Annotated in this window: 44 protein-coding genes, 2 rRNA genes and 1 pseudogene (2 of these 47 cut by a window edge); 23 read left to right on the forward strand and 24 right to left on the reverse strand. The window is 69.3% G+C overall.

The window, feature by feature from the left end:
- Together AB3X07_RS01040 and rrf are read left to right on the forward strand one after the other, a co-directional pair.
- Positions 1-1,761 (forward strand): 23S ribosomal RNA (locus AB3X07_RS01040); it begins 1,119 nt to the left of the window's first position.
- Between the two features lie 151 nt (positions 1,762-1,912).
- Positions 1,913-2,027 (forward strand): 5S ribosomal RNA (gene rrf, locus AB3X07_RS01045).
- A gap of 516 nt (positions 2,028-2,543) precedes the next feature.
- On the opposite strand, the gene AB3X07_RS01050 is transcribed toward rrf, so the two are convergent.
- On the reverse strand, positions 2,544-3,002 hold the full coding sequence (locus tag AB3X07_RS01050) for a PepSY domain-containing protein (protein WP_369941963.1): 459 nt from the start codon (positions 3,000-3,002) through the stop codon (positions 2,544-2,546).
- Between the two features lie 95 nt (positions 3,003-3,097).
- A complete protein-coding gene (locus tag AB3X07_RS01055; protein ID WP_369941965.1) occupies positions 3,098-4,450 on the reverse strand; it encodes a substrate-binding domain-containing protein in 1,353 nt (450 codons plus the stop codon).
- On the opposite strand from AB3X07_RS01055, the gene AB3X07_RS01060 reads away from it, so the two are divergent.
- Positions 4,437-4,670 (forward strand): hypothetical protein, encoded by a 234-nt coding sequence (locus AB3X07_RS01060; RefSeq protein ID WP_369941967.1) that lies wholly within the window; start codon positions 4,437-4,439, stop codon positions 4,668-4,670. The two genes, AB3X07_RS01055 and AB3X07_RS01060, sit on opposite strands and share 14 nt — an antisense overlap.
- A 696-nt stretch (positions 4,671-5,366) precedes the next feature.
- Here the strand turns inward: AB3X07_RS01060 and AB3X07_RS01065 are convergent.
- The 7 genes from AB3X07_RS01065 to AB3X07_RS01095 all read right to left on the reverse strand — a co-directional run bounded on the left by AB3X07_RS01065 (position 5,367) and on the right by AB3X07_RS01095 (position 17,712).
- On the reverse strand, positions 5,367-6,242 hold the full coding sequence (locus AB3X07_RS01065) for a methylglyoxal synthase (protein WP_369941969.1): 876 nt from the start codon (positions 6,240-6,242) through the stop codon (positions 5,367-5,369).
- 281 nt (positions 6,243-6,523) lie between these two features.
- Entirely contained in the window at positions 6,524-7,579 is a 1,056-nt protein-coding gene (locus AB3X07_RS01070) for a glycoside hydrolase family 5 protein (protein WP_369941971.1), read from the reverse strand.
- A 198-nt stretch (positions 7,580-7,777) separates the two neighbouring features.
- On the reverse strand, positions 7,778-8,821 hold the full coding sequence (locus AB3X07_RS01075; protein WP_369941973.1) for a glycoside hydrolase family 5 protein: 1,044 nt from the start codon (positions 8,819-8,821) through the stop codon (positions 7,778-7,780).
- A 458-nt stretch (positions 8,822-9,279) separates the two neighbouring features.
- Complete coding sequence (locus AB3X07_RS01080) at positions 9,280-10,335, reverse strand: glycoside hydrolase family 5 protein (protein ID WP_369941975.1); 1,056 nt, start codon at positions 10,333-10,335, stop codon at positions 9,280-9,282.
- Between the two features lie 729 nt (positions 10,336-11,064).
- Positions 11,065-12,540, reverse strand: coding sequence for an FAD-dependent oxidoreductase (locus AB3X07_RS01085; RefSeq protein ID WP_369941977.1), 1,476 nt, complete (start codon positions 12,538-12,540; stop codon positions 11,065-11,067).
- 126 nt (positions 12,541-12,666) lie between these two features.
- The gene (gene gltB / locus AB3X07_RS01090; RefSeq protein WP_369941979.1) at positions 12,667-17,124 is read right to left on the reverse strand and encodes a glutamate synthase large subunit; all 4,458 of its coding nucleotides are present in this window, start codon (positions 17,122-17,124) and stop codon (positions 12,667-12,669) included.
- A 192-nt stretch (positions 17,125-17,316) separates the two neighbouring features.
- Entirely contained in the window at positions 17,317-17,712 is a 396-nt protein-coding gene (locus AB3X07_RS01095) for an I78 family peptidase inhibitor (RefSeq protein WP_369941981.1), read from the reverse strand.
- Between the two features lie 154 nt (positions 17,713-17,866).
- On the opposite strand from AB3X07_RS01095, the gene AB3X07_RS01100 reads away from it, so the two are divergent.
- The gene (locus tag AB3X07_RS01100) at positions 17,867-19,093 is read left to right on the forward strand and encodes a DNA topoisomerase IB (protein WP_369941982.1); all 1,227 of its coding nucleotides are present in this window, start codon (positions 17,867-17,869) and stop codon (positions 19,091-19,093) included.
- A gap of 82 nt (positions 19,094-19,175) precedes the next feature.
- Here AB3X07_RS01100 and AB3X07_RS01105 read toward each other — a convergent pair whose 3' ends face one another.
- Positions 19,176-19,532: a hypothetical protein gene (locus AB3X07_RS01105; protein WP_369941984.1), complete on the reverse strand. Its 357-nt coding sequence runs from the start codon at positions 19,530-19,532 to the stop codon at positions 19,176-19,178.
- Between the two features lie 137 nt (positions 19,533-19,669).
- On the opposite strand from AB3X07_RS01105, the gene AB3X07_RS01110 reads away from it, so the two are divergent.
- Together AB3X07_RS01110 and AB3X07_RS01115 are read left to right on the forward strand one after the other, a co-directional pair.
- A complete protein-coding gene (locus tag AB3X07_RS01110) occupies positions 19,670-19,897 on the forward strand; it encodes a hypothetical protein (protein WP_369941986.1) in 228 nt (75 codons plus the stop codon).
- A gap of 83 nt (positions 19,898-19,980) precedes the next feature.
- Positions 19,981-21,021 (forward strand): SDR family oxidoreductase, encoded by a 1,041-nt coding sequence (locus tag AB3X07_RS01115; protein ID WP_369941987.1) that lies wholly within the window; start codon positions 19,981-19,983, stop codon positions 21,019-21,021.
- 460 nt (positions 21,022-21,481) lie between these two features.
- On the opposite strand, the pseudogene AB3X07_RS01120 reads toward AB3X07_RS01115, so the two are convergent.
- From AB3X07_RS01120 to AB3X07_RS01145, 6 genes and pseudogenes are all read right to left on the reverse strand, one after another.
- A pseudogene (locus AB3X07_RS01120) lies at positions 21,482-22,436 on the reverse strand (IS1595 family transposase).
- A gap of 236 nt (positions 22,437-22,672) precedes the next feature.
- Positions 22,673-25,231 carry a DNA ligase D gene (ligD, locus tag AB3X07_RS01125; protein WP_369941989.1) on the reverse strand — a complete coding sequence of 853 codons (2,559 nt, stop codon included), beginning with the start codon at positions 25,229-25,231 and terminating at the stop codon, positions 22,673-22,675.
- Between the two features lie 16 nt (positions 25,232-25,247).
- Positions 25,248-25,424 carry a DUF3606 domain-containing protein gene (locus AB3X07_RS01130; protein WP_369941991.1) on the reverse strand — a complete coding sequence of 59 codons (177 nt, stop codon included), beginning with the start codon at positions 25,422-25,424 and terminating at the stop codon, positions 25,248-25,250.
- A 192-nt stretch (positions 25,425-25,616) separates the two neighbouring features.
- A complete protein-coding gene (locus AB3X07_RS01135) occupies positions 25,617-26,003 on the reverse strand; it encodes an Atu4866 domain-containing protein (RefSeq protein ID WP_369941993.1) in 387 nt (128 codons plus the stop codon).
- Positions 26,000-26,506, reverse strand: coding sequence for a nuclear transport factor 2 family protein (locus AB3X07_RS01140; RefSeq protein ID WP_369941994.1), 507 nt, complete (start codon positions 26,504-26,506; stop codon positions 26,000-26,002). Before AB3X07_RS01140 ends, AB3X07_RS01135 begins: the two co-directional genes overlap by 4 nt.
- Positions 26,507-26,531: 25 nt before the next feature.
- Positions 26,532-27,602, reverse strand: coding sequence for an aldo/keto reductase (locus tag AB3X07_RS01145; RefSeq protein ID WP_369941996.1), 1,071 nt, complete (start codon positions 27,600-27,602; stop codon positions 26,532-26,534).
- 148 nt (positions 27,603-27,750) lie between these two features.
- Here AB3X07_RS01145 and AB3X07_RS01150 point away from each other — a divergent pair, with 148 nt between their 5' ends.
- The 4 genes from AB3X07_RS01150 to AB3X07_RS01165 all read left to right on the forward strand — a co-directional run bounded on the left by AB3X07_RS01150 (position 27,751) and on the right by AB3X07_RS01165 (position 32,344).
- A complete protein-coding gene (locus AB3X07_RS01150; protein WP_369941998.1) occupies positions 27,751-28,629 on the forward strand; it encodes an AraC family transcriptional regulator in 879 nt (292 codons plus the stop codon).
- A gap of 294 nt (positions 28,630-28,923) precedes the next feature.
- Complete coding sequence (locus tag AB3X07_RS01155; protein WP_369942000.1) at positions 28,924-29,310, forward strand: BlaI/MecI/CopY family transcriptional regulator; 387 nt, start codon at positions 28,924-28,926, stop codon at positions 29,308-29,310.
- A 3-nt stretch (positions 29,311-29,313) separates the two neighbouring features.
- The gene (locus AB3X07_RS01160; RefSeq protein ID WP_369942002.1) at positions 29,314-31,164 is read left to right on the forward strand and encodes a M56 family metallopeptidase; all 1,851 of its coding nucleotides are present in this window, start codon (positions 29,314-29,316) and stop codon (positions 31,162-31,164) included.
- A gap of 67 nt (positions 31,165-31,231) precedes the next feature.
- Positions 31,232-32,344 (forward strand): saccharopine dehydrogenase family protein, encoded by a 1,113-nt coding sequence (locus AB3X07_RS01165; RefSeq protein WP_369942004.1) that lies wholly within the window; start codon positions 31,232-31,234, stop codon positions 32,342-32,344.
- A 523-nt stretch (positions 32,345-32,867) separates the two neighbouring features.
- Here AB3X07_RS01165 and AB3X07_RS01170 read toward each other — a convergent pair.
- Together AB3X07_RS01170 and AB3X07_RS01175 are read right to left on the reverse strand one after the other, a co-directional pair.
- On the reverse strand, positions 32,868-33,983 hold the full coding sequence (locus AB3X07_RS01170) for a ribonuclease H-like domain-containing protein (RefSeq protein WP_369942006.1): 1,116 nt from the start codon (positions 33,981-33,983) through the stop codon (positions 32,868-32,870).
- A 219-nt stretch (positions 33,984-34,202) separates the two neighbouring features.
- Complete coding sequence (locus AB3X07_RS01175; RefSeq protein ID WP_369942008.1) at positions 34,203-36,701, reverse strand: DEAD/DEAH box helicase; 2,499 nt, start codon at positions 36,699-36,701, stop codon at positions 34,203-34,205.
- Between the two features lie 170 nt (positions 36,702-36,871).
- Here AB3X07_RS01175 and AB3X07_RS01180 point away from each other — a divergent pair, with 170 nt between their 5' ends.
- From AB3X07_RS01180 to AB3X07_RS01195, 4 genes are all read left to right on the forward strand, one after another.
- The gene (locus AB3X07_RS01180; RefSeq protein ID WP_369942010.1) at positions 36,872-37,171 is read left to right on the forward strand and encodes a type II toxin-antitoxin system RelE/ParE family toxin; all 300 of its coding nucleotides are present in this window, start codon (positions 36,872-36,874) and stop codon (positions 37,169-37,171) included.
- On the forward strand, positions 37,168-37,458 hold the full coding sequence (locus AB3X07_RS01185; protein WP_369942012.1) for a HigA family addiction module antitoxin: 291 nt from the start codon (positions 37,168-37,170) through the stop codon (positions 37,456-37,458). Before AB3X07_RS01180 ends, AB3X07_RS01185 begins: the two co-directional genes overlap by 4 nt.
- 146 nt (positions 37,459-37,604) lie before the next feature.
- Complete coding sequence (gene trhA, locus AB3X07_RS01190; RefSeq protein ID WP_369942014.1) at positions 37,605-38,261, forward strand: PAQR family membrane homeostasis protein TrhA; 657 nt, start codon at positions 37,605-37,607, stop codon at positions 38,259-38,261.
- A 96-nt stretch (positions 38,262-38,357) separates the two neighbouring features.
- Positions 38,358-38,816: a hypothetical protein gene (locus AB3X07_RS01195; protein WP_369942016.1), complete on the forward strand. Its 459-nt coding sequence runs from the start codon at positions 38,358-38,360 to the stop codon at positions 38,814-38,816.
- Positions 38,817-38,995: 179 nt separating this feature from the next.
- On the opposite strand, the gene AB3X07_RS01200 is transcribed toward AB3X07_RS01195, so the two are convergent.
- Together AB3X07_RS01200 and AB3X07_RS01205 are read right to left on the reverse strand one after the other, a co-directional pair.
- Entirely contained in the window at positions 38,996-39,580 is a 585-nt protein-coding gene (locus AB3X07_RS01200) for a lysozyme inhibitor LprI family protein (RefSeq protein WP_369942018.1), read from the reverse strand.
- Positions 39,581-39,789: 209 nt separating this feature from the next.
- Positions 39,790-40,236, reverse strand: a complete 447-nt coding sequence (locus tag AB3X07_RS01205; RefSeq protein WP_369942020.1) for a lysozyme inhibitor LprI family protein — start codon at positions 40,234-40,236, stop codon at positions 39,790-39,792.
- 511 nt (positions 40,237-40,747) lie between these two features.
- Here AB3X07_RS01205 and AB3X07_RS01210 point away from each other — a divergent pair.
- The 4 genes from AB3X07_RS01210 to AB3X07_RS01225 all read left to right on the forward strand — a co-directional run bounded on the left by AB3X07_RS01210 (position 40,748) and on the right by AB3X07_RS01225 (position 44,373).
- Positions 40,748-41,464 carry a hypothetical protein gene (locus tag AB3X07_RS01210; protein ID WP_369942022.1) on the forward strand — a complete coding sequence of 239 codons (717 nt, stop codon included), beginning with the start codon at positions 40,748-40,750 and terminating at the stop codon, positions 41,462-41,464.
- A gap of 435 nt (positions 41,465-41,899) precedes the next feature.
- Positions 41,900-42,799, forward strand: a complete 900-nt coding sequence (locus AB3X07_RS01215) for a DUF4424 family protein (protein WP_369942024.1) — start codon at positions 41,900-41,902, stop codon at positions 42,797-42,799.
- A gap of 326 nt (positions 42,800-43,125) precedes the next feature.
- Complete coding sequence (locus AB3X07_RS01220; RefSeq protein WP_369942025.1) at positions 43,126-43,461, forward strand: thioredoxin family protein; 336 nt, start codon at positions 43,126-43,128, stop codon at positions 43,459-43,461.
- 99 nt (positions 43,462-43,560) lie between these two features.
- A complete protein-coding gene (locus AB3X07_RS01225) occupies positions 43,561-44,373 on the forward strand; it encodes an EcsC family protein (protein ID WP_369942027.1) in 813 nt (270 codons plus the stop codon).
- A 99-nt stretch (positions 44,374-44,472) separates the two neighbouring features.
- On the opposite strand, the gene AB3X07_RS01230 is transcribed toward AB3X07_RS01225, so the two are convergent.
- On the reverse strand, positions 44,473-45,591 hold the full coding sequence (locus AB3X07_RS01230; RefSeq protein WP_369942029.1) for a lysozyme inhibitor LprI family protein: 1,119 nt from the start codon (positions 45,589-45,591) through the stop codon (positions 44,473-44,475).
- 137 nt (positions 45,592-45,728) lie between these two features.
- Positions 45,729-47,552 (reverse strand): family 43 glycosylhydrolase, encoded by a 1,824-nt coding sequence (locus AB3X07_RS01235; RefSeq protein WP_369942031.1) that lies wholly within the window; start codon positions 47,550-47,552, stop codon positions 45,729-45,731.
- 355 nt (positions 47,553-47,907) lie between these two features.
- Between AB3X07_RS01235 and AB3X07_RS01240 the strand changes: the two genes are divergently transcribed.
- The 3 genes from AB3X07_RS01240 (at position 47,908) to AB3X07_RS01250 (ending at position 50,871) form a co-directional block, all read left to right on the forward strand.
- Positions 47,908-49,026 (forward strand): alpha/beta hydrolase, encoded by a 1,119-nt coding sequence (locus AB3X07_RS01240; protein WP_369942033.1) that lies wholly within the window; start codon positions 47,908-47,910, stop codon positions 49,024-49,026.
- A 311-nt stretch (positions 49,027-49,337) separates the two neighbouring features.
- Positions 49,338-50,186 carry an NYN domain-containing protein gene (locus AB3X07_RS01245; RefSeq protein WP_369942035.1) on the forward strand — a complete coding sequence of 283 codons (849 nt, stop codon included), beginning with the start codon at positions 49,338-49,340 and terminating at the stop codon, positions 50,184-50,186.
- A gap of 82 nt (positions 50,187-50,268) precedes the next feature.
- A complete protein-coding gene (locus AB3X07_RS01250; RefSeq protein WP_369942037.1) occupies positions 50,269-50,871 on the forward strand; it encodes a DUF938 domain-containing protein in 603 nt (200 codons plus the stop codon).
- Between the two features lie 43 nt (positions 50,872-50,914).
- Here AB3X07_RS01250 and AB3X07_RS01255 read toward each other — a convergent pair whose 3' ends face one another.
- Entirely contained in the window at positions 50,915-51,259 is a 345-nt protein-coding gene (locus tag AB3X07_RS01255) for a hypothetical protein (protein WP_369942039.1), read from the reverse strand.
- A gap of 312 nt (positions 51,260-51,571) precedes the next feature.
- On the opposite strand from AB3X07_RS01255, the gene AB3X07_RS01260 reads away from it, so the two are divergent.
- Complete coding sequence (locus AB3X07_RS01260; RefSeq protein WP_369942041.1) at positions 51,572-52,351, forward strand: glycine zipper family protein; 780 nt, start codon at positions 51,572-51,574, stop codon at positions 52,349-52,351.
- Positions 52,352-52,651: 300 nt separating this feature from the next.
- Here the strand turns inward: AB3X07_RS01260 and AB3X07_RS01265 are convergent, their stop codons facing one another.
- Positions 52,652-56,374 carry an indolepyruvate ferredoxin oxidoreductase family protein gene (locus tag AB3X07_RS01265; RefSeq protein ID WP_369942043.1) on the reverse strand — a complete coding sequence of 1,241 codons (3,723 nt, stop codon included), beginning with the start codon at positions 56,372-56,374 and terminating at the stop codon, positions 52,652-52,654.
- Between the two features lie 199 nt (positions 56,375-56,573).
- Here AB3X07_RS01265 and AB3X07_RS01270 point away from each other — a divergent pair, with 199 nt between their 5' ends.
- Positions 56,574-57,091, forward strand: the 5' portion of a protein-coding gene (locus AB3X07_RS01270) for a tetratricopeptide repeat protein (protein WP_369944610.1). 79 nt of this gene lie beyond the right edge of the window; the window shows 518 of its 597 coding nt (coding positions 1-518); it begins with the start codon at positions 56,574-56,576; its stop codon lies off the right edge, out of view.

Genomic DNA, 57,091 nt, shown 5'->3' on the forward strand with positions numbered 1-57,091 from the left:
GCTAAGCAGTGAACCGAAGCTTGGGGTGCATCGCGATAAGCGATGCGCGGTAGAGGAGCGTTCCGTAAGCCTGCGAAGGTGGATTGAGAAGTCCGCTGGAGGTATCGGAAGTGCGAATGCTGACATGAGTAACGACAATGCGGGTGAAAAACCCGCACGCCGAAAGCCCAAGGTTTCCTTGCGCAACGTTAATCGGCGCAGGGTGAGTCGGCCCCTAAGGCGAGGGCGAAAGCCGTAGTCGATGGGAAGCAGGTTAATATTCCTGCACCTCGCGTAAGTGCGATGGAGGGACGGAGAAGGTTAGGTGTACCGGGCGTTGGTTGTCCCGGGGAAAGGCGGTAGGTTTGGATCTTTGGCAAATCCGGGATCCTTTAAGACCGAGCACCGAGACGAGTCTTTTAGACGAAGTCACTGATACCACGCTTCCAGGAAAAGCTCCTAAGCTTCAGCTTACGCAGACCGTACCGTAAACCGACACAGGTGGGTAGGATGAGAATTCTCAGGCGCTTGAGAGAACTCGGGTGAAGGAACTAGGCAACATGGCACCGTAACTTCGGGAGAAGGTGCACCCTTTTTGGTGGCTCGTGCGAGCTATAGCTGAAGAGGGTCGCAGAAACCAGGCCGCTGCGACTGTTTATCAAAAACACAGCACTCTGCAAACACGAAAGTGGACGTATAGGGTGTGACGCCTGCCCGGTGCTGGAAGGTTAATTGATGGGGTCAGCCGCAAGGCGAAGCTCTTGATCGAAGCCCCAGTAAACGGCGGCCGTAACTATAACGGTCCTAAGGTAGCGAAATTCCTTGTCGGGTAAGTTCCGACCTGCACGAATGGCGTAACGACAGCGGCGCTGTCTCCACCCGAGACTCAGTGAAATTGAAATCGCTGTGAAGATGCAGCGTTCCCGTGGCAAGACGGAAAGACCCCGTGAACCTTTACTATAGCTTTACACTGAACGTTGAGTTCGTCTGTGTAGGATAGGTGGGAGGCTATGAAACTGTGGCGCTAGCTGCAGTGGAGCCATCCTTGAAATACCACCCTGTCGTGCTTGACGTTCTAACCTAGGTCCGTAATCCGGATCGGGGACCGTGTATGGTGGGTAGTTTGACTGGGGCGGTCTCCTCCTAAAGAGTAACGGAGGAGCACGAAGGTACGCTCAGCGCGGTCGGACATCGCGCACTGTGTGCAAAGGCATAAGCGTGCTTGACTGCAAGATCGACGGATCAAGCAGGTACGAAAGTAGGTCTTAGTGATCCGGTGGTTCTGTATGGAAGGGCCATCGCTCAACGGATAAAAGGTACTCCGGGGATAACAGGCTGATACCGCCCAAGAGTTCATATCGACGGCGGTGTTTGGCACCTCGATGTCGGCTCATCACATCCTGGGGCTGTAGTCGGTCCCAAGGGTATGGCTGTTCGCCATTTAAAGTGGTACGCGAGCTGGGTTCAGAACGTCGTGAGACAGTTCGGTCCCTATCTGCCATGGGCGTTGGAGATTTGAGAGGGGCTGCTCCTAGTACGAGAGGACCGGAGTGGACGAACCTCTGGTGTTCCGGTTGTCACGCCAGTGGCATTGCCGGGTAGCTATGTTCGGAAGCGATAACCGCTGAAAGCATCTAAGCGGGAAGCGCGCCTCAAGATGAGATCTCCCGGGACACAAGTCCCCTAAAGGAACCATGTAGACTACGTGGTTGATAGGTCAGGTGTGTAAGTGCAGCAATGCATTGAGCTAACTGATACTAATGATCCGTGCGGCTTGACCATATAACCTCAAGATGCTTCCTCAAAAGCATCCCTTAGCGCGACACACGTCGATCGCTCTCACTCGCTCGCTACATCACACCCTATGAGAGGCTGGCGCCTGCCGTCCTCGGTCCAACAACCGAGAACCGCATGGCGACACTCCAACCGTCTCCCTGGTGAAATTAGCGCTGTGGAACCACCCGATCCCATCCCGAACTCGGAAGTGAAACGCAGCTGCGCCGATGGTAGTGTGGCTCAAGCCATGCGAGAGTAGGTCATCGCCAGGGGCTTTACCCCAAATCCCCGTCCGATAGGACGGGGATTTTTTATTGCGTCGGAAAAAGCCAAATGCCGCGCTGGCCGCTGCGGCAAAAACGCTTGCCTGACACCTGGCCGCGCCCGTTGAACGCCCGCGCCCTGTGCATGCGGATGCCGCAACGGTATGCAAGGAAATCGTGGAGCTCACTTGCGGGCAGATGGCCTGAGGAATGGCTTGCAGGAGCGGCCCTGGGATACGGCGAAGATCCCGCCCTGCAGCGCCCGTCCGGTCCGTTGCGATCAACCCTGTCCCAGCGCCGCCGCAGCGGGCAACGTCTCGCGTGCGGCCAGGCGCCAACCACGTCGGTGCCCGATCGCACGGCCCAGGCGCGAGCGAACGTCGCGACCGCAGCGCGTCCGACAGCAGGACCATCCCCGACCGCGTGCAAAGGGCGTTGGCGATCAGGGCACCGCCGCACGGCGCCCGCCCGGCCGCAAGCCCGCTGCGCCCAGCGCGCAGCGGGCCGACGACTCGCTGCGCTACCTCAATCGTTCTGCGCGCTGACTACTCGGCCGTCCGTCGGATCCGCGTACACCTGCTGCTTCTGGCCCGACGACGTCTGGGCCTTCGCCTCCCACAGACCGTCTTCGTACTTGACGTCGTGAACGCGCGAGTAGCCTTGCGACGTCAGCGACGCCACCACCTCGGCTTCGCTCAGCTTCGAGCGCGCCCCTTCCGCATAGATGCGACCGCCCTGGGCGCCGATCCGCACCTCGCCGCGCTTGCCGTCGCCGCTGGTCGCCTTCGCCTTCCAGAGGCCGTCGTCGAACTTCAGGTCGTCCACCTTGGTGTAGCCCTGTTCGCCAAGCATCGCCTTGATCTGCGCGATGGTCAGGGGCGCACCCGGAGCGGGCGCCTGTGCGTGCGCGCTGCCGACGGCCAGCGCGAGCGACAGCGAGACCGCCAGCAGCGGCCGGGACGGGAGCTTGTTGGCATCGTTCATGGCGTTCTCCACGATTGGGAACGCGCATGCTCCCAGGGTGTTCCTCTGCGCAAGGTGAACGCGCGGTGGTTTTATTCAGCTTGTGTGCGGCGTGGTCAGCGTCCCGCATCCAGCAGCCAGATCTCGACGCGCTCGTTGCGGGCCTTGGCCGCGGCGTCCTCGCCGCCGACCAACGGCCGCGCCGCGCCCAGACCGCGCACGCGCTTGACCACGATGCCGCGCTGCGCCAGATAGGCCGCGACCACGTCGGCGCGGTCGTTGCTGGCGATGGTCGGATACAGGCGGTTGGCGGTATCCGGCGTGGCGAAGCCGATCACGCCCAGGGCGCGGCCGCGCATCGCCGGCTGTTGCATGAAGGCGATCACCCGCTCCAGGTCCTGGGCGCTGCGCGCCTCGAACATCGAGTTCAGCGATTGCAGGCTGAAGCGCAGCGTGGTGGTCAGTCGCTGCGCGCCGCTACCGGCCTGGGCATAGGCGTCGGGCTGCGAGGCGCTCGCGGCGGCGAGCGGCGTCGGATCCGGCACCAGCGCCAGTGGCATCGGGCCGATCCGACGTACGACCTGCTGCGCCTGCGGGCCGATCGCATACAAGGCCAGGCTGCGGCCGAGCGCGGACATCATCTGCCCGCCATGCAGGCTGTAGCGCTGCACCAACGGATAATCCTCGCCGCGGATGCTGGCCGGCGTGGGTGCGATGGCGATGCCGCCGTCGGCGACGGCGAGCGCGCGGGTGCCGGCCGGCAGCGGCGTGGTCAGGTCGACGAGCGCCAGAGCGGAAGGATGTCCGACCACGGCCCGCGCCGCTTCGGTCAAGGCGGGATGGACGTGCTGCGCGGCGGCGCGTGCCGTCGCCGGCAGCGACAGGCGCTCGCGCAGGAAATCGCCCAGGCCACTGTTGGCCGCATTGCGCTGTATCTCGATCGGCAGATCGGCTCCGCCCAGTTGCGACCAGCGTGTTAGCCGTCCGCTCAGGATGTCGCGCAGTTGCGCGATGCTGAGCGAGGTCAGCGGGTTGTCGGCGGCGACCAGCAGGCGCGCGCCGTCCAGGGCCACGACGAAATTCTGGTCCGGCGAGGACAGGTCGCCCAACTGCCAGGCGGCGTCGCGTTCGCGCGCATCGGGCGCACGCGCGAGCATCGCCAGCTCGGCGTCGCCGCGGATCAGGTCGGCGAAGCCCGCGGCCGATCCGCTGCCGTCGATTTCGACCACCAGCGGCGCGTCGTCGCGCACCGCGGAGATCTCCAGCACCGCCGTCGAGATGCGGCGGCGCTGAATCTGCCGATAGCCGATGCTCTGCAGCCAGGATTCGACCAGCGCCGGCATCAGCCGCGCAGCCACGCTGTTGGAGCCGTGCACGCGCAGGCGCTCGGCCTGTTGCGCGTCGGCCGACGGTATGGCGCACAGCGCCGCGGCGCCAAGCAACAGCAGGCGCAAGATGAACTGCGACATCGGATCCCCCCTGGATCTGGACAAGCGCGGCAGTGTTGGCGATCGGCGTGACATGGCGGTGACTGTGAGCGCGGTCACGCGCCACTGGCGGCGCAGCGTTGTCCGGCGACGCAGTGGTCGCGCGCGCATCGCGGTGCCACCCGCGCCGGCGGCCTATCCACCTTCGGCCTCGCTGGCGCGGGCCACCAACGCCGGGACTGGCAATGACGTGGAGGAATAGCGCGTTGGCGCCTGCCGATCGGGGATCTTGCGTGGCTACCATCAGCCCGCTGCAGCAATACGCGCTGGACGCCGTTACGGCACCGACAAGCCGGACCCCTGCGCCTGCACGGCCATCGCTGCTCCGCCCGCGAGGCAGTCAGTGCTTCGCCTGCAGCGCCACGCCTGCAGCGCTTTGGTGCAGCGCTGCGCATGCTCGCCATCGGCGCGCCGGAAACGAATTCAGCCGAGGCATCCGCATCGACCTCGGCGCTGGCGAGGTCTTGCGCCTGGTCGGGTTCTCAGCGACGCGGCGACACGCTCAGAGAGCCAACGGCTGCAACCGATGCGAGAACTTCATGCCCGTTCGCATCGAACGCGCCGTGCGGACGATGGCGAACTCCGGTCGGATAGGGCCGCGGTGCGCAGGCGCTTGGCAGGCAATCGCCAGGGCGTGCGTGGTAAGCCACGGCGCAGTGCGATACCGGTCGATCGAAGCTGGCTTGGCCAGCGTGACGGCGCGCCCTTGCGAGAAAGCGCGGCACGGCGCCGCCTCGACGATGCCTGTAATGGCCGACGGCCTCCTCGTAGCCAGCCTATCTTCCGAAGGCCCAACCGATATCCGTGCAGCGCGCGATGTCGCGAAGGCGTCGTGCGCCGGATTTCGCATGCGAGCACATGAAAGAAGCGCGTGTTCCTCCGTTGCGGGCGGTGGCGCTCATACCGCCGCCGTCCGCATGCGCGCGGCCTGCGCCCAGCGTGCGGCGACCAGCGGCGAGGTGATGCAGACCGCGCTGTCGGTCACCGTGGTGACGGCGCGTTCCAGCAACTGGATGTCGGCCTCGTGCTGGCGCGCCACGTGCGGGTCCTCGAAGAAGATCGCGCGTTGGCACTGTCGCTCCAGTACGCGGTCGGCGATCTGCGCGTCGCCGCCCATCGGCCCGCTCTGGTAGCGGTGCACCCATTCCTGGCCCTGCGGCCAGCCGCGGCTCCACGCCAGTTCGTTGAGGCGTTGCCCGGTGGTGCCGGTGGCCACGCGTTCGGCGAAGCGGGACAACAGATCGAAGTGTTCGCTGGCGAAGGCCAGCATCTGCGGCTTCATCGCATCGTGCGCGATCAGCGCCAGCGTCTGTCGCTCCAGCGCATGCAGGTCGTCGGCGCCGGCATCGGCCGCCAGCCCGGCGTGCACCCGTTCCACTTCGATCCAGTCGCGGGCGCTGGCCACCGTGGAGATGAACGGCTTGCCGTGGATCACGCACTGGCGCTTGAGCGCGATCGCCTCGGGAAAGATCGAGGACGGATCGACCGGGTCGATGAAATAGATCGCGCCGTCGAGCGTGCGCTCGGCGCCCTCCAGGCCCACGACTTCGGCGACCAGCTTCATCAGCCCGCCTTCGCGCCCGAACGGGTAGCGCTTGAGGCCGGCATGGCCGGACAGCCAGCCGGCACGCGCGATCGCCTCGTGGGTGCGACCGACCGCGTGCAGGCCGAGCTGCAGTTCGCGAATACCGGCCTCGCAGGCGCGCAGCCAGCGGAACAGGGCGGCGTCCTTGCCCTGATGGTGCAGTCGGTTGGCGGCCAGGCCCAGGCGCATAGGTCGATCCGTGTGGAGGAGGAACGACAGTCTGCGCCGGATCGTGGCGCGGGCTCAATCGCGACGGCGGACGTGGGCCGCCGCCGCGCGCGTCGCCTGGTGTTTGCGATCACCGCCGGTTTCCCCGGTGCGCGCATGCTGAAACACACTCTCCAACTCCGCGGCCAGCCACTTGCGCTCGGAAAGCCGGCGTTCTGAGCAGCGAGAACCTGGAGCGACGCGCCCATCGCCCAAGACGCGGCCTCTGCTCACCAATCCCCAATCCGACTCCCCATTCCCCGCTACCGAACAACCTGCCGCGCCCGCGCCGACAACACCTGGACCTGCGGCTTGTCGGTGCCCTGATTGTCCGGTTGCAGGCTGAAGGCGTAATCGGTCTTCCACCAGGCCCCGGCGGCCCAGGCGGTCCAGCCGACCCAGACGTCGGCGTTGTCGTGCACGTAGCCGAGCATGTCGTCGAGCGCGGCCATGCAGGTGGCGTCGCTGCTCGCACCGAATTCGCCGAGGAAACCGCGCTGGCCGTGGTCGCGCAGCCACTGGGTGAAGCCGCGCAGCTTTTCCGAGCCGACGGTGGTGCTGATGCAGGCGGGGCTGGTGCCGGAGTAGGTCGCATCCAGGTACTGGTGCACTTCGAACGCCATGTTCTCGGCGGGATCACTGATCGCCAGCAGCGCTTGCGCGTTGGGGACGCCGTACCACGTGCTGCTCCAGCTGTGCGCGCCGGTGAAGGCGGTGCCCGGCACCAGAATCAGGTTGTAGGCGCCGGCGCCGCGGATCGCGTCGATGGCCAATTGCGCGGTGGCGGCCCAGTCGTCGGCGGCCATCCCGTTGGGCTCGTTCATCAGGCCGAAGACCACGGCCTCGTCGTTGCCGAATGCGATGCCCAGTCGCCGCCACAGGTCGGCCAGCGCAGAGGCGGGCACCGCGTCGCCACCGATGCGCACGCCGTCGTACTTGGCGTAGTTGTGCACGTCCAGGATCACCCGCAGGCCGTGGAGTCTGGCGCGCTCCACGGCGGTGCGCAGATACCCCAGTTGTGCGACATCCAGTTCGCCATGGGCGACCGGTTGCAGGCGCTCCCACAGGAACGGCAGGCGCACGATGTTCATGCCCTGCGCGGCGACATAGGCATAGGCGCTGTCGGCCGGATAGGTGTAGTCCTTGAACACCACGCCCGGCTTCTTCGCCGAATTGAATTCGGCGCCGGCGAGGTTGACGCCGGCATAGCGCAGCGTGTCCTGGGCGAGGGCGCCCGGGATCCAGGCGACCAGCGCCAGGCATAGGAAGGTGTGCAGCCGCCAGCGCGCTGGCGTGCGGAAACAGGAGTTGCGTTGCATGGGGATGCCTCATCGATGGGGGGCGGCCAATCGCACGCTGCCGCGGCAGTGCGTGGCGACGGTCGTGTCTGTTGGTTGCAATCGTCGTGCCACGCCGCCGCGTTCGCCGCGGCAACGGCGGCTGGCCTCTGCGCGCAGCGCAGCGGAAGGCCGTCGGCCGCCGTCGTGCGACGGCCGATATCGCCGATGGCGCGTCCGTCAGCGGGTGATGCGCTTGGCCCTGTGCGAGAGGATCGTCATCTGCGGCTTGTCGCGCCCGTCCGGGTCGGGCTGCACGTTGAACGGATAGTCCGGCCGCCACCAGGCGCCGCCGGCCCAATAGCTCCATCCGAGCCAGACGGTGCGCTGCTGCTCGATGTAGCCGAGCATGCCGTCCAGCGCTTGCCGGCACACGGCGTTGTCGGCGGCGCCGAACTCGCCGAGGAAGCCGATGTGCCCGGTCTCGCGCAGCCAGCCGGTGAAGGCGCGCAGGCGCTCGGCGCCGATGCTGGCGCTCACGCAGGTGGCGCTGGTGCCGCTGGAATCGTCGTCCAGATACTGATGGACTTCGATCGCCATGCGCCTGAGCGGATCGTGCAGCGTGGCCAGCGCCGAGGCATTGGATTCGCCGGCCACGGTCGAATACCAGCTGTGCGCGCCGCTCCACAGCGCGCCCGGAACCAGGATCAGGTTGCGCGCGCCGGTGACGCGGATCGCATCCACCGCGGCCTGCGCGGCGGCGGCCCACAGGCCGGGCGCAATGCCGTTCGGCTCGTTCATCAGGCCGAACACCACGGTGTCGTCGTCCTTGAATTCGCGCGCCAGGCGTTGCCACAGGTCGCTGAAGGTCTTGATCGGCAACGTGCCGCTGCCGATCTTGGCGCCGTAGTAGCTGGCGTAGTTGTGGATGTCCACGATCAGGTACATCCGCTGCGCCCTGGCCTGCCGGGCCGCGGTCCGGATCAGCGCCAGTTGCGCGGCGTCGAGCCGGCCCTGCGCGCTGGGCTGCAGGCGCTCCCATAGCACCGGCAGGCGCACGATGTTCATGTGCTTGCCGGCGAAGTACGTGTAGTCGGTCGCGGCCGGATAGAAGTAATCGACGTTGAGCTCGCCCGGCTTCTTGGAGGACGCAATCTCCGCGCCGGACAGATTGACCCCGGCGAGCTTCAAGGTGTCTTGTGCATGCAGCGGCGGCAGCACTGCGAGCAGGAGCGACAGCAGCGACAGCCTCACCGCGCAGAGGCGCAGCGACGGACCAAACATGATGGGCGTTCCTCGTGCATCAGCGAACCAACCCGGCTGCCGCGTTTGCAGCGGCCGGGCGGATGCCGGACAGCCGGTGGGGCATGTTCCGATTGCACCGTAGTGCATTCGCCACGCCATCACCACGCACAACGCGCACGCATGTGTCGATTTGTGCAGGGCGTGGCATGGCGAACGCGTACTGGGTCTCGACCCCAGTCAGCCAGGCGATGACGTCGCGTCAGCGAGGTTGCTCGGGAGCGACAGCATCGATGTCGATGCGCGCAGCGGATGCTGGATCTGCAGAGCAAACCGCGCAGGCTGCCGCGCTGTACGACAGCCGGTACGCGTGCGGTGCAACGACCGCGCATCGCGGGCGGCGATGCCGCTCCGCTCGATCGCGGCGGTCGCCGGATGCACGCCGCGCGTCGCGGGACCCGCGTGCGGGTCCCGCCCGAAGGCGCCCGGCGGCGCTGCGCTTACTTCCCGGTGACCTTGCGCGCGTGCTTGGACAGGATCGCCATCTGCGGCTTGTCGCTGCCGTCCTTGTTGGGCTGCACGTTGAACGGGTAGTCGTTCTTCCACCAGGCGCCGGCCGCCCACCAGGTCCAGCCGACGATCACGTCGTTGTTCTGCTCGATGTAGCTGAGCATGCCCTCCAGCGCCTGGTTGCAGACGGGCGTATTGCCGGTGGCGAACTCGCCGATGAAACCGACCTTCTTGTTCTCGCGCAGCCAGCTGACGAAGCCGGCCAGCTTCTCGGCGCCGGCCGTGGCGCTGACGCATTCGCCCTTGGTGCCGCTGTTGTCCTTGTCCAGGTACTGGTGCGCCTCGAAGGCCATGCGGTTGCCCGGGTCCTTGAGCGGCTGCAGCGCGACCGCGTTGGAGGTGCCGTAGTACGTGCTGCGCCAGCTGTGCGCGCCGGTGTAGGCGGTGCCCGGTACCAGCACCAGGTTCTTGGCCCCGGCCTTGCGGATGGCGTCGATCGCGGCCTGCGCGGCCTGAGCCCAGTCGGTGGAGGAGACCGCGTTGGGTTCGTTCATCAGCCCGAAGATGACCGTGTCGTCGTCCTTGAACTCGGTCGCCAGGCGCCGCCACAGGTCGGCGAACACGTCCGCCGGCGCGCCGGGGCTGCCGATCAGCGCGCCGTTGTACTTGGCGTAGTTGTGCGGGTCCAGGATCAGGTGCAGGCCGTTGGCCTTGGCCTGCGCCACCGCCTTCTTGATCTGCGCCAGTTGCGCGGGGTCGAACTCGCCCTTGGCGGTGGGCTGCAGGCGTTCCCACAGGAACGGCAGGCGCACGATGTTCATGCCCTTGCCGGCGAAGTAGCTGTAGTCCGACGGCCCCGGGTAGGTGTAGTCCTTGTACAGCGTGCCCGGCTTCTTGCCGGAATTGAACTCGGCGCCGGACAGGTTGACGCCGGCGTACTTGAGCACCCTTTTGCCGTCCTGGGCGGATGCGGCGAAGGCGGCGAGCAGGACTACGGCGGCGGCGAGGGGACGCAACCGTGACGGCCAGGGGGAGGAATGCGACATGGGAGGCTTCCTTGGAAAGGGGAGGATGCCGGGGGTGCCATCGGGGGAGGAGCCGGCGTGCACAGGGTGCGCGGAACGCACCCCGCGCGGCCAGCGTAGGAGGGGATGCGTTAGCGGTGCATTCACTCGTGCGAAGGATGTCGTTGCGGGTGTCGCGTTTTGGGGTGATCGGCGCGCTGGTTCATCCGTGATTGCGGTGGTTGCGGTGGTGCGTGTGGCTGTACGAGCCGGGGAAGCCCATGCATTGGGTCGGGGGTCAGCACCGGCAGACGGCCGAGATCACGCGGGTTTCGGACGCCGCTCGTCGCGACTGAAGTCGCTCCCACAGGAGTTTTCTGCCCGGTGGGTGGGAGCGTCTCCGTGATGGGATTTTCAGATGCGCGATCCGCACAGGTTCCGAGTTTGCTCGTCGCGACTGAAGTCGTCTCTACGGGAGCTTCCTGTGCCTGTCGAGGACATTTCTGTGATGGGATTTCAGCCCTGATCGATAGCCGGGTCGGTTGGTTTCCGGCTTCGTTCGTCGCGGCTGAAGCCGCTCCTACAGGGCATGGCGGTGTCTGGTGGTGGCACCTGTGGGAGGGGCTTCAGCCCGACGCGACCATGTCGGCGCCGCTGCGTTCGACGGGTACTGTCGCTGGGGGAGTGCTGCTGTGCTGCTGCCAACCCGCACCCGCCCAGCCGGCCGCCGCCGGACAGGCAGCGGCGTCGCCCGAATGCGGGCGGTTTCGCTCAGGCGGCGGCCTGGGTGGTTACCGGCAGGCGGTTGCCGATCCATTCGGCGATGCTCGCCGCCGCGTCGCGCCCTTCGGCCACCGCGGTCACCACGAGGTCGGCGCCGCGCACCGCGTCGCCGCCGGCGAACAGCTTAGGGTTGGTGGTCTGGTACGGCAGGCGGTCGTCGCCGCCAGCCAGGATGCGGCCGTTGGCGGTGCCTTCCACGCCCTGCGCGGCCAGCCACTCGGGCACGCTCGGCGAGAAGCCGAAGGCGATGATGACCACGTCCGCATCCAGCAGCGATTCGCTGCCTTCCACCGGCACCGCGGCCTGGCGCCCGCGCGCGTCCGGCTCGCCGAGCCGGGTCTGCACCACGCGCACGCCGGCCAGGTTGTCTGCGGCGTCGGCTTCCACCGCCAGCGGTTGGCGGTTGAACAGGAAGCGCACGCCTTCCTCGCGCGCATTGGCCACCTCGCGCGTCGAGCCGGGCATGTTGGTCTCGTCGCGGCGGTAGGCGCAGGTGACCTTGGCCGCGCCCAGGCGGATCGCGCTGCGCACGCAGTCCATGCCGGTATCGCCGCCGCCCAGCACCACCACGCGCTTGCCGCTGAGGTCGGGCAGCGCGATCTTGTCTTCCCAGCCGGCGATCGGCCGGCCCCAGGGATCGTTGCCGCCGACGATGCGGCTGTTCTGCACGAGGAACGGCAGCGCCGGCAATACGCCGGGCAGGTCCTGGCCGGGCAGGCCGCCATCGGTATAGCGGTAGGCGCCAGTGCCCAGGAACACCGCGTCGTACTCGCCGAGCAACTGCTCCAGGCTGACGTCGCGGCCGATCTCCACGCCCAGGCGGAACTGCACGCCCATGCCCTCGAGCACCTCGCGGCGCTTGCCGATCACGCTCTTGTCCAGCTTGAAGCTGGGGATGCCGAACTGCAGCAGCCCGCCGATCTGCTCGTAGCGGTCGTACACCACCGCCTGGATGCCGGCGCGGGCCAGGCGGTCGGCGCAGCTCAGCCCGGCCGGGCCGGCGCCGATCACCGCCACGCGCTTGCCGGTGGGCTCGACCTGGCTCAGATCCGGGCGCCAGCCGTTGTTGAGCGCGGTATCGACGATGTACTTCTCCACCGCGCCGATGGTGACCGCGCCGAACTCCTCCAGCGTGCAACTGCCTTCGCACAGGCGATCCTGCGGGCACACCCGGCCGCACACTTCCGGCAGCGGGTTGGTGCTGTGGCACAGCGCCGCGGCTTCCTCGATGCGGTTCTCCTGCACCAGTTGCAGCCACTGCGGGATGGCGTTGTGCACCGGGCACTTCCAACTGCAGTACGGATTGCCGCAATCCAGGCAGCGCCCGGCCTGGTACTGCGCATCGGCCTTGTCGAACTTGCCGTACAGCTCGTTCCAGTCGCCGGAGGTGCGCAGTTCCACCGGAATGCGTTGCGGCATCTGCCGCGGCAGATCTAGGAATTGGAAGGCGTGTTTGCGGCTCATGGTGTGGGGAACCGGGAATGGGGAATGGGGAATGGAAAAAGCGAATCTGCGCGCGCTATCGGAAACTGGGGGAGCCAGGCTTTTACCATTCCCGATTCTCCATTCCCAATTCCCAGCGCGCCGCCATCAGGCGGCGCGCCGCAGCGATTCCGTCAACGACTCGATGCTCGCCGCCTTCGGTTTGACCAGCCAGAACTTGCCGACGTAGTCGCGGAATTCGTCGAGGATCTGCTGCGCCCAGATGCTGCCGGTCAGTTCGCGGTGGCGGCTGATCAGCTTGTGCAGGTGCTGGCGGTGGCTCTCGAAGCCTTCGGCGGAAATGCGGTGGATGTCGATCAGTTCGTGGTTGTAGCGGTCGACGAAGTCGCGGTCCACGTCGAGCACGTAGGCCAGGCCGCCGGTGAAGCCGGCGCCGAAGTTCAGCCCGACTTTGCCCAGCACCAGCACGATGCCGTCGGTCATGTACTCGCAGCAGTGGTCGCCGGCGCCCTCGATCACCGCCAGCGCGCCGGAGTTGCGCACCGCGAAGCGTTCGCCGGCGCGCCCGGCGGCGTACAGCTCGCCGCCGGTGGCGCCGTACAGGCAGGTGTTGCCGACGATCGCGGTGCTGCGCGCCTCGAAGCGCGCGCCGCGCGGCGGACGCACCACCAGGCGGCCGCCGGCCATGCCCTTGCCGACGTAGTCGTTGGCCTCGCCTTCCAGTTCCAGGTGCAGGCCGCCGGCGTTGAACGCGCCGAAGCTCTGCCCGGCCGAGCCGCGGAAGCGCAGGGTCAGCGGCGCATCGTCCATGCCGTGGTTGCCGTGCACGCGGGCGATGGCGCCGGACAGGCGCGCGCCGATCGAGCGGTCGGTGTTGTGGATCAGGAAGCGATGATCGCCGCCGGTCTTCTTGGCGATCGCGTCGGCGAGCAGGCCGTCCATCTGCGTGGCCAGGCTGTCCGGCGATTCGTACAGGCGCTGCGCGGCGCAGTGACCGCCGTCGTGGCGCACGTCCTTGAGCAGCCGCGACAGGTCCACGCGAACGCCTTCGCGTGGCGAGATGTCCAGTTGCTGCAGCAGTTCGGTGCGGCCGACGATCTCGTCCAGCGAGCGCACGCCCAGGTACGACAGCCACTGCCGCACTTCCTCGGCCAGCAGGCGGAAGAAGTTCTCCACGCGCTCGGGCAGGCCGACGAAGTAGTTGGCGCGCAGGCGCTCGTCCTGGGTGGCCACGCCGGTGGCGCAGTTGTTGAGGTGGCAGATGCGTAGATACTTGCAGCCGAGCACGATCATCGGCCCGGTGCCGAAGCCGAAGCTGTCCGCGCCCAGGATCGCCGCCTTGACCACGTCCAGGCCGGTCTTCAGGCCGCCGTCGGTCTGCAGGATGGTGCGCGACCGCAGGTCGTTGGCGACCAGCGCCTGGTGCGACTCGGCCACGCCCAGTTCCCACGGCACGCCGGCGTAGCGGATCGAGCTGACCGGGCTGGCGCCGGTGCCGCCATCGTGGCCGGACACGGTGATCAGGTCGGCGCCGGCCTTGACCACGCCGGCGGCGATGGTGCCCACGCCGGCATGGCTGACCAGCTTCACCGACACCAGCGCGCTCGGATTGACCTGCTTGAGGTCGTAGATCAGCTGCGCCAGGTCTTCGATCGAGTAGATGTCGTGGTGCGGCGGCGGCGAGATCAGGCCGATGCCCGGCTTGGCGTAGCGCAGCCGCGCGATCAAGTCGTTGACCTTGTGCCCGGGCAGCTGGCCGCCTTCGCCGGGCTTGGCGCCCTGCGCGACCTTGATCTGCAGCACCTCGGCGTTGACCAGGTATTCGGGGGTCACGCCGAAGCGGCCGGAGGCCACCTGCTTGATCTTGGAGCGCTTCTCGGTGCCGTAGCGCGCCGGGTCTTCGCCGCCTTCGCCGGAATTGCTGCGCCCGCCGAGGCGGTTCATCGCGATCGCCAGCGCCTCGTGCGCCTCCGGCGACAGGGCGCCGAGGCTGATCGCGGCGGTGTCGAAGCGGCGCAGCAGGTCCTCGGCCGGCGCCACCTCGTCCAGTGGCGTCGGCGTCTCGGCGCGCTTGAGCTGCAGCAGGTCGCGCAGGGCCGAGGCCGGGCGCCCGTGCACCGCGGCGGCATAGGCGTCCCAGTCGGCCTGCAGGCCGCTGCGGGTGGCGCGCTGCAGGGTCAGCACCACGTCCGGGTTGTACATGTGGTACTCGCCGCCGTGCACGTACTTGAGCAGGCCGCCCACTTCCGGCTTGAGCAGGTCGTTCCAGGCGCGCGCGGCCAACTGCCGCGCCTCGGTGTCCAGCCGCGCCAGGCCGACGCCGCCGATGCGCGCGGCGGTATCGGGGAAGCACAATGCCACCACGTCCGGATCCAGCCCGACGATCTCGAACAGCTGCGCGCCGCGATAGCTGGCGATGGTGCAGATGCCCATCTTGGAGATGATCTTGGACAGGCCCTTGTAGATGCCCTTGCGGTACTTGCGGCCGATCTGGGTCTGCTCGCCGCCGCTCTTGAGCAGCAGGATGCCGCGCCGGCCCAGGTCGAACAGGGTCTGGTAGGCCAGGTACGGATACACCGCGGTGGCGCCGAAGCCGAGCAGGCAGGCCATGTGGTGCGGGTCGCGCGCGGTGCCGGTCTCGATGATCAGGTTGACGTCGCAGCGCAGGCCCACGCGCGAGAGGTGGTGGTGCACCGCGCCGGTGGCCAGCAGCGCATGCGCCATCGGCCGTTCCGGCACCGGGTAGCGGTCGGTCAGCAGCAGCATGACCTTGCCGTCGCGCGCGGCCTGTTCGGCCTCGGCGCAGATGCGCTTGAGCCCGGCTTCCAGGCCTTCCTCGACGCTGTAGGACAGGTCGATCTGCGCGTTGCGGGTCAGGTACTGCGGCATCTTCAGCAACTGCCGCAGCTTGCGCTGGCTGAGCACCGGCGAGTTGAGGATGACGTGGTTCACCGTCTCCGGGCCGGCATGGAAGATGTTGGTCTCCTTGCCGAGCTGGGTGGTCAGCGACATCACGCAGTCTTCCCGCAGCGGGTCGATCGGCGGGTTGGTGACCTGCGCGAAGGCCTGGCGGAAGTAGTCGTACAGCGGCCGGGTGTGGCGGCTGAGCACCGCCATCGGGGTGTCGTCGCCCATCGAGCCGGTGGCTTCCTGCTCGGTCTCGGCCAGCGGCCGCAGCACCTGCTCCACTTCCTCGGTGCTGAGCTGGAACAGCTTGTGGTAGCTGCGCAGGGTGCGCTCGTCGAACGGCTCCTCGACCAGCGAGGGGTCGATCAGTTCGGTCTGCAGGTAGGTCACGCCCTGCTGCAGCCATTGCTTGTACGGGGCGCGGCCGCGGTTGATGCGGTCGATGGCGTCCGAATCGAGCAGGTCGCCGCGCTTGAGGTCGATGGCCATCATCTCGCCGGGGCCGAGTTTGCCCTTGCGGGTGACGCGCTCGGCCGGCAGTTCCCACACGCCGGCTTCGGAGGCGACCAGGAAATGCCGGTCGGAGGTCAGCATCCAGCGCGCCGGGCGCAGGCCGTTGCGGTCGAGCATGCACGCGGCGTAGCGGCCGTCGCAGGCGACGATGCCGGCCGGGCCGTCCCACGGCTCGGTGTTGAGCCCGTAGAACTCGTAGAACGCGGCCAGGTCGGCGTCCTTGAACTCCAGCGACTGCGTGGCCGGCGGCACCAGGATGCGCAGCGCCTGCAGCAGGTCCATGCCGCCGGCGACCAGCAGCTCGAGCATGTTGTCCAGGCTCTGCGAATCGGAGCCATGCATCGAGATCACCGGGTCCAGCTCGGCGATGTCGAAACGCGGGGTCTTCCACACCTTGCTGCGCGCCTGCGCCCAGTGCCGGTTGCCCTCGATGGTGTTGATCTCGCCGTTGTGCGCGAGCAGGCGGAACGGGTGCGCCAGCGGCCAGCGCGGCAGCGTATTGGTGGAGAAGCGCTGGTGGAACACGATGGCGCTGGAGGCCAGGTCGTTGCGCTGCAGGTCCGGGTAGAAGGTGCTGAGCTTGTCCGGCAGCACCATGCCCTTGTAGCTGATGCCGTTGGGTGAGAGCGTCGTGACGTAGAAATCGGCGACCTCGCGCAGGCGCTGCTCGGCGCGGCGGCGTGCCAGGAACAGGGCCAGGGCGAAGGCGTCCTCGCCCTGCTCGGCACCGGCGTCGACGAACACCTGCTCGATGCGCGGCAGGGTGTCCTTGGCCAGTTGCCCGCACACCGCATCGTCGGTGGGGGTGAGGCGCCAGCCGCAGGGCTGCGCGCCGGCCCGCCGCAGTTCCTCTTCCAGGACCTGACGGCAGCGCGCGGCGGCGTCGGCATCGTCGCGCGGCAGGAACACGTTGCCGGCGGCGAAGCGCGTGCCGACCGCGAGGCCGGCCTCGCGCGCCAGCGCGCGCAGGAACGGCTCGGGTTTGCGGATCAGCAGGCCGCAGCCGTCGCCGGTGAGGCCGTCGGCGGCGACGCCGCCGCGATGGGTCATGCGCGACAGCGCGGCAATGGCGGTATCCACCAGCGCCCGCGAAGGTTGGTCGTCGAGCTGCGCGACCATGCCGAAACCACAGGCATCGCGCTCGTCTTGGGGGTCGTAGAGCCCGTGGCGGTTGCGGGGGGCCATGTCTGCCTCTGAAAGCGATCCGAAGGAACGCGGCGACACTCGCCCCCGCTCTCTCCTGGAGCGCTTCTTGAGGTCACCGGAATCCCGACTAAAACATAGTTGGTGCGGTGCCGCAATACACCGTTACACCTGCAACTTCAGCGCTGGCGGCGGCCATGCCGCCGCCGCCGCGCCGGGCGCATGCCGGCGACCTCAGCCGCAGCGCACGCCGGTGATCTGGTTCTTGGCATCGACCTCGATATTGAGCCGTTCGCCGTTGAACTCCATGGTCACCGCCTGGTTCGGCTTGAGCACGCGCACGCTCTTGGCGCCGGTGTCGGTGCGCGCCTGGTCGAGCAGGGCCTGCTCGGCGGCCTGGCCGACCAGGCCCTGCGCCTGCGAAGCGTCGCAGGTGCCGACCGGCGGGGCTTCCGGGGCGCTGGCCGGATCCGGCTTGGCGGCCTGTTCGGCCGCTTTCTGCGCGGTGGCGCCGACCTGTTCCTGCTCGTCCGGCGGCGGCGCGGTGCACGCGGCCAGCGCCAGGGCCAGGCACACCGTGCCGAGCAGGCCGGCACGCGCGGTCAGACGAGAAGAAAGGAAATGGCTCATCGGGGCTCCAGAAGTCGAGGGGAGGACGGGACCAGCATAAGCCGACAGCATCGGCGAATTCGCGTTCGCGGTTCGTTAACCGGCGCGGCATTGACGCGGCCTAGCCGCGGCGCTGCCGACAATCGCGCTTCCATCGCCGCCAGCGGCCTCTTCGATGACCAAGGCTTCCCGCTCCAGCGCCGCCGACGCGGCCCGCGCGCTGCAGTCCAAACAGGCGGCCAGCAGCGCCGGCCTGATCTACGTCAGCGACACCGAGCCGGGCATCGCCCGCCGCCGCGCCGGCAAGGGCTTCGGCTACCGGATGCCCGACGGCAGCCCGGTGCGCGACGCGCCGACCCTGCAGCGCATCCGCCAACTGGCGATCCCGCCGGCCTATACCGAGGTGTGGATCTGCATCAAGGTCAACGGCCACCTCCAGGCCACCGGCCGCGATGCGCGGCGGCGCAAGCAGTACCGCTACCACGCCGATTGGGCGCAGGTGCGCGGCGACGGCAAGTTCGAGCGGATCATGGCCTTCTGCCAGGCGCTGCCGCGTTTGCGCCGGCGCCTGCGCCGCGACCTGGCGCTGCCGGGCTACCCGCGCGACAAGGTGCTGGCGATGGTGGTGGCGCTGATGGCCGAGACCCTGGTGCGCGTGGGCAATGCCGAATACGCGCGCAGCAACCGCTCCTACGGGCTGACCACGCTGCGTAACCGCCACCTGGAATTCGTCAAGGGCGGCCGCGCGCGGCTGAAGTTCCGCGGCAAGGGCGGCCAGGACCATGACATCGAGGTCGACGACGCGCACCTGGTCAAGCTGATCCGCGGCTGCCAGCAACTGCCCGGGCAGGCATTGTTCCAGTATCGCGACGACGCTGGCCAGTTGCAGCCGGTGGATTCGGGCGAGGTCAACGACTACCTGCGCGAGGCGATGGGCGAGAGCTTCACCGCCAAGGATTTCCGCACCTGGGGCGGTACCCGTGCCGCGCTGCAGCGGCTGGCGCAACTGCCGCTGCCCGAACCCAGCAGCGAGCGTGCGCTGACGCTGGCGCAGAACGCGGTGATCCGCGAAGTGGCCGACGCCTTGGGCAACACGCCGGCGGTGTGCCGCAAGGCCTACATCGACCCCTGCGTGTTCGACGGCTGGCGCTGCGGTGCCCTGGGCGGTCTGTGCGAGCAGGTGCGCGGCGAGCGGCAATGGGACCTGGCGACCCTGAAATACCTGGCGCAGGCGCGGAAGACCAGCCGCAAGGCGGCCAAGGCGGCGGGCAAGAAGGTGCCGCGAACCAGCGCCGCCGGCTCGCGCCCCGCGGCCAAGACGGTCGCGCCGGCACGCCCGCGGCGTGCTGCGGGGGGCGCGTCGGCCAAGAATGCCGTCGCGCGTCCGCGCAAGCGCGCCTGAGCGCACTGCAAAGCATGGGCACGCGGGCGGCGCTCCGCCCGCGCGAACGCGCGCCGCCGCCGTCAGCCGGCGGATGCGGCCATCAACCGCAATACAGCGTGGTGATGTTGTTGGTCGGGCCGACCTCGATGGTCAGGCGTTCGCCACCGCTCTCGCGGGCGCCGCGGTTGGCGCTGTCCACGCCGCTGGACGTGGCGCCGCTGCCGCTGATGCTGCTCGGCACCACCTGCACCTGCAGGCTGTCGCTGTCCACGCGCGCGCGCTCGACGGTCATCTGCGACGCGGCCAGTCCAGCCGCGCCACGCACCATGTCGATGTGGCACTGGCCGGAAATGGTGCCGTCGATCGGCTGCACCTGCGCGACCTGGGTGGTACTGCAGGCGCCGAGCGACAGGCAGACGGCGAACGGAACGGCGAGCGCGAGCGGGTGGCGGATCATGGACGGACTCCTTCGAGGAATGGCGCGAGCCTGTCGCGAGTGACGTTTGCGCGGCATGAAGAGCGCGCCGGCCGGCTTCACCTGGCGTGGCCGCTGGCTTGGCGACACTGGGGGTCCCCAGCCAACCGGAGCCGATCATGGCCACCTGCGATGTCTGCGGCAACGACTACGCCGATGCCTTCACCCTGACCCAAGGCGCCCGCAGCGGCACCTTCGATTCCTTCGAGTGCGCGATCCACGCCTTCGCTCCGCGCTGCAGCCACTGCGACTGCCGCATCGTCGGCCATGGCGTGGAGGCTGGCGGACGCACGTTCTGCTGCGCGCATTGCGCCAGCCATGCCGAAGGCGACGCGGTCCGCGCCTGACGCGTCGCCGCGTCCCCGCGTCGATCGTCCATTCCTACCCCGAGCGGCGCCCCGCGTCGCCTCCCTGTTCCGGAGCAGTGCCGATGGCCTCCAGCAAGCGTCCCGCCCCTTCCACGTCCGCCAAGCGCGCCGCGTCCAAGCGCGCCGCCGCCCCGTCCGCCGCCGCCAGCAAGACCGCGCAGACGCAACGCGCGCTGCAGCGCGTGATCGATGCCGGCGAGGCGCAGGCCAAGGCCAAGGCCAAGAAATCGGCGCCGAGCCAGGCCGGCGTGCGCAAGCAGCCGGAAAAGATGCCCAAGCAGCATCTGCGCAAACCGGGCAAGGAACAGGACCTGGCCTTGCAGCCGCGCTTCGAGGCGCCCGAGTATGTGGGCAGCGGCAAGCTGCGCGGCATGAGTGCGATCGTCACCGGCGCCGACTCCGGCATCGGCCGCGCGGTGGCGGTGCTGTTCGCGCGCGAAGGCGCGGACGTGGCGGTGCTGTACCTGGACGAGCACGAGGACGCCGAGGTGACCCGCCGGCATGTCGAGCACGAAGGTCGCCGCTGCATCACCATCGCCGGCGACGTGAAGGATCCGGCATTCTGCGAGGACGCGGTGGCGCAGACCGTGCGCGCCTTCGGCGGACTCGACGTGCTGGTCAACAACGCCGCCTTCCAGTTGCATTGCCACGCGCTGGAGGACCTCAGCGAGGAACATCTGCAGGAGACCCTGCAGACCAACATCGCCGGCTACTTCCACATGGCACGCGCGGCGCTGCCGCATCTCAAGCGCGGCGCGGCGATCGTCAACAGCGGCTCGGAGACAGGCTTGTTCGGCAGCAAGTCGCTGCTCGACTACTCGGCGACCAAGGGCGCGATCCATGCCTTCACCATGGCCCTGGCCAGCCAGCTGCAGCCGCGCGGCATCCGCGTCAACGCGGTCGCACCCGGCCCGGTGTGGACGCCGCTGAATCCGGCCGACAAGGCCGCCGAGGACGTGGCCGAGTTCGGCAAGAGCAGCGCGATGGGTCGCCCGGCGCAACCGGAGGAACTCTCGCCCGCCTATGTGTTCCTGGCCTCGCCGATCACCGCCAGCTATATCAGCGGCGCGATCCTGCCGGTGATGGGCGGTCCGACGGGGTGATGGGCGGTTGAGCTGGTAGAGCTACGCTCTTGCTTCTCCCATCGGGACCATGGCCCCCTTTTCGGGGGAAGGTGCCCCGCAGGGGCGGATGAGGGTACGGGCGTAGCCTCGTGCACCCACACTCCGCGAGTCGCTTTCGCGCCGTACCCTCACCCCAACCCCTCTCCCGATGGGAGAGGGGCTCGGCCGTTCCTTCTCCCATCGGGAGAAGGTGCCCCGCAGGGGCGGATGAGGGGACGGGCGTAGCCTCGTGCGCCCAAACTCCGCGAGTCGCTTTCGCGCCGGACCCTCACCCCAACCCCTCTCCCGGTGGGAGAGGGGCTAGCGGCTCTTCCTTCTCCCCTCGGGAGAAGGTGCCCCGTAGGGGCGGATGAGGGGACGGGCGAAGCCTCGTGCGCCCAACTTCGCGAGTCGCTTCGCGCCGGACCCTCACCCCAACCCCTCTCCCGTCGGGACCTGATTAGCGCTGTGTCTCAGCTGGCATACGCAGTTGCCGCTCTGTGAGCCGTCCCGCGCTGGCCAAGGCACGGGCCAGGCGCGGCACCATGGCCGCCAGGTTGAAGCGGCGGTTGAACCGATAGGCATGCGCGCGCAGGTAGCGCGCGCCGTATTTCGGGAAGTCCACCGCATGGTGGGTACCGCTAAGCGCGGTCTTGAGATTGCCCAGGATCGTATTGACCCACCGCAGACGAGGCTGCTGGGCGCCTTTGCGGCCGCCTCCGGTCACGATGGCATCGTGTGTCAGGCCTGCCCAGCCCACACCTGTGAACGCTGTCAGCCCATCACTGACGACATGGGTGCCCGGTGCCAGTGCCTGCTGGGCCCACGTGTTCACGACGCTTCTCCGGAAGCTGGAGACCACGTCCAGGCGCAGATGGCGCGGGCGCCCTTGATGCAGGGAAACCGCTGCGATAAACGGCACCTTGTTCCGCCACTGCGGTTCTCCTGGGCCACCGGCGCGTTCGCCGCCCAGATAGGCATCATCGATCTGGACCTCTCCCTCGAGCCGCCGTGACTGCTCACGATCGGCCATCGCCGACATCAGTTTGTGCTTGATCCGCCATGCAGTGCGATAGCAGACGCCCAACTGCCGAGCCAGTTCCAACGCAGCAACTCCATTCTTGGCTTGGCTCACCAGATAGATGGCCAGCCACCACGCTCGCAAGGGCAGTTTGGTGTCTGCCATGGGCGTGCCGGCGGTCAAGCTGGTCTGTACCCTGCAGCGTGCATTGCCACAGCTGCTGGTGGCCTCGCTCAAAACGACTGGCATGGGTGTGACCGCATTGCGGGCACACGAAGCCAGCAGGCCATCTGGCCTGAATCAACGCCTCGACACATTGCGTCTCGGAGCCGTAGCGGCTCAGAAAAGCCGGAATCGAAAGCCCCTTCTGGAACTGGATCCGATTGAACGTCATCGCCGTATCTCACTGAAGATCCTGCATTTCTAAACCTAGGCAGCATCACCAGCTGAGACACAGCGCTAATCAGGCCGGAGGGAGAGGGGCTAGGCTCTTCCTTCTCCCGTCGGGAGAAGGTGCCCCGCAGGGGCGGATGAGGGTACGGGCGAAGCCTCGTGCACCCAAAACTCCGCGAGTCGCTTTTGCGCCGGACCCTCACCCCCACCCCTTTCCCGGTGGGAGAGGGGCTTTGCTTACTCGGCTTCGGCCCAGCGCGCGAGGTTCTGCTTGAGCGTGTCGAGGCCGGCCCACGGATCCTTGCGCCGCCGCTTCAGCGTGGCCGGCACGTCGCGCATCGTGAACGCATCGGCGCGGTGCAGCTTGGGCAGATCGCTCCAGGCCAGCGGCATCGCCACCGGCGCACCGGGGCGCGCGCGCAGCGAGTACGAGGCGACCGCGGTGGCGCCGCGGCCATTGCGCAGGTAGTCGACGAAGATCCGCTTGTTGCGCAGGCGCTTGGTCGCCGTAGCCAGGAACCGCTGCGGCTCGGACTGCGCCAGCGCATCGGCGAAGCCGTGCGCGAAGCGCTTGGTCAGTTCCCAGTCGCAGCCGGGATTGAGCGGCACCACGACATGCAGGCCCTTGCCGCCGGAGACGCGCAGGAACGACTCCAGTTCCAGTTGCGCGAGCAATCTGCGGATGTCCTTCGCCGCCTGCTTGACCTCGGCGAAGGGCACGTCCGGGCCCGGATCCAGATCGAATATCACCCGATTCGCCGAATCGGGCGTGGCGGCGTAGGAGCCCCAGGGATGGAATTCCAGCGCATTGAACTGCACCAGTTCCAGCAGCCCGGCGGGATCATCGGCCACCAGGTAATACGCGTTGTTGCCGGCCTCCTCCTTCAGCCGCACCGACGACACCAGCTCCAGGCCGGCGGTGTGGTGCTTCTGGAAAAAGCACGGGCGTTCGGCGCCGTTGGGACAGCGGACGATCGACAGCGGCCGGCCGGCGACCTCCGGCAACAGGTGGTCCATGACCGCGGTGTAGTAGTCCCAGACATCCTGCTTGGTGGCGCCGATGTCGGCGAAGATGCGTTTGCCGGGGCTGGACAGCGCCGGCGGCGTGCGCGCGCCGGTCTTGTCGGCGGGGGCCGCCGCGGCGCCGCGGCGCTTGGCTGGCATGGCCTGCTTGGCGGGCTTACCGCCCGCCGGCGCGCCGTCCGGATCGCGCAGGTCGGCGATGTCCTTGTCGCGCCGCACCGCCTTCAGCGAGGCCTGGCGCAGCAACTGTTGCCCGCCGATGCCGCGGTAGAAGACCTCGACCACGAAGCGCGGCGCGAACCAGGTCGCCGCGCGCAGATCGGTCTCGGTGGTGGGGACGTGCGCGGTCGCGGTCTTGCCGCCGGCCTTGCCGATCAGCGCGGCGACCTCGCGCAGCACGGTCTCGGAGAAGCCGGAACCCACGCGGCCGACGTACAGCCAGCCGTGCTGCGGATCGGGCTTGGCCAGCAGCAGCGAGCCGAAGCCCGAGCGGCTTCCCTTGGGCGCGGTGTAGCCGACCACGGCGAATTCGTCCGAGGCCAGGTGCTTGGTCTTGCGCCAGTCCTCGCTGCGCCCGCCGTGATAGCCGCGATCGGCGCGCTTGGAGATGATGCCCTCGAAGTGCTGGTCGCCGGCGAGCCGGAATGCCGCCTCGCCATCGCCGACGATGTGCGAACTGAAGGCCAGGTGCGGGCCGGCGCCGTCCACCAGTTCCTGCAGCAGGGCCTTGCGCTCGGCCAGCGGCGCATCGGCGATGTCGATGCCGTCGATGTGCAGCAGGTCGAACAGCGCCAGCGCGAGCGCGCCCTGGCGTTCCCCGGACAGCACGGCCTGCAGCAGGTTGAAATCCTCCTTCGTGCCCTTGCCGGCGATCAGTTCGCCATCCAGCGCGGCCGACTCCAGCCTCAGTGCGGCGATGGCGTCGCGGATCTCCGGGATCTTGTCGGTCCACTCGATCGCATTGCGCGACCACAGGCGCACGACGCCCTGGGCGATGGTCGCCTGGATACGGTAACCGTCCCACTTGATCTCGTGGAGCCAGTGTTCGCCCTGCGGCGGCGCATCGCCCAGCTTCGCCAGTTGCGCCTGGAACGGCCCGGCCGGCGCGGCGGCCTTGCGCGCCTTGGGCAGGGCCTTGGCGCGCTTGGCCCAATCGGTCCTGCGCGCGCGCCGCGGCAAGGCCACGGTGGTCTGCGCCTTGCGCTTGTTCGCCTTGCCGCTTCCGGCGCGCTTCTGGTCCTCCGGCGGCGGCGCGGTCACGTCGGCGAGCAGGTCGTCGGCTTCCACGTCGCCGGCGAACGCGTCGTCGTCCTTGAACAGCAGCCATTGCGGCTGCCGCGCCGGCTTGCCGGAGCGCACCAGGTGCCAGCCGCCCCTGAGCTTGCTGCCGAACAGTTCGAAGCGCAGGTGGCCCTTGGCCAGTTGCGCCTCGGGATCGCCGGCGGTGGTCCACACGCCGTGGTCGAACTGGGCGACGTGGCCGCCGCCGTATTCGCCCTTGGGGATCTCGCCCTCGAAGCCGGCATAGTCGACCGGATGGTCCTCCACTTCCACCGCCATGCGCTTGACCTTGGGGTCGTAGCTGGGGCCCTTGGGCACCGCCCAGCTCTTCAGCGCATCGCCGACCTGCAGCCGGAAGTCGTAGTGCCGGCGGCTGGCGTGGTGCAGTTGCACCACGAAGATCGGGCGCTGTCCCTGGGGCAGCGCCTTGCCCGGCTCCGGCTCCCTGGTCTTGTCGAAGCTGCGCTTGCGGCGGTACTCGGCCAGGCTCATCGCGAGGGCCGGCGCGCTACTTGTTCAAGTGCGCGCGCACCGCGTTGGCGGTGGGGCCGACCGCGGCGACCGCGGCGCGCAGTTCCTCGGCGGAGACGCCCAGGGTCTGGGTCCAGTAGCGCAGTTCGTAGTCCTCGTTGACGTTGATGCGGTCGCGGTCCGGGGAGCCGGAGTTCTGCTTGTCGTCGCTCATGGCGTTGCTCCTGCTTGGCGAAAGAGGCGCGTGTGGCGCGCGGCAGCGATCGATGCAATGGCGGTGGCGCACGCAAGGGCGCCGTCGCTCGCTGTCCACGACCTTAGTAGTCGCGCCGGCGTCGGCTCGACGTGAACGCGCGTGGCGATCGTTGCGCGGTGCATGCCGTCGCTGCGCCGAGGAGCAGCGGCGTTAGGGTTGGCGATGGAACACCATCCCGCCATGATGCAGTTCGTCGTCGGTGACGAACACGCCGTCGGCGGTGAAGCCCGTATCGTCCCAGTAGTCGATGCGATCGCCATGGATCGCGTAGCGGCCCTGGTAGGCGCTGCGCCGCGTTCCGCGCGCTTCGTCGTAGCGGCCGTTGGGCAGCAGTTCCTGGCGGATGCGGCCATCGGCCGTCGCCCACATGCCCAGGTAGGGATGGTGTGGCAGGGTCTGTCCTCGTGCTGGCGTGGTGGCGGAGACGCGCGCGGCGGATGCGAGCGCAAGGGTGTTACTGGTGGCGAGTGCGGCCGCCAGGCAGGTTGCGGCAAGCGTGGCGGACGGCCACGCGCGCAGCGCACGGTGGCAGCTCATGGCGCCGCGCCGGCGGCGGGAATGCGGCGCAGCACGTCGTCGTAGGCCGGCAGGTCGAGGAAGGCGTTGGCCTCGACCGCCTTGCCGCCGGCCATGCGCAGGATCCACACGTAGCGGTTGCGGTACGCGCGCCCGTCGCGTGCGACGGCTTCGCCGGCCCAATGCACGATGACGTGATCGCCATCGGCCCAGATGCGCCGGGACAGCGGGCGCAGCGGCGTGCGCAGGCGCTCGCTGAAGGGACGCACCGCCTGCGCAAGAAAGGCATCGCGGCTGCGATAGGTGCGCGCGCTCGGTCCCGATCCTTCGACGGTCCAGACGATGTCGGGGGCGAGCAGGGTCTCGAAAAGGCCGCCGCCGTCGGCCCAGCGATCGAACGCGGTCGCCACCGTCTGCCGGTTGCGCTCGCTGCGGTCCTGCGCCTGCGTGGGCTCCGCCAGCGCAAGCGCCGGCGAGACCGCGCACGCCAGGGCCAGCACTCCGGTTGCGGCGCGCCGCCGCATGCACGTCACGATCCAAGTCATGGCCTCACCCGCGCCGCTGCACGGTGGAGCTGCCGAAGATCAGCTGCTGTCCCATCGGTCGGCCGATGAAGTTCTCCGGGAAGATCGGCGCGATCGCGCTGGCCTGATTGAGGCGCCGCAAGTGGTCGGCGTCGAACGCCACCTCCAGCGCGCCGAAATTGTCCTCGGCCTGCCGCAGCGTGCGCGCGCCCATCACCGGTGCGACCACCGCCGGATGCCGTAGGGTCCAGGCCAGCGCCACCTGCGCGCGCGACTTGCCCAGCTCCTCGGCGATCGCGCCGACCACGTCGGCGATCGCCAGCGCGCGTTCGTGCAGATGGCCCGAGGAGGCGATGACGCCCTTGCGCGTGGCCGACACGTCCGCGGCGTTGTCCTCGCTCAGATCGGCGCGGCTGTACTTGCCGGTGAGGATGCCGCCGCCCAGCGGCGACCACGGCAGCACGCCCAGCCCCAGCGACGCGGCCATCGGCAGCAGTTCGTGCTCGACCGTGCGCTCGACCAGGCTGTAGCCGATCTGCAGCGCGACGAACGGCGACCAGCCGCGCAGGTCGGCCAAGGTCTGCATCTGCGCCACGCGCCAGGCCGGCGTGTTGCAGATGCCGGCGTAGAGAATCTTGCCGGCGCGCACCAGGTCGTCCAGCGCGCGCATCACTTCCTCGGCGGAGGTGGTGAAGTCCCAGGCGTGCAGGTACAGCAGGTCGATGCGGTCGGTGGCGAGTTGGCGCAGGCTGGTCTCGACCGAGCGCACCAGGTTGAGCCGATGATTGCCGCCGGCGTTGATGTTGGCCGCGTCGCGCACCATGGTGAACTTGGTCGCCAGTACGATGCGCTCGCGCTTGTCCTTCACCAACTCGCCGACAATGCGTTCGGAGGCGCCGTTGGTGTAGTTGACCGCGGTATCGACCAGGTTGCCGCCGCGCTCGGTGTAGGCGTCGAAGATGCGCGCGGCTTCGTCGCGGTCGGCGCCCCAGCCCCAGTCCTGGCCGAAGGTCATGGTGCCCAGCGCCAGCGGCGACACGCGCAGGCCGGAGCGGCCGAGCAGGCGGTAATGGGAGAGGGACGTGGGTGCATTCATGAGGTCATCGCTCCGTTGGAATCCGCTGCCAGCGTGGCGGCGGGGCGACGCGGGGCGATAGCCGGCTTGTCCGGAATCCTTGCACGATCGTCCGGCGACGGCCGCTGTGCCCTTTCCGGGCGCGCGTGGATATGGAATAAGACGGGCCATGACCGCACTGCGCACGCTGACCGACCTCATCGCCCGCCATGCCCCGCACGACGGCACCTTCGCCGGTCCGCTGCCGGGCGTGAAGCTGATCCGCGCTTCGACCCCGACCCTGCCGATGCCGGTGATCTACGAACCCACCGTGTGCTTCGTCGCGCAGGGACGCAAGCGCGCGCTGCTGGGCAGCAGCGCCTACACCTACGATCCGGCGCGCTATCTGCTCGCCTCGGTCGGGCTGCCGGTGATGGGGTCGGTGATCGAGGCCAGTGCGGCGGCGCCGTATCTGAGCCTGCAATTGGATCTGGACCTGGCCGAGCTGGGCGAACTCGCGATCCGTCATCCACCGCCGGCCGGTGCCGCCGCCGCGCCGCTGGGCCTGACCCTCAACCGCATCACGCCCGGGCTGCTGGACGCGGTGGTGCGTCTGGCCGCCTTGCTCGACACGCCGCACGACATCGCCGCGCTGGCCCCGCTCACCGTGCGCGAGATCCTGTATCGGCTGCTGACCGGTCCCGATGGCGGCGTGGTCCGGCACATGGCGCAGGCCGACAGCCGGCTCAACCACGTGGCGCGCGCCATCGTCTGGATCCGCACCCACTTCCGCGACGCCTGCCGCATCGAGGACGCCGCGCAGGTCGCCGGCATGAGCCGCTCCACCTTCCACCAGCACTTCAGGGCGATCACCTCGCTGAGCCCGATCGAATTCCGCACCCAGCTGCGGCTGCAGGAGGCGCGCCGGCTGATGGTCGGCGGCGCGCTGGATGCCGCCAGCGCCGGATTCGAGGTCGGCTACGACAGCCCGTCCCAGTTCAGTCGCGACTACGCACGCGTGTTCGGCATGCCGCCGGCCAAGCACGCCAAGGCGCTGCGGGCGTCGTGAGTGCGCGGACGGCGTCGGGTGCGACGGCCGGCTCGGTGCTGTCCGCGGTGGCGCGGTCGGCGACAGAGGGGGGCGGCTCGGGCATGCCGTGCCGGCGCAGGTGGCCACCCACCGTCATGAATGCCCGCGTTCCGCGGCAGCGCTGGGTGCGCCATCGCTCGGCCATCGTCGCGCGCGTTTCCATGCCCTTGCAGGCGACATGTCCGGTTGCGACGTCGGACGCCGCACCGGCGCTTGACGACAGCTGTCGTCACGGGTAGTTTGGCGACAAATGTAGTCACCAGGAGCCAGCGGATGCCACGCAAATCGATCGGGGACCAGGAACTGGCCCTGCTGCAGTACATCGCCGAGCAGGGTGAGGCCAGCGTGGGCGAGGTCGCGGCCAGCTTCGGCGAGGCGCGCGGATTGGCCCGCTCCACCGTGCTGACGATGATGGAGCGGTTGCGCGCCAAGGCCTACCTGCGCCGCCGCCAGGTGCAGGGCGTGTACCGCTACGCCGCCACCGCCGGACAGGACGACGTGGTGCGCAGCGCGGTCGGCAGCTTCGTCGAGAAGACCCTGCAGGGCTCGGTATCGCCGTTCGTGGCGTGGATGTCGCAGCGCGCGGAGGTCAGCGACGACGAACTGGCCGAACTGGAGGCCCTGGTGGCCAAACTGCAATCGCAGCGACGGGAGGACTGAGGCATGGACACGATCTTCGGCATCACGCTTTGGGACACCTTGCTGTCGCGGCTGCTGGCCACCAGCGTGCAGGCGGCGGTACTGGTCGCGGCGATCTGGGCGCTGTGCCGCTGGCTGCCGGCGCTGCCGGCGGCCACGCGGTGCCGGCTGTGGTGGCTGGTCGGCGCGCAGACCGTGCTCGGTCTGGTGTGGGCCGGCGCGCTGCACCTGCCGGTGCTGCCGGCCGCGCCGACGCCGGCGATGACGGCCGCCGCGGCCCTGCCGGCGGTCACCTTGGAGGATGCCGTGCCCATGCCCGCCCCGGAGCCGGCGCCCTCGTCGGCCCGATCGGGCGCGGCCACCGCGGCGCTGCCCTGGGCGCAGGCGCTGGTCGCGCTGTGGCTGGCCGGGGTGTTGCTCGGCGCGCTGCGCAGCGGCGCCGCCTACCGCGCCAGCCGGCGCCTGGTGCGCGGCGCCACGCCGTGTACCGATGCCGCGTTGCTCGGCGCCCTGCGTCTGGCCGCCGAGGCGCATGGCCTGCGCCGTGCGCCGGCGCTGCGGCTGTCCGCGCAGATCGACTCGCCGCAGCTGATCGGGCCGTGGCGGCCGGTGCTGCTGCTGCCGGCGCGGCGGCTGCCGACGATGCATGCCGACGACCTGGACATGGCGCTGACCCACGAACTGGTGCACCTGCAACGGCGCGACCTGTGGTGGGGACTGCTGCCGGCACTGGCGCAGCATCTGTTCTTCTTCCATCCGCTGGTGCACCTGGCGGTGCGCGAATATGCGCTGGCCCGCGAGGCCGCCTGCGATGCGGCGGTGGTCGCCGGGCACCGCCACTGCCGCCACAACTATGCGCGCCTGCTGGTGCAACTGGGCGTGGCGCCGCGGCCGGCGGCCGGTGTCGCCAGCGCCTCGCCGAGCTTCGTCAGTCTCAAGCGGCGCCTGCTGATGCTGCAGAGCACGCCATCGTTCTCGCGCCTGGGCGCCGGGCTGATCACCGCCGCGATCGCGCTGGTGGGCGTGATGCCGCTGCGCCTGGTCGCCAAGCCGGCGCCGCCGGTCGCCGCGCCGGTGGTGGTCCCCGCTGCCGTGCCGGCGATGCCCCAGGCCGCTCCGGCCGCAGGGACGTCGGTCGTCGCCAGCGTGCTGGCGCGTCCCGCCGCCGCCGCCGCGGCGAGTGTTCCGCAGCCGCCTGTCGCGCCGGCTGCGCCGTCCGCACCAGCGGTTCCTGCAGCGCCGGCGTCGGCCGACGTGCTGCAGACCCAGGGCCGCATCACGCTTTCGCCGCGCGGCGGCAAGGATGCCTACGTGCTGGTGCAGGACGGCCACAACCTGATGGACGCCTCGCTGGACGACCTGCGCGAAGCGCGTCGCCTGGCCGGCGGCGGCGACGTGTTGTGGATGCGCCACGACGGACGCCGTTACCTGATGCGCGATCCGGCGGCGCTGGCGCGCTTCCAGGCGCTGCACGCCCAAAGCCTGCAGTTGGCCGAGGCGCAGGCCGATCTGGGCGATCGCCAGAGCGACATCGGCGACCGCCAGGCCGAGCTGGGCGAGCGTTTGACGGAGTTGAGCGCACAGATGGCCGAGAGCGCGGCGCGGCATGCCGAGACGGCACTCGCCGCCAGCCGCGACCCTGGCGACCCGGCGCTGCGCGAGCGCGCGGCGGCGCAGCAGGCATCGGAGTTGATGCGCCGCAAGGAGCTGGGCAAGGCGATCCAGCATCTCGCCAGCCAGCAGGCGAAGCTGGGGCTGCAGCAGGCGCAACTGGGCAAGCTGCAGTCCGATGCCAGCATGCGCGCGCAGCGCCAGGCCGAGGAGATGATCCGGCAGGCCATCGACGAGGGGCTGGCCACGCCGATCGACGGCTGACCGGTTCCGCCGATGCCGGCGTTGCGCGGATAATCGCCGCGGACGCCGACAGGACGGGACAGGGACGATGGCCGGATGCAAGGTGGTGGTGCTGGGCGGCTATGGACACTTCGGCGCGCGCATCGTGCGCGCGCTGGCGAAGACGCCGGCGGTGCAGGTGATCGCGGCCGGGCGCCATCCCGACACGGCGAGCGCCAATCTGGCCGGTGCCGACCTGGGCGGGGTCGCGGTATGCCGCCTGGACACCGCGGCGCCGGACTTTCCCGCGCAACTGGCCGCCACCGGCGCGGACATCGTCGTGCACACCGCCGGCCCATTCCAGGGCCAGGATTACGCGGTGGCCCGCGCCTGCCTGCAGGCCGGCATGCACTACATCGACCTGGCCGACGGCCGCGCCTTCGTGCGCGACTTTCCCGCCGCGCTCGACGCGCTGGCGCGGCAGGCCGGGCGCAGCGCGATCAGTGGCGCCAGCACCTTGCCGGCGCTGTCCAGCGCGGTGGTCGACGCCTTGCGCCCGGAATTCTCGGAATTGCACGCCATCGACCTGGTCATCGCGCCTGCGCAGGCCACGCCGTTGGGCATGGCCACGGTGCGCGCGGTGCTGTCGTACTGCGGCCTACCGTTCCAGTGGTGGAGCGATGGGCGCTGGCAACGCACGCTGGGCTGGGCCGCGCCGCAGCCGGTCGCCTTCGCCCGCCTCGCGCCACGCCTGGCCGCGCCCTGCGACGTGCCCGACCACGACCTGCTGGTGGCGCGCTATCCGGGCGTGCGCAGCGTGCGCTTCCGGGCGGCGCTGGAATTGCCGTTCCTGCAGCGTTGCCTGGCCGCGCTGGCATGGCTGCGTGGACACGGCGTGCCGCTGCCGATGCGGGCGCTGGCGGCGGTGTTCGCGCGCGCCGGTCGCTGGTTCGATCGGTTCGGCAGCGACCTGGGCGGCATGACGGTGCGGTTGCGTGGGGAGAGGGATGGGCGCGCGCACGGCCTGTGCTGGGAGTTGACCGCGCCGACCCTGCATGGCCCGGAAATCCCGTGCCTGGCGGCGATCCTGCTGGTGCAGAAGCTGGCCAACGGCACGCCGCTGCCGGTGGGCGCGCATGCCTGCATGGGACTGCTGAGCCTGGCCGAGTTCGAAGCCGCGTTCGCGGCGTGGCGGATCGAGACAGCGGTGCGGGAGATTTAGGCGCTGGCGTCGGGAGCCATCGACGCTGAGGCGGCCGGGCGACACCACACCGCAACTGTTCCTTGTCCCGCCGGGAGACGGCTATTCCCTTCTCCCACCGGGAGAAGGTGGCCCGCAGGGCCGGATGAGGGTCCGGGCGCAGCCTCGTACTTCGAATCGAGCACCGCGCCTGGCGCCGGACCCTCGCCCCAACCCCTCTCCCGGTGGGAGGGGGCCAAAGCGCAGCGGCTGTTCCCTTCTCCCATCGGGAGAAGGGGGCCCGCAGGGCCGGATGAGGGTCCGGGCGCAGCTTCGTGCTGCCAATCGAGCATCGCGCCTGGTGCCGGACCCTCACCCCAACCCCTCTCCCGGTGGGAGAGGGGCTAAAGCGCAGCGGCTGTTCCCTTCTCCCATCGGGAGAAGGTGGCCCGCAGGGCCGGATGAGGGTCCGGGCGCAGCCTCGTGCGCCCAAACGCCGCGAGTCGCTTTCGCGCCATACCCTCTCCCCAACCCCTCTCCCGGGGGGAGAGGGGCTAAGGCGCGGCTACGGCGCCTCCATGAACGGCACCACCTCGCGGTCCTCCGCTTCGGCGGCGACCAGGCGCTGCAGCAGCAGGGCCAGGGTGACCACGTCCTGGTGGTTGTGCGCGGCGACGCGGCGCAGGTTGCGCGCGCTGCCGCCGCGCAGGTAGCTCAGCCAGGCGGCGGGGGCTTCGGAGCCCGGCAGATCGTCCTCGCGCACGATGCGCAGCAGCTGGCGCTCGATCGTGGCCAGCTTGCAGTTCTCCCAGGTGCCGCGATAACGGCGGCGGGTGGGGTGCAGCAGGTCCACGTGGTCCAGCGCCGATAATGGCTCGGCGCTGCGCGCCAGCCGGTAGCGGGTCTTGAGCAGCGGCGCGTCGTAGCAGCGGCCGTTGTAGCTGGACAGCACCGTGGTCGGTGCCAGCCAGGCGCGGAACGCTTCGAGCATGGCCTTCTCCGCGCCCATCGTCGCCATCATCAGCTGGCGGATGCGCAGGCCCGGACCCTCGATCGGATGCAGGTACCAGTCGGCCGCACCGATCATGAAGGCGCGGGTGCCGGTGCCGCCGGCCAGGCCGGTGGTCTCGGTGTCGAAGAACAGCAGGTCCGACGGCAGCACGGCGTCCTCGCGCCGGGCGAAGGCCAGCGACAGCGCGGTGCTGGGGATCGGCTGCGGCAGGAACGCTTCGATCAGGTGCAGGCCGGGCGCGATCTCCGTGCCGGGCAGGTGGCGGTCGGCCGCCTGCGGCTTGCGCGGCGCCGCGGCCGGCGCCACCGCGCGCTCGCGCATGCCGAGCAGGCGCCGCAGCGAGGCCACGTCGGTGCTGCGCCGGTCGAACGGTTCGATCGCGATCGGCGGCGCCACGGCGACGGCGGTATCGCCGCGGTGCGCGGGCGATGGCGTGCGCGGTGCAGGCGGCAGAGGCGCCGCATCGGTGTCGCGCGGCGGCTTGCGCAGCAACCTGGCCTGGCCTGCGGGCGCCGCTGCTGGGGCAGGCGGGTTCACCGTTGCGGCGGGGCCCGTGGCGAGCGCAGTGTCCGCCGGCCGTACGCCCGCTGCGGGCGCACGCGACGTCTGCACGCTCGGATCGCCGGCCTGCTTGCGCAGCGCGCGCAGGCGCTCGAGGCTGATGCTCATGCGCTACGCCCCGGCCGCGCGTCGGCAACGGCGTGGAGCGCATGGCCGTGCGCCGTGCCTTGCAGCGCCAAGCTCGACGCACGCCTTCGCTTGCAGTCGGCGTTCATGCATGCCGCTCCAGCAGCGCATCGGAATCCGCGCCGAGCACGGTCGATATGTCGTGCAGCAGCGCGCGCTGCAGAAGCGTGCGCGGCTCGCGCGAACCTTCATGGCTGCGGCTCATGCGCTCCACTCCGGCAGCGCATCCAGTTCGCTGCCGATCGCGGTGGCCTCCTCGTCCAGCGCCGCGTCGTCTTCCAGCAACAGGCGCAGCACCTGCAACGCCAGCGCCTTCGGCGTGGTCGCGCTGTCTTCCTGCGCGGCCAGCACCGGACCGACGCAGGCCGGGCAGCCGGCCACGCAATCGCAACCCTGCACCAGTTCGCGCGCGCGCTGCACCAGCTCGGCCTGGCGGCGCCACAGCGGTTCGCTCAGGCCGACGCCGCCGGGGAAGTTGTCGTACAGGTACACGGTGGGCACGAACTGCTGCAGTTCGATGCTGGCCGGGTCGCCGTTGTCGCCGCCGCGCAGCTGGCCGCGGCCCTTGGCGTCGGCCACCGCGAACCAGGCGCCGTCGCCGTCGCCCACCGCCTGCTGCAGGTCGCGCGCATCGGCCATCACCGCCACCGTCGCCACCACGTGCAGCGCGTAGGCGGCGCCGAGGAAGCCGTCGAGCGCATCCTGCTTGCTGCCGAAGGCCTTCAGCAGCGTCGCCTGCGGCAGCTGCCACCACACCGCGGTGGTGTGCAGTTCCTGGTCGGGCAGGTTGACCGGGCCGTAGCCGATGTTCTCATGGGTGTAGTAGCGGATCTTCTTGTAGCCGGCCACGCGCCGCACCACGTGCACCTCGCCGTGATGGCTGTCGCCGCGCCCGGCCGCGCCGCCGTCGAAGCGGTCCAGCACCTTGAGCTTGGTGAAGTCGATGCTGTCGGTGTAGTAGTCCACATGGGTGCGGGTGACGTAGGCCTTGCGGCCTTCCCAGTCGAGCTTTTCCACCTGGTACGGGGTGCTCTGCACCATGTGGATGGCGCCTTCGTACAGGGTCAGCGCGGCGGCGGAATAGTCCACCTCGGCGATGATCTGCTGCTTGCCGTCGGTCTTGTCCACCACCACGAAATTGCCGTCGGCCACCGAGCGCAGGCTCACCGCATTGGCCGGATAGCTGTCGGCGATCCACTCCCAGCGGTCGCCCTCCTGGTGCACCACCTCGCTCTCGGCCAGCGCCTCCAGGAACACCGCCGGATCCACCGGCCCGAACGCCTCGCCGGCGACGAAGGTCAGTTCGAAGGCGGCGCAGCGGATGTGGTCGAACAGGATCAGCGGCTGGTCCGGGGCGATGCGCGCGTGTTCGGGCGAGGCGTCGGCGAAGAAGTCCGGATGCCGCACCACGTATTGGTCCAACGGCTGCGAGCTGGCGACCAGCACGCCCAGCGCCGGCTGCTGGCGGCGCCCGGCGCGGCCGAAGCGCTGCCAGGTGGCGGCGACGCTGCCCGGGTAGCCGTTGAGCACCACCACGTCCAGCGCGCCGATGTCCACCCCCAGCTCCAGCGCCGAGGTGGAGACGATGCCGTCGATGCTGCCGGCACGCATCGCCCGCTCGGCCTCGCGGCGCTCGGTGGGCAGGTAACCGCCGCGGTAGGCGCGGATGCGCGGCGGCTTGCGCGGGTCGTGGTCGAAGATGTCCTTCAGGTACTTGGTCAGCACTTCCACCATCAGCCGGGTCTGCGCGAACACCAGCGTCTTCAGCCCGGACTTGATCGCGATACGCGCGATGCGGTTGCTCTGCGAGCGCGCCGAGGCGCGCAGGCCCAGGTCGGCGTTGACCACCGGCGGGTTCCACAGCAGCACGTGCTTGTCGCCGGACGGCGCGCCGGACTCGGTGATCGCATGCACGCGCTGCTCGATCAGCGCCTCGGCGTGCGCGCGCGGGTTGCCGATGGTGGCCGAGCACAGGATGAACTGCGGGGTGACCCCGTAGAACGCGCAGATGCGCTTGAGCCGGCGCAACACGTTGGCGACATGGCTGCCGAATACGCCGCGGTAGGTGTGGATCTCGTCGATCACCACGTAGCGCAGGTTCTCGAAGAACTGCGCCCATTTGGTGTGGTGCGGCAGGATCGCCTGGTGCAGCATGTCGGGGTTGGAGACCACGATGTCGCCGTGCAGGCGGATCGCCTGGCGCGCATCGCCGGGGGTGTCGCCGTCGAAGGTGAAGGCCTTCACCCCGAGCTCGCCGGCGCGATTGAGTTCCAGCAGCTCGGCCACCTGGTCCTGCGCCAGCGCCTTGGTCGGGAACAGGTACAGCGCCTTGGCCTGCGCGGTCATCGCCGCGGCCACCACCGGCAGCGTGTAGCACAGCGACTTGCCCGAGGCGGTGGGGGTGACGATGGCCACGTGCTCGCCGCGCTGCGCCGCGTCCCAGGCCTCGGCCTGGTGGCTGTACAACTGGTCGATGCCGCGTGCCTTCAGCGCCGCGACCAGCGGCGCCGGCACGTCGTCGGGGATCGGCGCATAGCGGCCTGCGCGGCCGGGGATCATGAAGCTGCCGGTGATGCGGTCGTGGTAGCGCCGCTCCAGCCGCTCGGTCAGCAGCGCGCCGTCGCGCGAAGGCGCGCCGCCGGTGGTGGACAGGGCGCGCTCGGCGTCCTCGGTGCGGCGGGCTAGGGCGTGGGCGGGCATCGGTGCGGCTCTCAAAGCGGGACAGGGAAGCGGAACGGCGTCTCAGGGTATGAGACAGCGGCGGACCGGGCGAGGGGAACTGGCTGAGCGGATTCAGCAAGCGCGGTGGAACTTGTCTGCGCTACCTATGACGGGTTGCGTCATGTAACGGATGACGTTATCGCGGCTGCGTGATCCGGAACTTCGTCGACAAGGAAGCCGAAAAGATCTGGCAGGGCACGTCTTCCAGGCGATTGCCGGCCGACATCCAGGTCGTGGCTCGGCGCAAGCTGCGCATGCTCAATAGCACCACCACGCTGGACGACTTGCGTATTCCGCCCGCCAATCGCCTGGAGGCGCTGAAGGGAAGCCGCAAAGGTCAATACAGCATCCGGATCAACGATCAATGGCGCGTGTGCTTCCACTGGAGGGACGGCGATGCGCTGGACGTGGACATCGTCGACCACCACCGACCCATCGAGCCGCCATGAAGACCCTGCCCAACATCCACTCCGGCGAAGTCCTGCTGGAGGAATTCCTGATCCCGCTGGGCATCAGCCAGAACGCCCTGGCGCGTGCCGCGGGCGTGCCGCCACGCCGCGTCAACGAGATCGTGCTGGGCAAGCGCAGCGTCAGCGCCGACAGCGCGATCCGGCTGGCGGCCGCGCTCGGCACCAGCGAGCGCTTCTGGCTGGGCCTGCAGGCCGACTACGATCTGGAACAGGCGCGGCGCGCATTGGGTGCGCAGGCAGGCAGGATCGCGCGCATCGCGGCGTAGCCGCCGCCTGGCGCGCCGCCGTCGCCATCGTGCCAAACGGCGACGGCCGTCGCCGGCAGGGAAGGCCGACCTGATCGCCACGGCCAACGCGTATCCTGTGCTCCCCCCTCGCAGCGGCGACGTTCCCCGACGCGCCGACCCCCACCTTGTCCGCTCCCGCCCCCGCCGCTCACTACAAAACCGCCGGCGCCCGTCGCGCCGATCTGTTCGTGCATGCCGCCGGCCTGCTGCTGTCCGTCATCGGCGGTGCGTTGCTGGTCCAGCGTGCCCATGCCAATCAGGCGCTGATCGCGGCCACCTGCGTCTACGCGCTGGGCATGCTGGCGATGTTCGCCGGCTCGGCGGCCTACAACTTCGCCACGCCGCAACGCCAGCCGCTGCTGCGCAAGCTCGACCACGCCGGCATCTTCGTGATGATCGCCGGCACCTACACGCCGCTGTTCGTGCTGGCGCTGTCCGGCGCCTGGCTGTGGTCGATGACCCTGGCGGTGTGGGGCGTGGCCCTGTTCGGCGTGTTCGCCAAGCTGTTCCTGCCGGGCATCAGCAAGGGCTTCTGGGTCGCGATCTATCTGCTGCTGGGCTGGGCCGGCATCGTCGCGGTCAAGCCGCTGATGGCCAACCTGGATGGCGCCGTGCTGTGGTTCATCGCCGCCGGCGGCCTCATCTACACCGTCGGCGTGGCGTTCTACGTGCGCAAGTCGATGGTCTACAACCGCGCCATCTGGCACGCCCATGTGCTCGGCGGCGCGTTGTCGCACTGGTGCGCCATCTGGTTGTGCCTGCAGCCCCTGCAGACGGCATGAGCGCGCGGCGTCGCCTCGCCGCGATGGCGACGTTCAGCCGCCGGCCGTAACCTCGGCAGGGTCCATGCCGCCCGGCATGGGAAAGGACAGAGTTCGATGTGCAAGGCCGTCAGTCTCCTTGTCGCCGCCACGCTGCTCGCCGCGGTCGCACAGGCGCGCGCGCAGCAGGTCGATCCCGCGCCAGCCGCAGGTGCCCCGCCGCCGCAGCAGCAGGACATCCAGACCCTGGAGGAAGTGCGCGCGCTGCCGCCGGATGAGGGCGAGCCGCTGGACCTGTACCGTTTCAAGAATCCGGTCAGCGCCCAGCCCAACCGCTTCGACAAGGATTGGCGGCCGCCCCCGTCGCCAGAGCAGGTCAGCCAGGGCGGCGGCTACCTCGCGATGGGCATCTACTACGTTGCCGGCAAGGTCGCCAAGGGCATGCATACCCTCACCGGCGCGCCTGATCAGGTCCAGGCCGCCGTCGCCCGGCCGCCGCCGTTGAGCGAGGCGCAACTGCGGCGCGCCGCGGAACTGTGCACGCAACAGGACGTGGGCTGCGACGCGGGGCACTGAGCGCCTGCGGCTTCCAGCGGCGCATGGGCGCCATTAGTGCCGGGGCCATGGCTGCTTGCTTGCTAAGGAGCGGCCTTGGCGTCAACCGTCGCCGTCACTGCATGGAGTCTTGACGCGTGGCGCGGCGTCGATCGCGCCGAACGCGTTCCGGCCATCGGCGTGGCCGGCGACCAGGGCGCTCAGCGCGCGTACTGCTCCAGTTCGGTGGCGCGCGCGCTGACCCGCTCCAACGCCGCTTCGGCGTTTTGCAAGGACGCCGCCTGGCCCCGGCCCTTGAGGGCCTTGTTCAGGTCGTCGGTCTGCGCCTGGGACTGCTCCCAGGCGTACTGCGCGTCCATCAGCTTGGACCGGTTGCTGCCGCTGAGCCTGGTGCGCACCCTGTCGTAGGTCCTGGCCAGGCGCTCGTCCTGTACCCTGCGCTCACGCTCGATGCAACGCTCCTTGTCGTACATGCCGCTCGCCTGCTTGAGGCACTCCTGATAGGCCGCGGACAGGCCCTTGGCGGAGGCGGCATTCCGCGCCTGCTGCTCCTGCTGTTGTTGCTGCAACTGTTGCAATTGCTGCTGCAGCAGCTGCGTTTGCCGCTGTTGCTGCAGCAGTTGCTGTTGCTGCAGTTGCAACTGTTGTTGCTGGACCTGCGACGCAGCCTGCTTCTGCTCCTGCTCCGGCGTGTCTTGCTCCTGCGCGCCGGCATGTGCGGCGGCCGCCGTGGCCAGCAGCACCACCCACAGCAGCCAACGGCGCTTGTTGTCCCTGGTTCCCATGCGTCCTTCCCCTTGTCGCGTTTCCGTCTACGGGCGCAGCTTTACAAGCAAGCGGTTAATGTTTTGCTAAGGATACGGCGGCGCGAACGGGCGTGCGAGTCGCCACCGCGATGCGATGCGGGCGAGCAGGCATGCGTTCGGACGGGCGCAGCGCGCGCTGGAGACCGTGCGCCGCGCGGCGTCGGGCGTCGGTCGAGGTACCCGCAGGCCTAGTCGAGCAGGCGCAGGTAGTGCTCGAGCTGGTCGGCGCGTGCGCACAGCCGGAACAGCGCCGCCTCGGTGCTGCCGAGGTTTTCCGCCTGCGTGTCGCCGTACAGCGTGGCGTCCAAGGCGTCGTCCTTGGCCCTGGACTGCAGCCACGCGCGCTGCGCCTCCACCAGCTTGCTCTTGCCGTCGGCATCGAGTTTGCCCAGCAGTTGCTTGTAGATCCGGTTCAGGCGCGTGTCCTGCACCGCCTCTTCCGCCGAGAGGCAGGCGGCCTGCTCGATCGCGCCCTGCGCCCGCTTCTGGCAGGCGACATAGGCCGGGGACAGGCCCTTGGGCATGGCGCTGCCCGCGCGCTCCTCGGCGGATGCGGCGGCGATGGAAAACGCGACCAACAGCGCCCACACCAGCGAACAAGTTAAAACTTTCTTTCCTGTCACGATCATTCCCATGGCGAGTTCGGCTCGGCTCCCGTGCCGATGGCTGAATTAGGATAGCGTTCCTTGCGATGATCGGCGTTGTCTTTCCATCGCGTCGACCTCGCTGCCAAATGGCGCCGCTACTCGACGCTAACATGCGCCGGTGGTGTCAATGTCTTTAGGGGATATACCTAAAGCAATACCGTACATTTGCGTTTGGCGACCTGCGCTATAGCGGCATAAGTAGCTAGTGCCGGCGTACGCAGCTGGATGCTGATAATGCGGCGGCTGCATACAGTGCCATGACATATAGCAGTCCTGTGGCGACGCCGCCTAGTTGTGCGACGTGGGTCCACACCAATGATTGCAGTTGGATGAAGCGCAAACGTCCGTATCCGACCGACATTTCCGACGAAGAGTGGGCATTTGCAGCGCCTTATTATGTCGCGGCTATACTTCGGGCGCTTCTTCGTCTCGCGACGCTCGCTCCGCTCAGCACCACGGAACGGCTCGCGCACGCTCACCGACGCATCCCTGGAGTGCCATGACGTCCAAACTCTTGCCACTCGCGCTGGCCACCGCGCTGCTGGCCGCTTGCCAGCCCGAACAAGGCGCCCCGGCGGCCGCGCCTGCCGCCGCCAGCGTCGACCCGACGCCAGCAATGCCGACCAGTGCGCCGGCGGCGCCTGCGCCAGATGCCGCCGCGCCTGCCCCGGCATCCTCGCTACGCGCGGCGCTGACGATCCTTGCCGCTGCGCAACCGCCTTCCTGGACGCAGGTGAAGGCGATTCCCGGTCTGGGCGAGCTGGTGCCGGCAGACGGGGTAGGGGTCTACCCGGTGGCTGTCCGCGGCAAGACCACGCTGGCCGGCTTCGGCGAAGCGCCGCTGCCGGACGGCAAGGTGGGCGCGGATGCCGGAACGCGCATGGGCAACGCCGGCGAGGCCAGCGTGACGATCGCCGGCGATGCGGCGACCGCGTTGCTGGTGGTCGTGCGCAAGTTCTATCCGAGCACGGACTACGCCCAGGTGCTGCGCGCGCAATTGCGCGCCGGCGACCGCGTGGTGCGCCGCGATGGCGTCTGCGACGACAGCGCGCCATCGCCTGAGGTAATGGAGTATTGGGTGGCGCTGGAGGGCGCCGAGCGGCCGCTGGCGGTCACCGCTTCGACGGAGGACGGCGGCAAGAACGGGCCCGGCTATACGGACTTCGAATTCAGGCGCGGCGGCGCCGATGTCAGGCTGGCGCAGTGCGACCGCTGACGCGATCGCACTGCGCCAGTTGATCCCGGATGGCAGGATTCATCCAATGGGGGCCTTGAAACCAGTCCTCTGCAAGGCGCATCGAGATGGACAGTATGCGCAGCGAAAATTCGATCGCGACGGCACACGCGTGGACGCAAGGCAACGTCGCCGGACTCGACGACAGCATGCCGGGCGATTGGTGGCATCGATCGTCCACACGGAACGCAATGGCGGCGATTCGGCGATCGCCAATGGCCAGGGCTACGTGGGCCGCTATCAGGCTGGTGCCGTGTGGCTGGCCGATGCCGGCCTGATCGATCAGGCGGGTCCAGCCGATCAGGCGCGAGCGGATCGGCCCTGGCGCATTCGGCGCGGCCGTGCGCGAACGCCTAAACTGGCGCGCTCGGCAGCGACCAAGCCGATAGGCCCGCCCTCTTCCCATTTGCCTCGCCCATGACGCCAAGCCGCCTGCTGGTCCGCACCCTGTTCGCCCTCGCGCCGCTGTGCGCGGCCTCCGCCCACGCCAACGACAGCAGCTTCGGCGACGCCAATGGCAGCATCCAGTTGCTGCAGCAGCCGGACATCCGCATGAGCAAGGAGGACTTGTTCGTCAGCGAGGATCTGGTGCGGGTGGACTACGTGTTCACCAACACCAGCACGCGCGACCTGCGGGTGCCGATCGCGTTCCCGATGCCGCCGATGTACTTCGGGATGGCCGACCACAGCGCGCTGACCGACTTCAAGCTGTGGGTGGACGGCAAGCCGGTGCGCACCGAACGCACGCTGGTGGCGCGCCTGGGTGCGGCCGACGTGTCGCGCGAGTGGGCGGCCAGTGGCTGGAGCGAAGACGACCTGGCCGCGTTCGTGGAGTCCGGCGACGTGCCGAAGGGCCGCAAGGCGCTGCCCAGGCACTGGTTCGATGCGGACGGGCAGCCGCTGTTCACGCTCAGCGAGTACTTCACCTGGCAGCAGGTGTTCCCCGCGGGCAAGTCGGTGTCGATCCGCCACAGCTATGCGCCGAGCCTGGCCAGCGGCGTCCCGCGGCCGGCCGCCGACCTGATCCGCGACTACGCCAAGGACACCTGCCTGGATGCCGGCGCGCAGCAGAGCGCGCGCCGCCGCGAGGGCGCCAATGGGCTGGAGTGGAGCAACCTGCGCTACATCCTGCTGACCGGCAACAACTGGAAGGGGCCGATCCAGGACTTCCGCCTGACCCTGAAGAAGCGCGCGCCGACCGATCTGCTCAGCCTGTGTTTCGACGGCGACCTGAAACGCGTCGACCCGCTGACCTTCGAGTTCCAGCAGCAGGATTTCGTGCCCAGGCAGGACCTGAACGTGTTGTTCCTGCGCTAGCGCCGGGATCGATCTTGCAGCGACGGCGCGCCGATTCCCCGGCCTTGGCGCCGCACTGACATGGACTCGCCTAGGCTCGCACAAAGCGTGACCCCTCGGCTGGACCTGGAGGAATGGGCGATGGCATGGCAGCTGCTTGAGAACGCGGCGACGGCAGCTGGACGGCGGGCGCGCCTGTGCGTCCGGGCCGAAGGTGGCGCGGGCGCACTTGGTCCGCGTAGCGCCCGTCCTTTGCCGCACACGCGGCCACGGCCGCGGCACGGCGCGTCTACGCGTCCGATCGGCCTGCCACGCGGCATCCAGCGCACCTCGCCGGGAGCGCCACGATGACCTTCCCTCGCGACTACCAAGCCGACGCGCCGCAGGCCGCGCAAGTACGCGCGCAGCCGGGATTGCAGTTGCTGGAGTTCGGCACCGGCTGGTGCGGCCATTGCCAGGCGGCGCAGCCGTTGCTGCAGAAGCTGCTGGGGCCGTTCGATCGGGTTCCCTACCAGAAGATCGAAGACGGCAAGGGGCGGCCGCTGGGACGCGCCTTCGCGGTCAAGCTGTGGCCCACCGTGGTGCTGCTGCGCGACGGCGAGGAGCTTGCGCGGGTGGTGCGGCCGCATCAGCGCGAGGACCTGCAACCCGTGCTCGATGCGCTGGCCCGAGCCGGCGCTTAACCTGGCCGCCACGGGCCGCGTTTAGGCTAGCGGTTCCCATCCACCGCGCGGGCGCGCGTCACCGAGCGCCGCGCCTGCTGCGATGCCCCAGGAGCCGCAATGACCGATCAGTTTCCCGTGCCGTCGATGGATACCGCCGACCAGCGCGACCTGGCGCTGGCGCATGGCCTGCTCGAGCACCCCGGGCTCGCCGCGAAAGTGGCCAACTTGGTCGGCGCGCCGATCGAGCACCTGTTGAGCAAGCGCCTGCCGCGCTTCGTGTCCTCGCGGATCGATGCGATCAGCCGCCATGCCTTGAACGTGGCCTTGCGCTCGGCGCTGCTGACGCTGCGCAAGGGCGCGCCGGGCAAGGCCCGGCCACGGCTGCATGGACTGGCGGTGACCGCCACAGGCGCGGCCGGCGGCTTCTTCGGCCTGCCCGGGTTGGCGGTGGAACTGCCGCTGACCACCACCTTGATGCTGCGTTCGATCGCCGACATCGCCCGTGCCGAAGGCGAGCGGCTGGAGGATCCGGCCACCGCGCTGGCCTGCCTGGAAGTGCTTGCGCACGGCGGTCGCAGCGATCGCGACGACGGCAGCGAGTCGGGCTACTTCGCGGTGCGCGCGGCGATGGCGCAGCAGCTCAGCGCGGCGGCGCAGTACATCGCCGCGCACGGGCTGGGCAGCAAGGGCGCACCGGCGCTGGTGTCGATGGTCGCGCGCATCACCGCCAAGTTCTCGGTGACGGTCAGCGAGAAGCTGGCCGCGCAGGCGGTGCCCCTGGTCGGCGCGGCCAGCGGCGCGGCGCTCAATGCGCTGTTCATCGCGCACTTCCAGGCGATGGCGCGTGGCCACTTCATCATCCGCCGGCTGGAGCGGCGCTACGGCGAGGCGGCGGTACGCCAGGCCTACGAGGCGTTGCCGGCGCCGTAAGCGCGCCGGGGACGCCGCGTCGCACCCGCTTGCGCATCCGTCGCGCATCGGTGCCCTTGTTTGTCTGCGCCATGCTGGGAGCGCGCCGCAGCCGCCTGGCTACCTGCAAAAATCGACGCGTTTGCTGGAACGTCGCGTCAGCGTCGTTCCATGCAGCGCAAGCGCCACCAGGGTGCGCTTGCAATCTCCTTCCTTCGACCACAGTTGCAGGATCGTGCCGCTGATGCCGGACAGCGTGAGGCCACGTGTCGCCCGCGCCAGCGTTTCGCTTTCCACGAATCGCCTGGTCTTTGGGTCGAACAGATAATAGGTATAGGCGGGTGCGCCCAGGGGGCCGGAAAAGTCGGTCCACAACAGCAGATCGTCGTGGCCGTCGCCATTGATGTCCGACACGATCGCGGTATAGCGTAAGCCCTCATTCGCTTCGCCCTGTCGGGCGATGGGGCCGCGGTAGGCGGCGACGTAGTCCTGCTGATCCGCGGTCCTGTTCAAAAAGACCAGCGCCGGGATGGGGATGGACTGCGCGTCTGCCGGGCGCTGCACCACGACCGTCGCAGGCGCGCAGCGCAACAGCAGCCCACCGGTGTCGCGGCACTGCGCGTCTTCGACCCGCAGGCTTAGATCTCCCAGTGGGAACACGACCCGCCCCGCCGCATTCGGTAGCCCAGCGGCGGTGAACACCTTCGCCTCCGAGGGCGCATCGGGCGACGGCGTCATCGGTTTGGCGGCACTGATCGACGCGACGAACCGCGGATCGTTCAGTTGGCTCAGGCGGCTGATCGTCGTGGCCAATCTGCATTGCTTCGCATCCAGGCGCACCGCCGGGCTTGCCTGATCTGGCAGCTTGCACCGGTCGTGGTAGATCTGCGCGATCCATTGGCGCTGCGCGCCTTGCAAGGCCGCACGCTCCTTTGCGGAGGGCAGGGCCGCCATGCGGGCGCGATACACCTGGTTCAATGCGCCGTCTTGGTAGGCGAACTCCTCGTCCACGCAGCGTTCCCGCGCGTCGGGCTGTACTGCCTTGGAGATGCACTGCGAATACGCGGGGCGCAACGCATCGCTCCGGAAAGCCAGCAAATCCGCGCCCGATGGCAGAGGTGGAGCGGGTGCCGCCACGACGGCAGCACCCTGCGCGACAGCGGACACCGCGATGAGCCACCGCGCAGCGAGTCGGCGCGCACGGATGATTTGCTTGCGAACCTGATCCTTCTGTTCCATGCCACGCATGTCCGCGTCCGGTGCGACGCTTTGGAAACCCTAGCAGCGTTTTCGCTACGCGGACAAGCTCCGCGGCCGCGTTCGGCGCGCATCTGGCGGCGCGCGCAGCCTTCCAGTGCGCCAGGGCGGCGACCGCTTCAAGGCACGGCGACGGTCGCGCTCAGCGGCGAGACACCGCGTTCGTCGAAGGCCTCCACCGCGAACACGTAGCGTTGGTCGCGGTTGAGCGCGCGGATCTCCAGATCGGTGCCACGGTCGGCGAACACCTGGTAGGTGAGCGTCAGGCGGTCGGCGCGCAGGCCCCAGCGCACGTTGTAGCCGACCGCGCCGGGTACCGCCCGCCAGCGCACGTGGGCGTTGCGGCGGTCGCTGTCGCGCTGTGCGACGACCTGCGTGGGCGCCGGTGGCGGAGCGCCGTCGGCATTGCCGAACACGCGCAGATCGCTGATCGCCAGATGGGCGGCGCCGACATGGCCATGCACATAGCGGATGTAGCGGGTGCGCACGGGCGCTGGCAGCGGCAGGTAGGCGTTGGGCCGGTCGCGGTGGTCGGCGCCGTCGCCGACCTCGGCCAGCGGCAGCCAGTGGCGGCCATCGCGCGAGTGCTGCAACCGGAAGACGGTGTAGATGTCCGGCGCGTCGCCGTAGCGGCCGGCGCGGTAGTCGGCGAAGTTGACCTGCACCGCGCGCACGCTGCGTTCGCCGCCCAGGTCGACGGTGAGGGTCTCGCCGGGCGCGTTGCGCGCGGCGACCCAGTAGCTGCGTGGATCCTCGTCGGTGGCGCGGGCGGCGTCGAAATCCTCCAGGGTGGACGAGGCGCTGGCCGGCTTGCGGTAGGACAGCAGCATCCAGCCGGTGAACAGCGCCTCCGGGTCGGCGACCGGGCCGTCCGGCATCCAGTGCGGGAAATCGCCGAAGCGGGTCGACACGCGCATCTGCCCATCGGCGGCGAACGCGGCCGGGAACAGCACGATGCGCCGTTCGAAGGTCCAGTTGGCGCCGATCCAGGCGGTGCCGCTGTTCCACCAATTGCCGTGCGCGTCCTGGAAGGTGGAGCCGTGGCCGGCGCCCTGCATGAAGCCGCCAGGCTTGTACGCCACCGGATTGTAGGGCGCGTAGACGAACGGGCCCAGTGGGTGTTCGCCGACGTACACGCCGTTGGCATAGGCGTTGTACTCGCTGCCGGGCGCGCCGTACTGCAGGTAGTAACGGCCGCCGGTCTTGGTCATCCACGCGCCTTCCAGGTAGCTGCCGATCAGGCTGCCGTCGGGGAAGCGCGCGCCGCGGTGATCGGGGCCGAAGCGCTCCCAGCCATGCTGCGCCGGGTCCAGCGCGAGCAGCGGCGTCGGCGCGCCGCGGAAGGCGAATCCCTGCGCGCTGCGGTCCATCGCGATGCCGTACAGCGGGTAGCGGTCGGACGAGCCCCAGTACAGGTACCACTGGCCGTCGTCGTCGATGAACAGGTCCGGATCCCAGGGGCCGGGCGGCACGTCGCTGAGCGGCCGGCCCTTCATCTCGGTGCCGATCGGTTGGGCGTGCGGCAGCTTGGGCAGCAGCCGGGTCAGGAAGTCGAGCGTGCCGCTGGCCGGATCGCGGGTCTGCAGCAGTGGACGCGGTTCGAACGCCGATTGCATGATCACCAGGCGATCGCCGTCGACGACCACCGCCGGCGCGACGACGCTCTCGAACGGCCAGCGGCTGGGCGTCACGAACCGCCAGTCGAGCAGGTTGCTGGAGCGCCAATAGCCATCGGCCAGGGTCTGGAACAGGTAGTACGCGTCGCCGAAGCGCACGAACACCGGGTCGGCGCCGGTGCGGTAGGAAATGCCTTCGTTGAGCTGTTCGAAGTTGTAGCGGTAATCCAGGTCGATCGGATTGGCGTAGCTGCGCTGGCCCGGCGCTTGCGCCGAGACCAGGCCGGTGCACGCCAGCAAGGCCAGCGCTGCGACTGCTTTGAACATGCGGATGACCTTCCCCCTGACGGCGCCTGCAACCGTAGCAAACGCACGCGCTTGGCGCGATGCGGTCAACCGTTCCTGCGCCTCCGCGTGGCGCCGGTAGGCGGCAGCGATGCTCGCGCATCAGCGAAAGCGCGCCGTGCGCGGGCCACCTGTTCGCCGACAGGCGCGCGAACCGGTCTGCGTCTCGATCGGCAACGGCGCCACCTCCGTTTGTTGGACGACGTCGCGCGCACCCGGGCGTTGCGCGGGCACGCGGCGGGATGGCAGGCGCCGGGCAAGCGGCGGGATCGCGCAAAGTCGCGCGCGGCCGGTGCCGGTATCCTTCGGCGTTCGACTTGTGCCGAAGGAGCTGGGCGTGACCGCAAGGAAGCCGAACACCGGACCATTGCTGCTGGCGCTGATCGCGGGCCTCGTCGCGCCGGCCGCGCACGCGGCCGATGCCCCGGCGCACGACGGCGTGCGCCACATGCCGGCCTTCGACCTGCCGCTGTCGCCGTTCCTGAGCGAGCAAGCGCGGGCGGCGGCGCGGCGCGACATGGCCCGCGGCGATCCGCTGGCGAAGATGGACAACGCCACCTTGGCGCGGGAACTGCCGCGTCTGCGCGCCGAGACCGAGGCCTGGGCCAAAACGGTGGTGGAGCCGCTGCGCGCGCGCTATGGGGTCACCATCAGCACCGCCACCTGGAACGGCGTGCCGGTGACGCTGGTGCAGCCGCGTGCCGCATCGCCGGCGCAGCGGCAGCGATTGCTGATCGAACTGCATGGCGGTTCGTTCGTGATGGGCAGCGCCGCCTCGTTCGGCATGATGGAGGCCATTCCGGTGGCGGCGATGACCGGGGTCACCGTGGTCAGCGTCGATTACCGGATGGGGCCGGAACACCGCTTCCCCGCCGCCAGCGAGGATGTGGCCAAGGTCTATCGCAAGGCGCTCGAGCGCTTCGCGCCGCAGCAGATCGGCCTGTTCGGCTGCTCGGCCGGCGGCGTGCTGACCGGCGAGTCGCTGGCCTGGTTCGCGAAGGAGCAACTGCCGATGCCGGCCGCGGCGGGGATGTTCTGCGCCGGCGGCGATGCGCGCTACCGTGGCGACTCACGCTACGTGGTGGCGGCGGTGAACGATGCGCCGCTGCCGGATGCGCAGGACGCCTTGCCGATCATGGAGGATCTGTACTACGGCCCGGACGTGGATTTCCACGATCCGTTGGTGTCGCCGGTGTTCTCCGATGCGGTGCTGGCGCAGTTCCCGCCGCTGCTGTTCATCACCGGCACGCGCGCGTCCGAATTGAGCAACGCCTCCTACACCCATGCGCGCTTGGTCGATCTGGGCCGCGAGGCGGACCTGCACGTCTGGGACGGCATGGGCCACGCGTTCCATCTCAACGAAGCGTTGCCGGAAAGCCAGCAGGCCTTGCGGGTGATCGCGCGCTTCTTCCGCAAGCATCTGGACCTGCCGGCGCTGCCTGCCGCAGCGCCGTGAACGCAGTGGCGCCTGTGGGAGCGACTTCGGTCGCGGCGAACGAAGCACGGATGGCGCCTTGCGACCGATGCAGTCGGGGTTGAAGCCCCTCCCACGGCGCAGCCAGCAAGGCAAACGCCTTTTCGGTTGGCATTCGCTCCGCTGCGAATGTCACTAGCGCCTTGCAGCCGCACCGTCACGGATCGCAATGCGGCCATGCCCGCCAGACTGGCCGCCATTGCCGCGCAGTGGCACAGTGGGCCGGTGCACGTGGCGCCCAACCCGGCATTGCGCCTGCCGCCGCCGCTTCCGTCTCCTTCCAGGTCCCCATCATGAAAACCCGTTCCAGATCCGAGACCGACGACGACCAGCCGCGCCTGGCGGTGCTGATCGATGCCGACAATGCGCAGCCATCGGTGATCGAGGGTCTGCTCGCCGAAGTGGCCAAGTACGGCGTGGCCAGCGTCAAGCGCATCTACGGCGACTTCACCAGCACCCGCATGACCCAGTGGAAGCAGGCGCTGCTCAAGCACTCGATCAGCCCGGTGCAACAGTTCGCCTACACCAGCGGCAAGAACGCCACCGACAGCTCGCTGATCATCGACGCGATGGACCTGCTGTACACCGGCCGTTTCGATGGCTTCTGCCTGGTTTCCAGCGACAGCGACTTCACCCGCCTGGCGCAGCGCCTGCGCGAGGAAGGGCCGACCGTGTACGGCTTCGGCGAGCGTAAGACCCCGGACGCGTTCGTGCAGGCCTGCGACAAGTTCATCTACACCGAAGTGCTGCGCAGCGAAGCGACGGGCGCCGAGCCGGCCAGGCCGTCCGCGGCCGCCAAGCCGACGGCGAAGGCGCGCAAGACGCCGCGCGCCGCGCAGGCGGCCAAGCCCGAGCCGGTGACGACAACGGCGAGCGCGCCGGCCGAGACCAAGGGCGCGCCGCTGTCGGCGCCATTGAAGCTGCTGCGCCAGGCGATCGAGGAGGCATCCGACGACCAGGGCTGGGCCGGGCTCGGCAGCGTCGGCAGCTATCTCAACAAGGTGCGCCCGGATTTCGATCCGCGGCTGTACGGGCACAAGAAGCTCAGCGACCTGCTGCGGCGGCTGTCGGCGCAGTTCGAAATCGAGGAGCGCGGCAACGAAGGCGGCGGCAAGCGCATCTTCGTGAGGTCGCGCACATGAGCCGTCTGCCGCTCCCCGTGCGCAGGCCGGGCACCACGGTGCCTGGCCGTGTCCTTGCGGCGGCCGCGGTGGAGCGACAGGGATGACCGACAAACCCCACGCGCCCTCCTGCGACCGCAATCGCGATCCGATCCTGCAGGTACTGCAACGGCATTTCGCCGACCGCCGCCGGGTCCTGGAGATCGGCAGCGGCACCGGCCAGCATGCGGTGCACTTCGCCGCGGCCTTGCCGCAGCTGACCTGGCAATGCAGCGAGCGCGCCGAACACCTGCCGGGCATCGCGCAATGGCTGGCCGACGCGGCCTTGCCGAACACGCCACCGGCGCTGGCGCTGGACGTGCAGACCGGGCCATGGCCGACGGCCGGCTACGATGCGGTGTTCACCGCCAACACGCTGCACATCATGGGTTGGCCGGCGGTCGAGGCGTTCTTCGCCGGCGTCGGCAGGCTGCTGGCCGCTTGCGCGGACGGCCGCCTTGCGGTGTACGGGCCATTCAACTACGGCGGCAGCTTCAGCAGCGACAGCAACCGCGAATTCGACGCTTGGCTGAAGGCACGCGACGCCGCGAGCGGCATCCGCGACTTCGAGGCGGTGACTGCACTAGCCCAGGCGCAGGGCCTGCTGCTGCAGGAAGACGTGGCGATGCCGGCCAACAACCGCTGCCTGGTGTGGCGGCGCGGTTGAGCGACGGCGCGCCGGTCGGGCCGGCGCACCGTCGCAGGCACGATTACAGCGGCTGCGCCGTACACAGCGCGCGGGTCGTGGCCGACCCCACCAACTGGTTGTTGGCATCGGTGACCACCACGCTGGCGGTGATGTAGCCGCTGCGACGCGGGCAGTAGAAACTGCAATAGGTCTGATTGGTGCAGTTGGCCGGGAAGATGGCGCCCAGTCCGTTGGAGTTGAACGACCACGCATACTGGTAAGCGCCGGACGGCGTCACGTCGGCATAGCAAAGATCGCTGCCGCCGCAGTCGAGCGTGACGCTTTGCGCCTGCGCGGCCGGCGCGATGGCAAACGACGCGCCGACAGCGAAGAGCAGCGCAGCAAGTGTCGAAACAGCCTTGTTCATGGAAATGTCCTCGTAAGTGCCCCCTGCCCTGGAGATGCTGCCAGAACGCCACCGCGCGTCTGCGATATCCATCCCTTTCCGGACAACGCGTGCCGCAAGCCGCCGCCGCGACACTCCGGGATGTCTGTCCGGACGCACCGCGCCTGCGCCTGTCGGTTCCGGCGCGCGGGGATGTCGCTGGCGCGTGAGCATTCACGCCCTATCGCTCATTGAACTATCACCTCGGTGGCACGTGGGATTAACCCGGCGCTTGCGACGGTGGGCGTACGGACCCGTGGGTCGGTGGTCCTTCACTCACAACGGAGCGTTCCCATGAGCAGCAATGAAAGCCGCGATCTCAATCGCGATCCCATCTCCGGCGCACCAGGCTCGCATCCGGTCGGCGTCGGCATCGGCGGCGCCGCGGGCGGTGTCGCCGCCGGCGCGTTGGCGGGCACCGTGTTCGGACCGCTCGGCACCCTGATCGGCGCGGCGGTCGGCGTGGTGACCGGTGCCGCGGCGGGCAAGGGCGTGGCCGAACGCATCGACCCCACCGGCGAAGCCGAATATTGGCGCGAGGAGTATCGCAATCGCGACTACGCGAAGTCCGACTACGACTACGAGCGCGACTACGCGGCCGCCTACGGCCTGGGTCTGCAGGCGCGCGAGCAGTATCCGACCCGCAGTTGGGAAGACAACGAGCGCGAACTGTCGCGCGACTGGGGCACGCGCCGCGGCGACTCCCGCCTGGAGTGGGAGGATGCGCGGCTGGCGGCACGCGATTCCTGGCAGCGCGCCGACGCGACCTATCGCACCTACGAGGACAGCGACCGCTACTACGCCGAGCGCTTCGACCGCGTGGACTACCGCGATGCCGATGCCGGCTACGACGACTACCGGCCGGCGTATCGCTACGGCGTGCAGGCGCGCAGCCGCTATCGCGATCGGACTTGGGACGATCGCCTGGAGACGGATCTGGAAAGCGGCTGGGAGCGCGCCAAGGACCGCTCGCGACTGACCTGGGCGCAGGCCAAGGCCGCGGTGCGCGAAGCCTTCCATTCGGATCGCTACGACACCCCGCGCCAGGGCACGCCGCCGGACCCGCGCGTCTAAAGGCGAAGGCAGCGCGCACTTGCCTCCCCGGAGGTGCGCGATTTCTGTAGGAGCGGCTTCAGCCGCGACAGACACCATCAGCCAACGCGATGCCTACAGCCCCGCACACCGGCGAGATGGAGGCCACGCAGCCTGCACGACACAGAAGGCCGGAGCACTTCGACCTTCTGGCATTAACCGATCATCGAGACGTCCGAGCGATCTTGCGATCATTCGCGAGATCGCATACACGATAGCCACGATGCGCCCAGGTGCGGAACGTCTCTGTCGCGGCTGAAGCCGCTCCTACAGGAGCGTGCTTCAAGCGGTCTGCACGATATGCAGCGCCTTGGGATTGCGCCAGGTCGCCAGCAGCCGGGCTTCGCGCTGCTTGGCTTCGTGCAGGTGCGCTTCCTTGACGTGGCCGTATCCGCGGATATGTTCCGGGATGCTGGCGATCTGCACCGCCAGCGCCAAATTGTCCGCCTGCAGCCGCTGCAGCAGTTCGTCCACGGTGGCGACGTAGTCGACGATCAGCTGCCGTTCGCCACGCCGCTCGGCGCTGTAGCCGAACACGTCGAAGGTGCCGCCGCGCAGGCGGCGCAACTTCGCCAGCCACTTGAACGCGGTGAACATCCAGGGACCGTACTCGCGCTTGCGCAGCCGGCCTTGCGCGTCCTTGCTCGCCAGCAGCGGCGGGGCCAGGTGGAAGCGCACGCGATAGTCGCCCTCGAACTGCTGTTGCAGCTGCTGCTGGAAATCGCCGCTGGTGTACAGCCGCGCCACTTCGTATTCGTCCTTGTACGCCATCAGCTTGAACGCATACCGCGCCACCGCTTCGGTCAGCGCGGTCGAGGCCGGGGCCACGCGCTGCTCGGTGGCGCGCACGCGTTCCACCAGCGCGGTGTAGCGCGCGGCGTAGGCGGCGTCCTGGTAATCCACCAGGAAGGCGTGGCGGCGCGCGACCAGCTCGTGCAGCGAGCGCGACAGGCGTCTGTCGTCCAGCGACGCGTACCCGGCCTCGCCGCTCTCGGCGCCGGCCGGCAATTCGCGCGCCGGACGCGGATTGGACGGATTGCGCGGCGCGGCGCTGGCGCCGGCCTCGTGGCCTTCCCACTCGCCCGGCGGCAATTGCTGCAGGCCCAGCGCCTGGCGTTCGCGTTCGGCGGCGGCCGGGTCGGTGAGGCCGGCCGCGCGCTGCACCGCCGGCAGGTCCAGCGCCGCCAGGCGGCCCCAGGCGAAGGCCTGCTGGTTCATCGCCACCGCCGCGCCGTTGAGTTCGATCGCGCGCATCAGCGCCGCGTGCGACAGCGGCACCAGCCCTTGCTGCCAGGCGTAGCCGAGCATGAACAGATTGCTGGCGATGGCGTCGCCGAGCAGCGCGGTGGCCAGTTGCGTGGCGTCCAGCAGTAGCGGATCGCGCCCGCCCAGCGCCAGGCGCACGCCGGCGACGATCTCGGCGGCGGGGAACTGCATGTCCGGATGCGTGGTGAAGGTGCCGGGCATCGCCTCGTAGGTGTTCAGCACCACCTGCGAGCGGTCGCCGCGGACCTTGGACAGCGCCCAGTAGTCGTTGACCACCACCATGTCGCAACCCAGCACCAGGTCGGCCTCGCCGGCGGCGATGCGCACCGCGTGCAGGTCCTCCGGCTGCCGCGCCAGGCGGATATGCGTGGTGACGGCACCGCCCTTCTGCGCCAGGCCGGTCTGGTCGAGCACGCTGGCGCCCTTGCCCTCCAGGTGCCCGGCCATGCCGAGCAGTGCGCCGATGGTGACCACGCCGGTGCCGCCGACGCCGGTGATGAGGATGTTCCAGGGCTGGTTCAGGTCGCTGCGGAAGGTCGGCGCCGGCAGCTGCTCCAGCAGTGTCGCCGCGTCGGCCTTGCGGCCCTTGCGCGGCTGCCCGCCGTGCACAGTGACGAAGCTGGGGCAGAACCCGGACACGCAGGAGTAGTCCTTGTTGCAGCTGGACTGGTCGATCTGGCGCTTGCGTCCGTATTCGGTCTCCTTCGGCAGCACCGACACGCAGAAGCTCTTCTCGCCGCAATCGCCGCAGCCTTCGCACACCAGCGAGTTGACCATCACCCGCTTCGGCGGATCGGCCAGCTTGCCGCGCTTGCGCCGGCGCCGCTTCTCGGTAGCGCAGGTCTGGTCATAGATCAGCACGCTGGTGCCCTTGACCTCGCGCAGGCGCCGCTGCACGTCGTCCAGCTCGCTGCGGTCGTGGAACTCCACGTCGCTCGGGAACAGCTCGCGGCGGCGCGTCCACTTGCCGATGTCGTCGCTGACCAGGGCGATGGTGTGCACGCCTTCGGCGCGCATCTGCCGGGCGATGTCGGGCACGCTGAGGGTGCCGTCCACCGGCTGCCCGCCGGTCATCGCCACCGCGTCGTTGTAGAGGATCTTGTAGGTGATGTTGACGCCGGCGGCGATCGACTGGCGGATCGCCAGCGAGCCGCTGTGGAAATAGGTGCCGTCGCCAAGGTTCTGGAACACGTGCGGAGTGTCGGTGAACGGTGCCTGCCCGGCCCAGGTGACGCCTTCGCCGCCCATGTGGGTGAACGTGTCGGTGGCGCGGTCCATCCACGTCACCATGTAGTGGCAGCCGATGCCGCCGAGCGCGCGCGACCCCTCCGGCACCACCGTGGAGGTGTTGTGCGGGCAGCCGGAGCAGTAGTGCGGCACGCGCGGGAAGTTGGCGCGCGGCAGCGCCATCTCCGCTTCCTTGGCCTCCATCCAGCGCAGCCGCTGCTGGATCGACTCGGTGTCGAGTGCGGCCGACTGCGGCAGGCGCAGGATGCGCTTGCCGATCACCCCGGCGATGGTGGCCGGGGTCAGCTCGCCGGTGGACGGCAGGATCCATTCGCCGGCCTCGTCGTACTTGCCGACGATGCTCGGGCGCGGGCCGGCGCTGGCCGGCCAGTTGTAGAACTGTTCCTTCATCTGTCGCTCGATGAAGGCCTTCTTCTCCTCCACCACCACGATGTCCTGCAGCCCTTGCGCGAACGCGGCGATGCCCAGCGGCTCCAGCGGCCAGGTCATGCCGACCTTGTACACGCGGATGCCGATGCGCGCGCAGGCGTCCGCGTCCAGGCCCAGGTATTCCAGCGCCTGCAGCACGTCCAGGTAGCTCTTGCCGGTGGTGACGATGCCCAGCCGCGCCTGCGGCGCGTCCATCACCGTGCGGTCGATGCCGTTGGCGCGGGCGAAGGCCTGCGCGGCGCGCACCGCATAGCGATGCAGGCGCATTTCCTGGTCCAGCGGCGGATCCGGCCAGCGGATGTTGAGGCCGCCCGGCGGCAGTTCGAAATCCTCCGGCAGCACGATCCGCCGCGCGAACGGATTCACCTCCACCGAGGCCGAGGATTCCACCGTCTCGGCGATGGTCTTGAAGCCGATCCAGCGTCCGGTATAGCGGCTCATCGCCCAGCCGAGCAGGCCCATGTCGAGGATGTCCTGCACCCCGGCCGGGTTGAGCACCGGCATCATCGCGCTGACGAATTCCTCTTCCGAGCCGTGCGGCAGGGTCGAACTGCGGCAGGCGTGGTCGTCGGCGGCCAGCGCCAGCACGCCGCCGTGGCGCGCGGTGCCGGCGGCGTTGCCGTGCTTGAACACGTCGCCGCAGCGGTCCACGCCCGGGCCCTTGCCGTACCACATGGCGTACACGCCATCCACGCGCGCGCCGGGGAACAGATTGGTCTGCTGCGTGCCCCAGACCATGGTCGCGCCCAGGTCCTCGTTGAGCCCGGGTTTGAACACCACGTTGGCCGCGTCCAGGTGCTTACGCGCGCGCCACAGCTCCAGGTCGAAACCGCCCAGCGGGCTGCCGCGGTAGCCGCTGACGAAACCGCCGGTGTTCAGCCCGGCGGCGCGGTCGCGCAACTGCTGCATCAGCGGCAGGCGCACCAGCGCCTGCACGCCGGACAGGTAGATGCGGCCATCGGTGCGGGTGTACTTGTCTTCCAGCGTGTAGCCGCCATCCACGCCATCGGCGGTCGCTGCGGCAGGGGAGGACGACGGACGCGGATCGGCGATGCGGTTCATGGCTTGCCCGGAAATGGAAGGCTGGCGCGTACGCGGCGTGCCGCACACGATCGGCCGATTGTATCAGCGGCCTTTTTGCGCCCGCCCCTCGCTCCCGGCGGACGACCCGGTTAGGATGCGGCTGGGGGAGGGGACCACCTCCGAGGGGTTGTCAGCAGTGAACGCACACAAATACGCATTGGCCGCGCTCCTGGCCTGGATGAGCGCGTCCGCGCTCGATGCGCACGCGCAGGCCTTGCCGGCGCCGAAGGAGTTCTACTTCGACCAGGACCGCGCCACCACGCGTCCGGTGACGGCGCTCGCCGGCAGCGGCGACGCGCTGGTCGATCGCCTGGCCAGCACCGTGCAGCGCGATCCCAACGCCGCCGAGGCGCGCGCGCAACTGGCCGCGATCGCCATGGCCGGCGGCCGCCGCGAACTGGGCGAGGAGCTGTACCAGGCGGCGTTGCGCACGCTGACCGCCGGCGCGCAGCGCCGCCAGGTCGAATGGAACTACGGCTGGGACCTGCTGCGTGCCGGCGACCCGGCGCGCGCGCTGGCGCAATGGAGCGCGCTGGTCAACGGCCGCCCGGCGGCGCCGGACTGGCTGCCGCCGACGCTGGCGCTGGTGTTGTGGCGGCTCGACCGCAAGGACGAGGCGGTGAAGTGGTACGCCGCCGCGGTGCGCACCTGGCCGGATCAGTGGGGCCCGGGCGCCGATTTCGCCAAACTGCTGCC

The sequence above is a fragment of the Xanthomonas sp. DAR 35659 genome (assembly GCF_041242975.1).
Lineage (GTDB): Bacteria > Pseudomonadota > Gammaproteobacteria > Xanthomonadales > Xanthomonadaceae > Xanthomonas_A > Xanthomonas_A medicagonis.

Coding starts and splice junctions, on each gene's coding strand:
- AB3X07_RS01050 (WP_369941963.1), bottom strand. CDS start 3,002: ATGAACGATGCCAACAAGCTCCCGTCCCGGCCGCTGCTGGCGGTCTCG.
- AB3X07_RS01060 (WP_369941967.1), top strand. CDS start 4,437: ATGAACTGCGACATCGGATCCCCCCTGGATCTGGACAAGCGCGGCAGT.
- AB3X07_RS01055 (WP_369941965.1), bottom strand. CDS start 4,450: ATGTCGCAGTTCATCTTGCGCCTGCTGTTGCTTGGCGCCGCGGCGCTG.
- AB3X07_RS01065 (WP_369941969.1), bottom strand. CDS start 6,242: ATGCGCCTGGGCCTGGCCGCCAACCGACTGCACCATCAGGGCAAGGAC.
- AB3X07_RS01070 (WP_369941971.1), bottom strand. CDS start 7,579: ATGCAACGCAACTCCTGTTTCCGCACGCCAGCGCGCTGGCGGCTGCAC.
- AB3X07_RS01075 (WP_369941973.1), bottom strand. CDS start 8,821: ATGTTTGGTCCGTCGCTGCGCCTCTGCGCGGTGAGGCTGTCGCTGCTG.
- AB3X07_RS01080 (WP_369941975.1), bottom strand. CDS start 10,335: ATGTCGCATTCCTCCCCCTGGCCGTCACGGTTGCGTCCCCTCGCCGCC.
- AB3X07_RS01085 (WP_369941977.1), bottom strand. CDS start 12,540: ATGAGCCGCAAACACGCCTTCCAATTCCTAGATCTGCCGCGGCAGATG.
- gltB (WP_369941979.1), bottom strand. CDS start 17,124: ATGGCCCCCCGCAACCGCCACGGGCTCTACGACCCCCAAGACGAGCGC.
- AB3X07_RS01095 (WP_369941981.1), bottom strand. CDS start 17,712: ATGAGCCATTTCCTTTCTTCTCGTCTGACCGCGCGTGCCGGCCTGCTC.
- AB3X07_RS01100 (WP_369941982.1), top strand. CDS start 17,867: ATGACCAAGGCTTCCCGCTCCAGCGCCGCCGACGCGGCCCGCGCGCTG.
- AB3X07_RS01105 (WP_369941984.1), bottom strand. CDS start 19,532: ATGATCCGCCACCCGCTCGCGCTCGCCGTTCCGTTCGCCGTCTGCCTG.
- AB3X07_RS01110 (WP_369941986.1), top strand. CDS start 19,670: ATGGCCACCTGCGATGTCTGCGGCAACGACTACGCCGATGCCTTCACC.
- AB3X07_RS01115 (WP_369941987.1), top strand. CDS start 19,981: ATGGCCTCCAGCAAGCGTCCCGCCCCTTCCACGTCCGCCAAGCGCGCC.
- ligD (WP_369941989.1), bottom strand. CDS start 25,231: ATGAGCCTGGCCGAGTACCGCCGCAAGCGCAGCTTCGACAAGACCAGG.
- AB3X07_RS01130 (WP_369941991.1), bottom strand. CDS start 25,424: ATGAGCGACGACAAGCAGAACTCCGGCTCCCCGGACCGCGACCGCATC.
- AB3X07_RS01135 (WP_369941993.1), bottom strand. CDS start 26,003: ATGAGCTGCCACCGTGCGCTGCGCGCGTGGCCGTCCGCCACGCTTGCC.
- AB3X07_RS01140 (WP_369941994.1), bottom strand. CDS start 26,506: ATGCGGCGGCGCGCCGCAACCGGAGTGCTGGCCCTGGCGTGCGCGGTC.
- AB3X07_RS01145 (WP_369941996.1), bottom strand. CDS start 27,602: ATGAATGCACCCACGTCCCTCTCCCATTACCGCCTGCTCGGCCGCTCC.
- AB3X07_RS01150 (WP_369941998.1), top strand. CDS start 27,751: ATGACCGCACTGCGCACGCTGACCGACCTCATCGCCCGCCATGCCCCG.
- AB3X07_RS01155 (WP_369942000.1), top strand. CDS start 28,924: ATGCCACGCAAATCGATCGGGGACCAGGAACTGGCCCTGCTGCAGTAC.
- AB3X07_RS01160 (WP_369942002.1), top strand. CDS start 29,314: ATGGACACGATCTTCGGCATCACGCTTTGGGACACCTTGCTGTCGCGG.
- AB3X07_RS01165 (WP_369942004.1), top strand. CDS start 31,232: ATGGCCGGATGCAAGGTGGTGGTGCTGGGCGGCTATGGACACTTCGGC.
- AB3X07_RS01170 (WP_369942006.1), bottom strand. CDS start 33,983: ATGAGCATCAGCCTCGAGCGCCTGCGCGCGCTGCGCAAGCAGGCCGGC.
- AB3X07_RS01175 (WP_369942008.1), bottom strand. CDS start 36,701: ATGCCCGCCCACGCCCTAGCCCGCCGCACCGAGGACGCCGAGCGCGCC.
- AB3X07_RS01185 (WP_369942012.1), top strand. CDS start 37,168: ATGAAGACCCTGCCCAACATCCACTCCGGCGAAGTCCTGCTGGAGGAA.
- AB3X07_RS01195 (WP_369942016.1), top strand. CDS start 38,358: ATGTGCAAGGCCGTCAGTCTCCTTGTCGCCGCCACGCTGCTCGCCGCG.
- AB3X07_RS01200 (WP_369942018.1), bottom strand. CDS start 39,580: ATGGGAACCAGGGACAACAAGCGCCGTTGGCTGCTGTGGGTGGTGCTG.
- AB3X07_RS01205 (WP_369942020.1), bottom strand. CDS start 40,236: ATGGGAATGATCGTGACAGGAAAGAAAGTTTTAACTTGTTCGCTGGTG.
- AB3X07_RS01210 (WP_369942022.1), top strand. CDS start 40,748: ATGACGTCCAAACTCTTGCCACTCGCGCTGGCCACCGCGCTGCTGGCC.
- AB3X07_RS01215 (WP_369942024.1), top strand. CDS start 41,900: ATGACGCCAAGCCGCCTGCTGGTCCGCACCCTGTTCGCCCTCGCGCCG.
- AB3X07_RS01220 (WP_369942025.1), top strand. CDS start 43,126: ATGACCTTCCCTCGCGACTACCAAGCCGACGCGCCGCAGGCCGCGCAA.
- AB3X07_RS01225 (WP_369942027.1), top strand. CDS start 43,561: ATGACCGATCAGTTTCCCGTGCCGTCGATGGATACCGCCGACCAGCGC.
- AB3X07_RS01230 (WP_369942029.1), bottom strand. CDS start 45,591: ATGGAACAGAAGGATCAGGTTCGCAAGCAAATCATCCGTGCGCGCCGA.
- AB3X07_RS01235 (WP_369942031.1), bottom strand. CDS start 47,552: ATGTTCAAAGCAGTCGCAGCGCTGGCCTTGCTGGCGTGCACCGGCCTG.
- AB3X07_RS01245 (WP_369942035.1), top strand. CDS start 49,338: ATGAAAACCCGTTCCAGATCCGAGACCGACGACGACCAGCCGCGCCTG.
- AB3X07_RS01250 (WP_369942037.1), top strand. CDS start 50,269: ATGACCGACAAACCCCACGCGCCCTCCTGCGACCGCAATCGCGATCCG.
- AB3X07_RS01255 (WP_369942039.1), bottom strand. CDS start 51,259: ATGAACAAGGCTGTTTCGACACTTGCTGCGCTGCTCTTCGCTGTCGGC.
- AB3X07_RS01260 (WP_369942041.1), top strand. CDS start 51,572: ATGAGCAGCAATGAAAGCCGCGATCTCAATCGCGATCCCATCTCCGGC.
- AB3X07_RS01265 (WP_369942043.1), bottom strand. CDS start 56,374: ATGAACCGCATCGCCGATCCGCGTCCGTCGTCCTCCCCTGCCGCAGCG.